Annotated in this window: 45 protein-coding genes and 3 pseudogenes (1 of these 48 running past the window's edge); 19 read left to right on the top strand and 29 right to left on the bottom strand. The window is 71.1% G+C overall.

Annotated elements, in window-relative coordinates:
* Positions 1-148: 148 nt before the first annotated feature.
* On the top strand, positions 149-784 hold the full coding sequence (locus ACWD4G_RS39220; RefSeq protein WP_451302344.1) for a TetR/AcrR family transcriptional regulator: 636 nt from the start codon (positions 149-151) through the stop codon (positions 782-784).
* Between the two features lie 145 nt (positions 785-929).
* Here ACWD4G_RS39220 and ACWD4G_RS39225 read toward each other — a convergent pair whose 3' ends face one another.
* The 6 genes and pseudogenes from ACWD4G_RS39225 to ACWD4G_RS39250 form a co-directional block, all read right to left on the bottom strand.
* The gene (locus tag ACWD4G_RS39225) at positions 930-2,339 is read right to left on the bottom strand and encodes a condensation domain-containing protein (protein ID WP_451302346.1); all 1,410 of its coding nucleotides are present in this window, start codon (positions 2,337-2,339) and stop codon (positions 930-932) included.
* Between the two features lie 77 nt (positions 2,340-2,416).
* A complete protein-coding gene (locus ACWD4G_RS39230; RefSeq protein ID WP_451302348.1) occupies positions 2,417-3,724 on the bottom strand; it encodes an MFS transporter in 1,308 nt (435 codons plus the stop codon).
* The gene (locus ACWD4G_RS39235) at positions 3,721-4,695 is read right to left on the bottom strand and encodes a sulfotransferase family protein (RefSeq protein ID WP_451302350.1); all 975 of its coding nucleotides are present in this window, start codon (positions 4,693-4,695) and stop codon (positions 3,721-3,723) included. Before ACWD4G_RS39235 ends, ACWD4G_RS39230 begins: the two co-directional genes overlap by 4 nt.
* A gap of 51 nt (positions 4,696-4,746) precedes the next feature.
* Positions 4,747-6,198, bottom strand: a complete 1,452-nt coding sequence (locus tag ACWD4G_RS39240) for an aminotransferase class III-fold pyridoxal phosphate-dependent enzyme (RefSeq protein WP_451302352.1) — start codon at positions 6,196-6,198, stop codon at positions 4,747-4,749.
* An 89-nt stretch (positions 6,199-6,287) separates the two neighbouring features.
* Positions 6,288-7,712 carry a GMC oxidoreductase gene (locus tag ACWD4G_RS39245; protein WP_451302449.1) on the bottom strand — a complete coding sequence of 475 codons (1,425 nt, stop codon included), beginning with the start codon at positions 7,710-7,712 and terminating at the stop codon, positions 6,288-6,290.
* Between the two features lie 48 nt (positions 7,713-7,760).
* Positions 7,761-7,883: pseudogene (locus ACWD4G_RS39250) on the bottom strand (FAD-dependent oxidoreductase); the annotation flags it as partial.
* A 463-nt stretch (positions 7,884-8,346) separates the two neighbouring features.
* On the opposite strand from ACWD4G_RS39250, the gene ACWD4G_RS39255 reads away from it, so the two are divergent.
* On the top strand, positions 8,347-9,756 hold the full coding sequence (locus ACWD4G_RS39255) for a condensation domain-containing protein (protein ID WP_451302354.1): 1,410 nt from the start codon (positions 8,347-8,349) through the stop codon (positions 9,754-9,756).
* On the opposite strand, the gene ACWD4G_RS39260 is transcribed toward ACWD4G_RS39255, so the two are convergent.
* The 6 genes from ACWD4G_RS39260 to ACWD4G_RS39285 all read right to left on the bottom strand — a co-directional run bounded on the left by ACWD4G_RS39260 (position 9,753) and on the right by ACWD4G_RS39285 (position 19,149).
* The gene (locus tag ACWD4G_RS39260; RefSeq protein WP_451302356.1) at positions 9,753-10,976 is read right to left on the bottom strand and encodes a substrate-binding domain-containing protein; all 1,224 of its coding nucleotides are present in this window, start codon (positions 10,974-10,976) and stop codon (positions 9,753-9,755) included. The two genes, ACWD4G_RS39255 and ACWD4G_RS39260, sit on opposite strands and share 4 nt — an antisense overlap.
* Positions 10,977-11,003: 27 nt before the next feature.
* The gene (locus ACWD4G_RS39265; protein ID WP_451302358.1) at positions 11,004-12,128 is read right to left on the bottom strand and encodes an ABC transporter permease; all 1,125 of its coding nucleotides are present in this window, start codon (positions 12,126-12,128) and stop codon (positions 11,004-11,006) included.
* A gap of 25 nt (positions 12,129-12,153) precedes the next feature.
* The gene (locus ACWD4G_RS39270) at positions 12,154-13,734 is read right to left on the bottom strand and encodes a sugar ABC transporter ATP-binding protein (protein WP_451302360.1); all 1,581 of its coding nucleotides are present in this window, start codon (positions 13,732-13,734) and stop codon (positions 12,154-12,156) included.
* A gap of 46 nt (positions 13,735-13,780) precedes the next feature.
* The gene (locus tag ACWD4G_RS39275; protein WP_451302362.1) at positions 13,781-16,825 is read right to left on the bottom strand and encodes a SpoIIE family protein phosphatase; all 3,045 of its coding nucleotides are present in this window, start codon (positions 16,823-16,825) and stop codon (positions 13,781-13,783) included.
* A gap of 187 nt (positions 16,826-17,012) precedes the next feature.
* Positions 17,013-18,017 (bottom strand): cyclase family protein, encoded by a 1,005-nt coding sequence (locus tag ACWD4G_RS39280; RefSeq protein ID WP_451302364.1) that lies wholly within the window; start codon positions 18,015-18,017, stop codon positions 17,013-17,015.
* 79 nt (positions 18,018-18,096) lie between these two features.
* Positions 18,097-19,149, bottom strand: coding sequence for a PucR family transcriptional regulator (locus ACWD4G_RS39285; RefSeq protein ID WP_451302366.1), 1,053 nt, complete (start codon positions 19,147-19,149; stop codon positions 18,097-18,099).
* A gap of 118 nt (positions 19,150-19,267) precedes the next feature.
* Between ACWD4G_RS39285 and ACWD4G_RS39290 the strand changes: the two genes are divergently transcribed.
* Positions 19,268-20,164, top strand: a complete 897-nt coding sequence (locus ACWD4G_RS39290) for an alpha/beta hydrolase (protein WP_451302369.1) — start codon at positions 19,268-19,270, stop codon at positions 20,162-20,164.
* 103 nt (positions 20,165-20,267) lie between these two features.
* On the opposite strand, the gene ACWD4G_RS39295 is transcribed toward ACWD4G_RS39290, so the two are convergent.
* Positions 20,268-20,690, bottom strand: a complete 423-nt coding sequence (locus tag ACWD4G_RS39295) for a YjbQ family protein (RefSeq protein ID WP_451302371.1) — start codon at positions 20,688-20,690, stop codon at positions 20,268-20,270.
* A 155-nt stretch (positions 20,691-20,845) separates the two neighbouring features.
* Here ACWD4G_RS39295 and ACWD4G_RS39300 point away from each other — a divergent pair, with 155 nt between their 5' ends.
* The 5 genes from ACWD4G_RS39300 to ACWD4G_RS39320 all read left to right on the top strand — a co-directional run bounded on the left by ACWD4G_RS39300 (position 20,846) and on the right by ACWD4G_RS39320 (position 25,050).
* Entirely contained in the window at positions 20,846-20,914 is a 69-nt protein-coding gene (locus ACWD4G_RS39300; protein ID WP_451302451.1) for a putative leader peptide, read from the top strand.
* Between the two features lie 164 nt (positions 20,915-21,078).
* Positions 21,079-21,993: an ABC transporter permease gene (locus ACWD4G_RS39305; protein WP_451302373.1), complete on the top strand. Its 915-nt coding sequence runs from the start codon at positions 21,079-21,081 to the stop codon at positions 21,991-21,993.
* Positions 21,966-22,778, top strand: a complete 813-nt coding sequence (locus ACWD4G_RS39310; protein WP_451302375.1) for an ABC transporter ATP-binding protein — start codon at positions 21,966-21,968, stop codon at positions 22,776-22,778. The genes ACWD4G_RS39305 and ACWD4G_RS39310 overlap by 28 nt, the downstream gene beginning before the upstream one ends.
* A 127-nt stretch (positions 22,779-22,905) precedes the next feature.
* Entirely contained in the window at positions 22,906-23,925 is a 1,020-nt protein-coding gene (locus ACWD4G_RS39315; RefSeq protein WP_451302377.1) for an ABC transporter substrate-binding protein, read from the top strand.
* A 39-nt stretch (positions 23,926-23,964) separates the two neighbouring features.
* Positions 23,965-25,050, top strand: a complete 1,086-nt coding sequence (locus ACWD4G_RS39320; protein ID WP_451302379.1) for an NAD(P)-binding domain-containing protein — start codon at positions 23,965-23,967, stop codon at positions 25,048-25,050.
* 390 nt (positions 25,051-25,440) lie between these two features.
* Here ACWD4G_RS39320 and mltG read toward each other — a convergent pair.
* Together mltG and ACWD4G_RS39330 are read right to left on the bottom strand one after the other, a co-directional pair.
* Positions 25,441-26,289: pseudogene (mltG, locus tag ACWD4G_RS39325) on the bottom strand (endolytic transglycosylase MltG); the annotation flags it as partial.
* A gap of 43 nt (positions 26,290-26,332) precedes the next feature.
* A complete protein-coding gene (locus ACWD4G_RS39330) occupies positions 26,333-28,504 on the bottom strand; it encodes an ABC transporter ATP-binding protein (protein WP_451302381.1) in 2,172 nt (723 codons plus the stop codon).
* 95 nt (positions 28,505-28,599) lie between these two features.
* On the opposite strand from ACWD4G_RS39330, the gene ACWD4G_RS39335 reads away from it, so the two are divergent.
* Positions 28,600-29,055, top strand: coding sequence for a MarR family winged helix-turn-helix transcriptional regulator (locus ACWD4G_RS39335; RefSeq protein ID WP_451302383.1), 456 nt, complete (start codon positions 28,600-28,602; stop codon positions 29,053-29,055).
* Between the two features lie 147 nt (positions 29,056-29,202).
* Here ACWD4G_RS39335 and ACWD4G_RS39340 read toward each other — a convergent pair whose 3' ends face one another.
* The 3 genes from ACWD4G_RS39340 to ACWD4G_RS39350 form a co-directional block, all read right to left on the bottom strand.
* Positions 29,203-30,588, bottom strand: coding sequence for a cation:dicarboxylate symporter family transporter (locus ACWD4G_RS39340; RefSeq protein WP_451302385.1), 1,386 nt, complete (start codon positions 30,586-30,588; stop codon positions 29,203-29,205).
* A gap of 145 nt (positions 30,589-30,733) precedes the next feature.
* Positions 30,734-32,428, bottom strand: a complete 1,695-nt coding sequence (locus ACWD4G_RS39345; RefSeq protein WP_451302387.1) for a peptide-N4-asparagine amidase — start codon at positions 32,426-32,428, stop codon at positions 30,734-30,736.
* A 77-nt stretch (positions 32,429-32,505) separates the two neighbouring features.
* Positions 32,506-33,219, bottom strand: a complete 714-nt coding sequence (locus ACWD4G_RS39350) for a hypothetical protein (RefSeq protein WP_451302453.1) — start codon at positions 33,217-33,219, stop codon at positions 32,506-32,508.
* 348 nt (positions 33,220-33,567) lie between these two features.
* Here ACWD4G_RS39350 and ACWD4G_RS39355 point away from each other — a divergent pair, with 348 nt between their 5' ends.
* Both ACWD4G_RS39355 and ACWD4G_RS39360 read left to right on the top strand, forming a co-directional pair.
* Positions 33,568-35,538, top strand: a complete 1,971-nt coding sequence (locus ACWD4G_RS39355) for an ABC transporter transmembrane domain-containing protein (RefSeq protein ID WP_451302389.1) — start codon at positions 33,568-33,570, stop codon at positions 35,536-35,538.
* Positions 35,535-37,316, top strand: coding sequence for an ABC transporter ATP-binding protein (locus ACWD4G_RS39360; protein ID WP_451302391.1), 1,782 nt, complete (start codon positions 35,535-35,537; stop codon positions 37,314-37,316). The genes ACWD4G_RS39355 and ACWD4G_RS39360 overlap by 4 nt, the downstream gene beginning before the upstream one ends.
* A gap of 154 nt (positions 37,317-37,470) precedes the next feature.
* Here the strand turns inward: ACWD4G_RS39360 and ACWD4G_RS39365 are convergent.
* A pseudogene (locus tag ACWD4G_RS39365) lies at positions 37,471-38,471 on the bottom strand (NADP-dependent oxidoreductase).
* Between the two features lie 541 nt (positions 38,472-39,012).
* Here ACWD4G_RS39365 and ACWD4G_RS39370 point away from each other — a divergent pair.
* Positions 39,013-39,483 (top strand): DUF5709 domain-containing protein, encoded by a 471-nt coding sequence (locus tag ACWD4G_RS39370; RefSeq protein ID WP_451302393.1) that lies wholly within the window; start codon positions 39,013-39,015, stop codon positions 39,481-39,483.
* A 113-nt stretch (positions 39,484-39,596) separates the two neighbouring features.
* Here the strand turns inward: ACWD4G_RS39370 and ACWD4G_RS39375 are convergent, their stop codons facing one another.
* Positions 39,597-40,391 (bottom strand): metal-dependent hydrolase, encoded by a 795-nt coding sequence (locus tag ACWD4G_RS39375; protein WP_451302395.1) that lies wholly within the window; start codon positions 40,389-40,391, stop codon positions 39,597-39,599.
* Between the two features lie 166 nt (positions 40,392-40,557).
* Here ACWD4G_RS39375 and ACWD4G_RS39380 point away from each other — a divergent pair, with 166 nt between their 5' ends.
* Positions 40,558-43,071 (top strand): DEAD/DEAH box helicase, encoded by a 2,514-nt coding sequence (locus tag ACWD4G_RS39380; RefSeq protein ID WP_451302397.1) that lies wholly within the window; start codon positions 40,558-40,560, stop codon positions 43,069-43,071.
* Positions 43,072-43,090: 19 nt separating this feature from the next.
* Positions 43,091-43,966: an acyl-CoA thioesterase gene (locus ACWD4G_RS39385; protein ID WP_451302399.1), complete on the top strand. Its 876-nt coding sequence runs from the start codon at positions 43,091-43,093 to the stop codon at positions 43,964-43,966.
* A gap of 72 nt (positions 43,967-44,038) precedes the next feature.
* Here the strand turns inward: ACWD4G_RS39385 and ACWD4G_RS39390 are convergent, their stop codons facing one another.
* The 8 genes from ACWD4G_RS39390 to ACWD4G_RS39425 all read right to left on the bottom strand — a co-directional run bounded on the left by ACWD4G_RS39390 (position 44,039) and on the right by ACWD4G_RS39425 (position 51,255).
* A complete protein-coding gene (locus ACWD4G_RS39390; protein WP_451302401.1) occupies positions 44,039-44,236 on the bottom strand; it encodes a hypothetical protein in 198 nt (65 codons plus the stop codon).
* Between the two features lie 53 nt (positions 44,237-44,289).
* Positions 44,290-45,258, bottom strand: coding sequence for a DUF6397 family protein (locus tag ACWD4G_RS39395; RefSeq protein ID WP_451302403.1), 969 nt, complete (start codon positions 45,256-45,258; stop codon positions 44,290-44,292).
* A 138-nt stretch (positions 45,259-45,396) separates the two neighbouring features.
* Positions 45,397-45,810 (bottom strand): roadblock/LC7 domain-containing protein, encoded by a 414-nt coding sequence (locus tag ACWD4G_RS39400; RefSeq protein WP_451302405.1) that lies wholly within the window; start codon positions 45,808-45,810, stop codon positions 45,397-45,399.
* Between the two features lie 335 nt (positions 45,811-46,145).
* Positions 46,146-46,751, bottom strand: coding sequence for a GTP-binding protein (locus tag ACWD4G_RS39405; protein ID WP_451302407.1), 606 nt, complete (start codon positions 46,749-46,751; stop codon positions 46,146-46,148).
* A gap of 207 nt (positions 46,752-46,958) precedes the next feature.
* On the bottom strand, positions 46,959-47,429 hold the full coding sequence (locus tag ACWD4G_RS39410) for a DUF742 domain-containing protein (protein WP_451302409.1): 471 nt from the start codon (positions 47,427-47,429) through the stop codon (positions 46,959-46,961).
* 20 nt (positions 47,430-47,449) lie between these two features.
* Positions 47,450-47,887, bottom strand: a complete 438-nt coding sequence (locus ACWD4G_RS39415) for a roadblock/LC7 domain-containing protein (RefSeq protein ID WP_451302411.1) — start codon at positions 47,885-47,887, stop codon at positions 47,450-47,452.
* Positions 47,884-50,421, bottom strand: a complete 2,538-nt coding sequence (locus tag ACWD4G_RS39420; protein ID WP_451302413.1) for a sensor histidine kinase — start codon at positions 50,419-50,421, stop codon at positions 47,884-47,886. The genes ACWD4G_RS39415 and ACWD4G_RS39420 overlap by 4 nt, the downstream gene beginning before the upstream one ends.
* A 57-nt stretch (positions 50,422-50,478) precedes the next feature.
* Positions 50,479-51,255, bottom strand: coding sequence for an MHYT domain-containing protein (locus ACWD4G_RS39425; RefSeq protein ID WP_451302415.1), 777 nt, complete (start codon positions 51,253-51,255; stop codon positions 50,479-50,481).
* Between the two features lie 142 nt (positions 51,256-51,397).
* Between ACWD4G_RS39425 and ACWD4G_RS39430 the strand changes: the two genes are divergently transcribed.
* The 3 genes from ACWD4G_RS39430 (at position 51,398) to ACWD4G_RS39440 (ending at position 53,488) form a co-directional block, all read left to right on the top strand.
* Positions 51,398-52,006, top strand: coding sequence for a class I SAM-dependent methyltransferase (locus tag ACWD4G_RS39430; protein WP_451302417.1), 609 nt, complete (start codon positions 51,398-51,400; stop codon positions 52,004-52,006).
* Between the two features lie 157 nt (positions 52,007-52,163).
* Complete coding sequence (locus tag ACWD4G_RS39435) at positions 52,164-52,460, top strand: hypothetical protein (RefSeq protein WP_451302419.1); 297 nt, start codon at positions 52,164-52,166, stop codon at positions 52,458-52,460.
* Between the two features lie 158 nt (positions 52,461-52,618).
* Positions 52,619-53,488: a hypothetical protein gene (locus ACWD4G_RS39440; protein WP_451302421.1), complete on the top strand. Its 870-nt coding sequence runs from the start codon at positions 52,619-52,621 to the stop codon at positions 53,486-53,488.
* Between the two features lie 86 nt (positions 53,489-53,574).
* On the opposite strand, the gene ACWD4G_RS39445 is transcribed toward ACWD4G_RS39440, so the two are convergent.
* Entirely contained in the window at positions 53,575-53,787 is a 213-nt protein-coding gene (locus ACWD4G_RS39445) for a hypothetical protein (RefSeq protein WP_451302423.1), read from the bottom strand.
* Between the two features lie 221 nt (positions 53,788-54,008).
* Between ACWD4G_RS39445 and ACWD4G_RS39450 the strand changes: the two genes are divergently transcribed.
* Together ACWD4G_RS39450 and ACWD4G_RS39455 are read left to right on the top strand one after the other, a co-directional pair.
* Positions 54,009-56,861, top strand: a complete 2,853-nt coding sequence (locus ACWD4G_RS39450; protein ID WP_451302425.1) for a DEAD/DEAH box helicase — start codon at positions 54,009-54,011, stop codon at positions 56,859-56,861.
* On the top strand, positions 56,858-57,671 hold the 5' portion of the coding sequence (locus ACWD4G_RS39455; RefSeq protein ID WP_451302427.1) for an SWIM zinc finger family protein. 458 nt of this gene lie beyond the right edge of the window; the window shows 814 of its 1,272 coding nt (coding positions 1-814); the start codon lies at positions 56,858-56,860; its stop codon lies off the right edge, out of view. Before ACWD4G_RS39450 ends, ACWD4G_RS39455 begins: the two co-directional genes overlap by 4 nt.

Raw genomic sequence — 57,671 nt, forward strand, 5'->3', positions numbered from 1 at the left:
GGCGGCGGCTAGCACGGCAACGGCCTGGCTCGCCGCCGGGTGCGTCCGCGTCGTGGACGGCCGGGGTCGGGGGCCGCCGAGCCCCTAGCGTGTTGATGAAATCATCAGTACTGCAATGCCCCAACCCCGGGTTGTTACACTCACCGCCATGCCGACCCCAGCACCGCCCCGGAACCGCTTCGAGCGACGTCGCGCCGAGACCCGTCAGGCGCTCGTCCGCGCGGCCCGGAAGATCCTCGCCGAGACCGGGGACACCAGCGCGAGCATCCAGATGATCGCCGAGCGCGCGGACGTCGGCTTCGGCTCCTTCTACAACCACTTCGAGTCGAAGACCGAGCTGTTCGACGCGGCGGTCGTGGACGCCCTGGAGGAGTTCGGCCAGGCGTTCGACGCCGCCCTCGCGGAGGTCGACGACCCGGCGGCGCTGGTCGCGGGCGGCTTCCGGCTCAGCGCGCGCATGGCCGCCTCCCACCCCGAGCTGATGCAGGTGCTGCGGCTGCGGGGCCTCGGCCACATCCACTCCGACACGGGCCTCGCCCCGCGCGCCCTGCGCGACCTGCGGGCCGGTGTCGACTCGGGCCGCTTCACCGTCACCGACCCCACGGTCGCCCTCTCCGCGCTCGGCGGCACCCTCCTCGCCCTGGTCGAACTCCGTTTCGCCCGCCCCGACCTCGACGGCGACGAGGCCGCCTCGAACCTCGCCGAGATGGTCCTGCGCATGCTGGGCCTCCCGGAGGAAGAGGCCCACACGATCGCCCACCACCCGCTACCGAGCCTCGACTGACCGGCCCCCGAACGCCTCCGGTCCAGGAGTCGCAGGGGGTGCGCCCGGCGATCGCGCGGGCCCGGCGCGGGAGTCGTACCGGGTCGGCCCGACGATCGCGCGGGGCAGAGAGGCCGTGGTACGGGCCGGCCCGGCGGTCGACGGGTCAGCGCGGGAGTCGGGCCTCCTCGGCGGCGGCCTGCCAGTCGCCGGTCTCCACGACCGCCGTCATCAGCTGCCGGGCGCGGGCCACATAGTGCGGTACGGCGATCCCGGCGGGGCCCGTGGCGGGGTGGCGGTGGCTGACGGCCAGGCCCTCATGGGTGCGCGTCACCCAGAAGCACACCTCGTCCGGATCGTCGCTGCGCCCGCGCAGGGCGACCGTGCGCCCGGCGCCCCACTCACGGGAGCCGGGGGTGAGCCGGAGATCCATGTACGACACCATGAACGGGTCCCGCAGCGGCTCACCGATCAACTCGGTGACCCGGGGGACCGGCACCCGCGCGACCTCCCGCAACTCCTCCAGGCCCGACCGGGCGGCGCGCACGGCGTCCTCGAACGCGTCGGTGTCCGGCAGCGCGAAGGCGACCGGCGCCATCCCGACGTACCAGCCGACGGAGGACCACCAGCCCTCCGCGCGTGTGTGGAAGGGGGCCGTCGTGCGGAACTCCCGTTCCCCGGTGGTCTCCTGACCGGCCTTCGACAGACAGGCGAGGACTCCGGCGAAGGTGTCTCCCCCGGCCGCGCGGCAGGCCCGTTCGAAGTGCCGGGCGGCGGAGGCGTCGAGAAGCGGGGTGTGACCGCTGGGCTGGGCACCGGGGCTGCCGCTGACATCGTTGACCGGTACCGGGAACTCCGGCAGGCGTCCGCCGCACTCGGCCAGGAAGGTCCGCCAGCGGACGACGGAGGCGTGGTCGGCGGTCAGCGCGTCGGCGGCGGCCCGTTCGGCCGTCGCGAAGTCGAGATAGCTCCGGACCGGAGCGAGCGCGGGGGCCGTGCCGGGCGCGGTGGCGTACAGCGTGCGGATCTCATGGGGGATCAGGAAGACGGAGTAGCCGTCCATCAGGGAGTGGTCGGCGGCGAGATGGACGGTCGTCGCCTCCGGGCGGGCGACCGTGGCGCAGACGAATCCCGGCCAGCCGAGGGGCCCGGCCTCGTGGTCGAACAGCTCCTCCAGGGTCCGCGCGAGCCGTGCCCCGTCGGTGAACTCGCCCATGCCCATGGGGCGGACCGTCACCACCCCGGTCGGCAGGGTCTCCCGGCGCAGTCGCGCCGGGGTCGAGCTCGGGCAGGAGATGAGCCGGCTGCGGAGATTCTCGTGGCGGTCCGTCCACTCGCGGAGGGCCACCGCGAAGGCGTCGGCGTCGAGATCGGCGGGCAGATCGAAGGCGATCCCCAGCCATGACGGCGGCGGCCGGTCACCGGCCGAGGCCAGCGCGTAAGCGAGGTGCGCCTCCTGGACATGCGAGGCGGGCCGGGGGTCGGCCCGCCAGGTGGCCGCAGGAGGGGTACCGACCCGCCAGACGGTCAGTCGCCCCGGAGACATCTCCAGCGACGGGATGTCGGTGAACTTCACGATGAGACCAGCCTTCTGTACGAGAACGGCAAGGGGTGGCTGCGGGAATCCGGGCAGAACGCCGGGCGCTCGGCTGATCACCGGTGGTCGCCGCCGGCCTCCGCCAACTGCGGTGTCCGTACCGTCCGCAGCGGGGACCGCAGAATCCACGCGGCGGCCAGGGCGCCCGAGGCCCCGGTCAGCAGCAGCGTGGTGCGGGTGCCGAACCAGGTGCCGGCGATACCGCCGAGGAAGGCGCCCAGCGGGGCGAGGCTCCAGACGACCGTGCGGATGCTGGCGTTGACCCGGCCGTGCAGTTCGGGCGGGGCCAGGGTGTAACGGATCGGCACCTGGTGGACGTTGAAGATCTGCTGCCCGGTCCACAGCACGAACTGCGACAGCCCGACCGCCGCGAACGCCTGCGCCCCGGACACCGCGAACACGGGAGCGATCACCGCCCCGACGGCGCTGACCACCAAGGAGACGACCAACACCCGTCCCAGACCGAGGACTTGGGCCACCGGACGGGCGAGCAGCGTACCGACGACACTGCCGATGGCGGCGACCCCCGAGACCAGCCCGATCTCACCGGCGGAGAACCCGAGATCGCGGGTGAGATACAGCAGGAAGACGGCGGAGTAGGCGTTGAAGCAGAACATCAGCGTGGCGGTGGCCAGGGTGACCGCGCGCAGCCGGGCCGTGTGCAGCACGAACCGGGCGCCCTCGGCCGCCTCCGCGACGACACTCCCGACGAGCCCGCCACGGGGTCGGGCAGCGGAGGCCCCTTCCGGCAGGGCGCGGACGGCCGACCGCGTCACCGCATACGGCAGCAGCGCCGTGGCCAGCAGGAACGACATCGTGTCCGCGAGAATCGCGGTCGGCGCGGAGAAGGTCGCGATCAGCCAGCCCGCCAGCGGCGGTCCGAGGCCCAGTGCGAGCGACTGGCCCAACTCCAGCCTGCTCTGCGCCTGTACGAGCCGGGTGCGCCCCACGACCGTCGGCACACAGGCCAGATAGGCCACATCGGCGAGCACGGTCGCCGCCCCCACCACGATGGCGACGGTGTAGAGCTGGGCCATGCCGACCCGCCAGGCCAGTGCCGTCACCGGGACCGTGGCCAGGGTCAGGGCCATGGTGAGGTTGGCGCCGATCAGCAGGGCCCGGTGCGACAGCCGGTCGACGAGGACCCCGGCGAGCGGGCCCAGCAGCAGATACGGGGCCCGTCCGCAGGCGAGCAGCACCCCCGTCTCGAAGGGGCCCGCGTCCAGCAGCTCGATCGCGGTGAGCGGGAGGGCGAGGAGGGTCACCTGGGAGCCGATGAGGGAGACCGTCTGTCCGGTCAGCAGCAGGTGGAACCCTCGGGGCAGCCGTCGGCTCACCGCCCGTTCCCCCACCTGTGCCGTCACCCGGCGCTCCCGAGCCCGTTCGTCGACAACGCGTAGCCCAGCCGCCGCAGTTCGCTCCCGGCGATCCGCTCGAACTCCTCGATCTCCCCGGCCGTGAGGTCCTTCAGATAGCGGCCGGTGCGCCCGCTGTGCACCGGTTTGCCCGCCGCCTCCGCCGCCGGGTGGAACCAGGGTTTGTCGAACAGGGCGTGCTCGTGCTCCGCGTGCCGCAGTACGGCCTCGTCCCAGGGCAGCCCCAGGTGGTACAGCATCCGCCCGGCGGTGTCCCGGGGGCGGGTGACCAGGTCCTCGTAGCGCACCTCCAGATAGCGGCCCTCGGGTGCCGTCCGCCGGGGCCGGGTGACGACGTCCAGCCAGCCGTGCGCGGCTTCGGCGACCGTGCGATAGCCCCAGTCGGGCACGGTTCTCAGGTGCGAGGCGGCCAGATCGCGGCCGTCGCGGACGATATGGATGAAGTGCGCCCTCGGCCAGATCTCGGCGTAGGTGGCGATGTCCTGAATCCTCCGCTGGAGTTTGAGCCCCCAGCGGGCGGCGCCCGCGCGTACGCACCGCAGTCGGCCGATGTCGTCGATGAGCCGGCAGCGGTCGGCGAGGGCGGACAGATCGGTGCCCCGGTCGGCGAGCCGAGCGGTCACCAGGGCGCGAAGGTCGTCGCGGGTGAGCCCGAAGCGCTCGCACTGCACCACGAAGTGCATACCGTCGTACCAGTCCGGGTGGATCGTCTCCTTGGTGCGGCCGGAGACCCGGGGATCGTCGCGGTCCATCAGCGCGCAGACGTCCAGGATGTGCGGCCCGAGGTCGATCGGCTCGGTGAAGTCGATCTCCGGTCCGACGACGAGATCGGGGTGCGAGTCCAGCACCACGCTGAGCAGTGTGGTGCCGGAGCGGTTCTCACCGCCGAGCAGCACGGGATCGGAGGCGAAGGGAGGGGTGGCGGACAGCGCCTCGGGAACGGGGCGGAGCGGGGACATGGTTCTCCTGGAAACGTGCGGTACGAAAAAAGGGGGAAGAAGGGGCTCGGGTCAGGGGCGCGGGTCCGCCGCGAACCACTCCGCCACGGAGCCGGGCGTGGCCACGAACCGCTCCTCGGCGAACTTGAACGCCGCCGCGAAGAGATCACCGCGCCGCCCGGGCCAGGCGACGGCGGCGGTCTGCTCGTCGGCCGCCGCGCGCCCGGACACCTCCTCGCACCCGGCGGTCTCCTCACGCCCGGCCAACTCGTCGCGGCCCGCCTTCCCGTGGCGAACCGCCTTCCCGCCGTGGCCCGCCTTCCCGTCGCGGCCCCCCATCTCCTCCTGGGCCGCCGTCAGCGCCGCGTCCGCCGTCGCCACGGCCGCCTCCACGTCCTCGTCCCGGGTGGCGGCCGACGGCATGAAACGGCCGCCGTACTGCATCAAGTACCCCCGGCTCCACATCTGCTGGAAGAAGGCGTGGCCCAGCCGGGAGTCCTCGAAGACCACGTCGAACATGGTGGGGTGGGAGAAGGCCCAGGCCGCCGTGGAGTGCCGCTCGAACACCGAGTTGAGCCCCTGGATCAGCCGCTCGCCCACCTCGTGCATCCGGTCCAGCGCGGTGCCGTCCCGCAGCGCGTCCAGGGTGGCGAGGGCGGCGGCGAACGGCGTGGACTCGCGCTGGTAGGTGTTGCCGAGATAGGTGTGCTCGACCGCGCCCATCACCTCGGCCCGCCCGGACACCGCCGACAGCGCCATACCGTTGGCGAGCCCCTTGCTCAGGGTGATGAGGTCGGGCGAGATACCGACGGCCGCGTGATAGCCGCCGGTGGCATACCGGAAACCGGTCATCACCTCGTCCACGATCAGCAGCGCGCCATGTCTGCGCACGGCCGTCTCCAGCGCACGCGCGTACGCGTCCGGGAAGAAGTTGACCTCCGGGGTGACGATCACGGCGGCGACCGGACCGTGCGCCACGGCCAACTCGTCCAGCAGGTCGAGGTCATAGCGGAAGTCGATGGTCTGGGCGTCCCTGCCGGGCAGCCCCATGGGCGCCCGGTCCTGCAGATGCCAGTCGTGCCAGCCGTGGTAGCCGCTGGTCAGCACGGTACGGGCCCCGGTGTGCACCCGCGCCAGCCGCACGGCGGCGGTGGTCGCGCAGGAACCGGTACGGAAGAACACGGAACGCTCCGCGACCGGGAACAACTCGGCGAGCCGCTCCGCGAGTTCGACCCGGCGCACGGACAGCGGGCCGGGCAGCACACCACCGTTGCGGAGCAGTTCCCCGAAGACCTGCTCCAGTACGGGCCCGTGTCCCACGCCCAGCGGGGCGGCTCCGCTGCACGAGGTGAAGTCCACGTACCGGGCACCGCCCGCGTCCCACACCTCGGCACCGGACGCGCGGTCCAGCACCAGCGGGAAACGACGGTCGAGGTCCCAGGTCTCCGAGGCGGTGAAGCGCCGCGCCCGATCGAGACAGTCGACGTGGGCGGCCGTGCCGGAGGCGGGCAGGCTGGTGGGCATGGGGGCTCCTGACAGGGGGAGGGAAGGGTGGGGCCGTACGGACGGGAAGCCCCGCGACGGCCTGCGGAACACTCTGGTGAAACGTTTCTTCAAAAGCGGCGCACACCAGGGATCAGCTCGGCGGCGATCCGCTGGGCGATGCGCAGGGCGTTGGCCTGGATGGTCAGGGTCGGGTTGACCCCGCCGGAGTAGGGGAAGTAGCCGCCGTCCACGACATACACATTGTCGAGGTCGTGCACCCGGCCCCAGGGGTCGACGACGGAGTGGGCGGGATCGGTACCGGCCCGGCAGCCGCCGTGCAGATGCCGGCTGCCCCACTGGTAGTCGGAGTCCTCGTACACGATGTCGTCGACGCCGGCCTTGGCCAGCAGTTCCGAGGCCCGCCGGGAGAGATAGCCGAGGCGGCGTTTGTCGAGGGGGTGCGTGGCGTACTCCAGGACGATCCGGGGCAGGTTGTGCGGCCCGGACGCCCGGGCGAGCCGCACCCGGTTGTCCCGCATGGGCTGGTCGGCGGCCAGGAAGTGGACCCGCAGCGGGATACGGCCGTCGCGGACGCCCCGGTCGGGGCCGCTCGCCTCGTAGAGGAGGCCGCCGAGTCCGGACGGGGCGTCGGGGTCGAGGTAGTGGTCGCTGAAGGCCACGGTGGAGAAGGGGCCGCCATGGGGGCCGCCCTGGGGCCCGCCATGGGCGACGCCCGTGGTGACCGCCGGGGGCGCGGGGGTGTCGCCGGCGGTGGGCGGGTCGTCGGCCGTCGCGGTGCCGGAGACATAGCCGCTGACCTTGAAGGACAGCCCCCGGCCCACCATTCCCGCGCTGTTGCCGAGGCCGTCGGGGGCGCCCGGCTGGGCCGAGCGGAGCAGCAGCGCGGCGGACTGGACGGCGTTGGCGCCGAGGACGACACAGCGGGCGCGGGTCGTGCGCCGGGTGCGGGTGTTCAGGTCCAGCCACTCGACCGTGTCGGCGCGGTGCCGGTCGCGGAGCACGAGCCGTACGGCCTTCGCTCCGTGCACCACACTCAGGGCGCCGGCCTCCGGGGGCGGGTCGAACAGCAGGGAGACGGCGTCGGCGCGGGCGCCGGTGGGGCAGACGTACTCGTTGCAGGGGCCGCATCCGACGCAGGCCGGGCGTCCGGCGTAGGGGACCGAGTTGATGGCGAGGGGGGTCGGGAACGGTGTCAGTCCGACACGGCGCCCTGCGTCGGCGATCAACTGCCCCTGCCGACTGGGGGGATGGGCGGGCATGACGGCCGGGCGGCCGGGCGGTTCGAGGGGGTCGGCCCCGGTGGTTCTGGCCACGCCGAAGTCGCGTTCGACGCGGTCGTAGTACGGGCGCAGGTCGTCGTAGCCGATGGGCCAGGCGGGGTCGAGCGCGTCGGGGGCCACATGGGCGCGGGCGTCGAAGTCCACCTGTCGTAATCGGAAGGAGATCCCGGCGTACAGGGTCATACCGCCGCCGACGCCGGAGGCGCTCCATGGGCGTCCGACCGGACTGAGCGAGCCGCTGGGGGTGGGCACGAGCGCGCTTTCCCACGCGCTCTCCACACTCGACAGCGATTCACCCGCCGTTAACTCCCGCCCTTCTTCCAGAACGAGAACACTCAATCCATGGGACGCCAATTCCCGCGCCGCGATGGAGCCGCTCGCGCCGCTGCCAACGACACAAACGTCGAAACTTTCGACTCTCATATCTCCGCCATCGAATGAATACGACCGGAGGCTTTTCTCGGCCACCCCCGATCCCGGCGGGTCAAGTTACATAAGGGATTGGTCAACCTTCAAGTAGCCATCGGCAGCCTTCGGGCAAACCGGATGGTTGAAGCGTCAATATCGGCCAGAGGCAGGTCAGACGAGTGCGGAGAGTCCGGAACGATCACTTCCATGGGTCGGACGGGCAGCCGAGGCGCATCTGTGCAGGCAGTGATCATTCACTGTGACCCCGCTGTATGTGAATGGCGTCGGATACCCCTCCCGGCCATGGATCACATATCAGCCATCCACCTTCCCGCCCAGGACACCCATGATTTTTTGAGAATCCCCCGTGGCATGCTGAGGAAAATGCCGGGCCCGCCACGGGAATGCACACCGTGCGGCAGGGCCGCATTCCTTCGTGCCGCAAGGCGGCACACCGAGTGGATCGGGAACCTCCATCATGAGAATGATTCCGTTGGCCGAGTACGCCCCCGAGCCGGGTGAACTCGTCGAGTTCCGGGTGCCGGACGGGGTGCTCGGGGCCGCCACCGCCGCGGCCCCCGAGCATCCGGCGCCTCCCGGTCATCTCCAGGAGACCCATCTACGGCAGCGACTGACCCGCCCCGGCGAGCCCCAGGACACCTGGCTGGGCCTCTCCTTCGACCTGCCCGGCCCCCTGGACACGGCCGCCATGGCGAGGGCGCTGACGACCTGGCTGCGCCGACACCCCACCCTGCTCACCTGGTTCACATCCGACGGAGAGCGGATTCACCGTCACGCCCTGCCTCCGGAGGAGGTCGCGTTCGACGCCCTGCCCCTCGGCACACACGACTCCGGCCAGGAGATACGGGACCGCTTGCGCGACCGCTTCGCCCGGGGCACCGATCCGACCGGGTGGCCGCCGCTCGTCGTCTGCGCGATACGCCGGGGGGCCACGTCCACGATCGTCCTGGCCGTCGACCACGCCCACACCGACGGGCTCTCCATGCTCTACACCTTCGGCGAGTTGCGCGCCTGCTACACCGCCGCGCTCACCGGGACCACCGCCCGCTTCCCAGAGACCGGTTCCTACGTCGACTTCTGCCGGCTCGAACGCGAGCGCTCCGCCCTGCTCGACGCGTCCTCACCCGAGGTCACCGGCTGGCGCGACTTCCTCGCCCCGGCCCCCTTCCCGACCGCCTTCGACCTGGGCATCGCACCGCGTACGCCCCTGCCGGCGGCGGCCGTGACGGTGGATCTCCTCGACGCCGCCGAGGCGACGGCGTTCGCCCACGCCTGCACCACGCACGGCGCGGACTTCGCCACCGGGGTCCTCGCCGCGTTCGCCGTCTGCGGCCGTGCCCTCGGCGGACCCGACACCTACCGTGCCCTCACCCTCGTCCACACCCGCGACGAACGGCGCTGGCGCTACGCCCACGGCTGGTTCGTCAACACGGTGCCCGTCGAATTCCCCGCGCGGGGGCGGACGTTCGCCGAGGTCCTCACCGCCGCGCGGACCGGGCTGGAGCGGGCCCGGCGGCTGAGCGCCCTGACCCCGGCCCGGCTGCTGGAGCTGCGCCCCGAACTGGGCCCCGCGCTGGCCGACACCGCCGACGCCCTGCCGCTGGTCTCCTATCTGGACTGCCGGCCCGTGCGGGGATCGGCCGACTGGGCGGAGCACGACGTCAACTCCCTGGTCGCCATGGGCCGTACCGCTGTCCCCCGCCTCTGGGTCAACCGGCTGCGCGACCGGACCTACCTGAGGATCGCCCACCCCGACACCGACGTGGCCCGCAAGAGCGTCCTGACCTTCGCCGCCCTCGTCCACGACCTCCTCCACGAGGCCGCCCGCACCGACGGCACCTGTGCCACACCAGGCCGATCCGGCTAACCGCGGCCCCAGATCTCCCGGTACGCCTCCCGGTAGCCCGACGGGTCCCAGGTGGTGGCGCCCTCACTGTTGTCGGCGGTGCTGATGTGGACGGGGGCGACATAACCGCTGGCGGGGCGGTCGGAGAAGGCGCGGTTGAACTCGTCGACGATCTGCCAGCCCTGGAGCGACAACGGCTCGGGCACGGTGGCGGCCTGGTACTGACGGCTGTTGACGCGCTGGAACGCGGAGGGGTCGCCGTCGCCCGCGCCGATGTTGTACGGCGGCCCGCCGCCCTCCTCCCCGGCCGCACGGAAGGCGGGCGCGGCATCGGCGAAGTACAGGTCGTTGATGGCGACCGAGTGCGTCCATCGGTCGCCGAACCGGGAGAGCAGCGAGGAGATCTCCCTCGGTGTACGACTGCTCGCGTCCGGGATCGGGATGTTCTCGTACGACAGCAGCCGTACCCCCGGGCAGGTGGCCAGTTCCTTCCTGATCAGGTCGGACTTGTGCTTGGCGAAGGGGATGGAGGCGTCGGTGATGAGGACGACGCCGGCGCGGCCGCCCGAGTCGGCGATGATCCACCGCGCGCTGATCGCGGCCACGTCCTCGACGCGGGTGGTGACGTTGGTGAAGAGCCGGGGCCGCTCGCTGGGGCCGGGGGCCGCGACCGCGTGCCAGCCGATGAGCGGGATGCCCTCGTCCTCGGCGCGGGCGACCTGCCGTGAGGTGGAGTTGGGGTCGAAGCCGCCGATGACGATGCCCGCGGGCCGCAGGGCCACGGCCTCGCTCATCGCGGACTGGATTCCGGCGGGGGTGCCTCCGCCGTCGATGACGCGGACGGTCCAGCCGATGACCCGCGCGGCCTCCCGTACGCCGTTCGCGGTGCCCGCGACTCCGGGGTTGGTCATGGTCTGGGCGACATAGACGAGGGTCCTGCGGGAGACGGCCTCGGGGCCGCTGGTCGGTCCGTCCCAGTCGGCGTCGGTCTCCTCGGCCCGGGTGACGGCTTCCTGGGCGCGGGCCTGGACCGAGGGGCAGCCGCTCGGGCCGGTGGGTGATGCCTCCGGGTCGTCCGACGAGCCGCGCTCACAGCCGATGAGGGCGCAGGTGGCCGTCACCAGCAGGGCGCAGAGCCGGCGTGCGCGGGCACCGGAGGCGGATGGGCGGTTGCCATGGACCGGGGCAGCCCTGTGCTCGGGGGCGGGTGCGCGGTTGCCGTGCGAGGCCGCTCGTCTCATGTCGCTCCTCGTCTCATGTCGCTCCTCTCATGGAGTGGTGCCCGTCGTGCCGCCGCGCTGTCTGCGGCGGGCGGCATAGCCGGCGAGGCCGACGGCGACGAGCAGGGTGCCGCCGTGGAACAGCGGGACCGTCCAGAAGTCGGCGCCCCACTGGCCGAGCCCGGTGAGTCCGACAGCGAGGACGGCGACGGCGACGACCGTGCCGAGGGCGTTGGGACGGCCCGGTCTGATCGCGGTGGAGCCGAGGAGGGCACCGACGAAGGCGGGCAGCAGATAGTCGAGCCCGACGCTCGGGTTGCCGATCTGCTGCTGGGCGGCGAGCAGCACCCCGGCGAAGCCGACGATCAGCCCGGACGCGGCGAAGGCGTACACGGTGTACGTGCGGACCGGGATGCCGAGGAGGTCGGCCGCGCGGGGGTTGGAGCCGACGACGTACAGATAGCGGCCGAGCGGCAGCCGTTCCAGTACGACCCAGAGGATCGCGGCGAGGGCGAGGACGTAGAAGGCGGGGACCGGGAGGCCGAGGAAGGTGGAGTCGTAGAGGTCGGTGAACGCGGGCGGCAGGCCCTGGGGTCCGGGGACGATCCGGCCGCCGTCGGTGATCCAGCCGGTGACGGCGTAGAGCATGCTGCCGGTGCCGAGGGTGGCGATGAAGGAGTCGATCCGGCCGAACTCGACGATCACACCGTTGAGGACGCCCACGACCGTGCCGCCGGCGATCACCGCGAGACAGGCGAGCGGCCACGGCCAGCCTGCGGTGACGATCAGGTACATCACCATGACGTGCGCGAGGCCGAGGGCGTAGCCGATCGAGAGGTCGAAGGCGCCGGTGACGATGGGGACCATGGCGGCGAGCGCGAGGACCGCCGGGATCGACTGGTTGGACAGGATCGAGTCGACGGTGTTCAGCGTCGGGAAGGTGTCCGGCAGGGCGAGGGAGAAGATCAGCCAGAGCAGGGCGGTGAGGGCGAGCAGACCGTAGGAGCCGATGAGGTGCCCGCCCGGACGGCGCGGCCGGTCGGAGCCGAGGGGGTCCCTGTCCGGTCGGCCCGGGCCCTCGGTGCCGGGGAGGTGCCGGCCCGGACGGCCCCGCCCGTCGGTGCGGCGGGGGCGCCATCGGGACGGGGAGCGGGAGGGCCGGGGGGCGTTCATGGGCGGGTCCCGGTCGTGGGCGCGCTCATGGGTTCGTCCCCGTCTCGGGCGGGGGTACGGCGGAGGCGGCGCGGGTGAGCGCGGCGACGGTGAGGTCCGCGCCGCTCAGCTCGGTCGTCACGGTGCCTCGGACGAACACCAAGGTGCGGTGGCAGACCCCCGTGACCTCCTCGAAGTCGGTCGAGACGAGGAGAACGGCGAGGCCGCCGGCCAGCGCCTCGTCGAGCAGCCGGTGGACGGCGGCCTTGGCTCCGACGTCGACGCTGGCGGTCGGCTCCTCCAGGATCAGCAGCCGCAGCCCCTGCCGGAGCCACCGGCCGATCATCACCTTCTGCTGGTTGCCCCCGGAGAGGGTGGCGATGGGGGCCTCGGTGTCGCGGGGGCGTACCGAGAACCGTTCGATCAGGCCGGCCGCCCGGGCGCGTTCGCGGCGCGGGCTGATCCAGTGCCGCCTGGGCGGGCCGCCCCGGCCGAACCGTTGTCGCTCGGCTCGGTCGCCCGCCCGGGGGTCGGCCAGGAAGTTCTCCCGGACGGTCAGTTCGGCGAGGCAGCCCTCGCGCTGCCGGTCGCCGGGGACGAAGCCGACGCCGAGGTGGACGGCGTCGGCGACCGAGTGGGGGCGGTATGGTCGGCCGTCCAGCAGGGCCCGACCGTCGTACAGGGGCTTGGCACCGGCGAGGGCCCGGCCCAGCTCCATGTGCCCGGCGCCGGAGAGCCCCACGAGCCCCAGGGCCTCCCCGGAGCGCAGCTCCAGGCTCACCGGTCCCGCACCGGCGGTCCCTACGTCGTCGAGGGTGAGGACGGGTGGTCCGGTGGCCGGGGCCTGGGCGGGGCGGTGGACGAGCGGTTCGTCGCCGACGATGTCACGCACCAGGTGGACGGGGTTGTGTCCGGCGAGCGGGCCATGGCTGACGAGGCGGCCGTCGCGCAGTACGGCGAAGGTGTCGGCGACCTCGTACACCTCGTCGAGGCGGTGGCTGACGTAGAGGATCGCGTGGCCCCGGTCGCGCAGGGTGTGCAGGACGCGGAAGAGACGGGCGCAGTCGGCGGCGGGCAGGCGTGCGGTCGGCTCGTCGAGGACGATGAGCTTCGCGCGTGCGGCCAGGGCCCTGGCGATGGCGACGAGGGAGCGCTCGGCGGGGGCGAGGCGGGCGATCGGCGCGTCGGGGTCGAGGTGGGCGGCGACGGTCTCCAGGGCCTCGGCGCAGCGTTCGCGGTTGCGGCGCCAGGAGATCAGTCCGGCCCGGCGTGGATATCCGGTGCCCAGGGCCATGTTCTCGGCGACGGTCATCCACTCGACGAGGCCGAGGTCCTGGTGGATGAAGGACATGGCGTGGGAGGCGGCGTGACTGCCGAGGGGGTGGCCGTCCACCGTGACGTGCCCGGCGTCGGCGTGGTGGACACCGGCGAGCACCTTGATGAGCGTGGACTTCCCGGCGCCGTTGGGTCCGAGGAGGGCGAGGACGCTGCCCGCGTGGACGTCGAGGTCGACCCCGGCCAGTGCGCGGGTCCCGCCGAACCGCTTGGCGAGCCCGCGAACGCGGACCAGGGGTTCCGCCCCGCCGGGCGGCACCGCCTTCGCGGACGGGTCGGAAGCGTCATGCACGAAAACGGATACTAACTGACAGATCGCTACATCTTGGATAGAACGCTCACTCGCCGTCGAGCCCGCACTCGGCCCAGATGACCTTGCCCTCGGGGAGGTAGCGCGTGCCCCAGCTCTGGGCGAGTTGGGCGACGAGGAACAGTCCGCGGCCGCCCTCGTCGGTACTGGCGGCCCGGCGCAGATGCGGGGCGGTGTTGCTGGCGTCGGAGACCTCGCAGACCAGGGTGCGGTGGTGCAGCAGCCGTACCCGGATCGGCCCGGCGCCGTGGCGGATCGCGTTGGTGATCAGCTCGCTGAGGATCAGTTCGGCGGAGAACGCGGCCTCGTCCAGCCCCCAGTCGGTGAGCTGCCGCAGGGCCGAGGCGCGGACGCCGCCGACGAGGGACGGGTCCGGGGGCAGCTCCCAGGTGGCGACGCGGTCGGGGTCCAGGGCGTGGGTGCGGGCGACGAGCAGGGCGATGTCGTCGCACGGGTGGGCGGGGGCGACGGTGTCGAGGATCGCCTGACAGGTGTCCTCGGGGGTGCGCTCGGGGTGGTGGACGAGGGCGCGGCGCAGTTGGTCGAGGACCATGTCGACGTCACGGTGCCGGTCCTCGATGAGCCCGTCGGTGTAGAGCACCAGCTGGCTGTTCGCGGGGACGTCGATCTCGACGGCGTCGAACGGCAGCCCGCCGAGGCCCAGCGGGGGTCCGGCCGGCAGATCGGGGTAGGTGACGGTGCCGTCGGGGCGGACCAGAGCGGGCGGGGGATGCCCGGCGCGGGCCATCACGGACTTCTGCGAGGCCGGGTCGTAGATCACGTAGAGGCAGGTCGCGCCGATGATGCCGGAGCCCTCGTGGCCGGGGTCCTCCCGGTCGAGGCGGGCCACGAGGTTGTCGAGGTGGGTGAGCACCTCGTCCGGCGGGAAGTCGAGTTCGGCGAAGCTGCGGGCGGCGGTGCGCAGCCGGCCCATGGTGGCGGCGGAGAGCATCCCGTGGCCGACGACATCGCCGACCAGCAGGCCGATACGGGCGCCGGAGAGCGGGATGACGTCGTACCAGTCGCCGCCCACGTCGGACTCGGCGGGCAGATAGCGGTGGGCGACCTCGACGGCCTCCTGGTCGGGCAGCCCGTGCGGCAGCAGCCGCCGCTGGAGGGCCAGGACCATCGTGCGCTCGTGGGTGTAGCGGCGGGCGTTGTCGATGCAGAGGGCGGCGCGGGCGGCCAGTTCCTGGGCCAGCTGACGGTCGTCGTCACCGAAGGGGGCCGGGTCCTGGGCGCGGTAGAAGCTGGCGATGCCGAGGACGACACCCCGGGCGACCAGGGGGACCACGATCAGCGAGTGGACATGGGCCAGGAGGTGTTCGGTGTGCTCGGGGTCCTGGGCGAGCCAGCCGGCGGCGGCCTTGAGGTCCGGTTCCAGTACGGCCTGTCCGCCGGTCAGACAGCGCCGCTGGGGTGCGGTCGGCCCGAAGTCGATCCGCTTCCCGGCCGGCGTGAACGGCAGATCGTCGCGGATGCCGTGGACCACGGTACGGCGCAGGTCGTCGACGGGGTCGGCGGCCTCCTCGCCGCGGAGCACGGCCTCGGGTATGTCGACGGTGACGTAGTCGGCGAGCCTCGGGACGGCCGTCTCGGCGAGTTCCTCGGCGGTGCGGCGTACCTCCAGGGTGGTGCCGATACGGGTGCTGGCCTCGGAGAGCAGTTCCAGTCGACGGCGCGCCGCCAGGGCGTACGCCCCCACGTGGGGCTCCCCCAGCATCACGAGACCGCCGCTCCTGCGTCGGGCGGCGTCGATGGGGGTGACGTTCCCGTCCGGCACGGCATGAACCGGCGCCGCGCCCCCGTCCCGTACGGCCTCGGAAGCGGCGACGGCCTCGTCTCGCGTGTTCTGGGCGGGCGTGGCGTCCAGCGGGTGCGCGGGGCCGGTGAGCGGGGTGACGGGCCGGTGCCCGGCGAGCGGGGTGAGGGGCCGGCGCGCGGCACGGGAGGCGGCGGGGAGGGCGAACGGCTCGACGGGGGGCGGCTGGGCGGAGGCGCCCCGCAGTTCCACGGAGGTGGGCGGCGACTGCTCGTGCCCCCGGCGCGAGAGTGCGAGCCCCTTCCCCTCTCGGGTCGGGCTGGTCAGCTCCTCTGCTGTCGGGCCGGTCAGCGTCTCTCCTCGCGGTCCGGTCAGCGCCTCGGCGGGCGCGGCTCCTGGAAGGACCGCCTCCACGGCGACGCCCGCCACACCGGTGGCGCTCTCCACGGGACGGCTCAGCAGTGTGACGTGCCGCCCGTCGGACAGCCGCACGTCGACGGCGGCGCGCTGGGCGGCGGAGATGAGTTCGGCGGCCTTCTCCTGGAGGAGTGCGCGGTCGCCGGGGCGCAGCTGGGGGGCGATGTCGTCCACGGCGATCGTGTGGTGGGGTTCTGCGGCTTCGGCGCCGGTGGCCAGATAGGCGCGCAGCAGGGCGCGCTCGCGTGCCGAACTCTGGCCGAGCAGTCGGCGCTCCATGGCCTGGGCGGCTCTGCGGATCACGGTGGCGAGCGCCGGGTTCTCGGCGCTGCGCGGATAGCCGAAGCAGAGGACACCTTCTATCCGTCCGCTGAGCGGATCGCGGACGGGCAGGGCGACACAGGCGCTCGCCTGGGAGCGCTCCGCGAAGTGCTCGGCGCCATAGACCCGGATCTGTTGCCGCTCCGCCAGGGCCAGGCCGATGCCGTTGGTCCCGGCGACCCGCTCCGCGAATACGAACCCCGGGACCCGTTGGATCGCCGGGAGGCTTCTGGCCAGCGCCGGCTCGCCGAAGCGGCGCAGCAGGACGGTGCCGTTCGCGTCGGCGACGGAGATGTTGATCTGGCTGCCGGAGAAGCGGGACTGCAGCCGGTCCAGCACCGGCACGGCAGCGCGGACGATACGGCCGTCCGGTTCGAAGGAGTCGGTGAACGGCAGGTCGGACTGGTCGGGTGACAGACCCAGCGCCCGGGAACGCTGCCAGGAGTCCAGGATCGACGCGCGCACGCCCCCCTCGACCGGCTCCCCCTGCAGAAACCGTTCACGGATAAGGACGGGCCCTGTGCCGCGTGTCGCCAGACCCGTCGGTATCGGTTCCCTGCCGGACCGAACCACGCTCCACCTCACCTGCCCCTAATCATCCGCTTTGAGGAAAAGCTGACATTGCCGAGGATACGGGCATTGATGTCATGAGTCACTGTTCGAACATCAAGTAACGGATGGTGACGTCAGGGGTCAGAAGTCACAGCGGGCACACCCCGGCACTCGCGACGGCAGCCCGGACGACAGCTCACTCGGGCGGTCACAGGACCGCGACCGGATTGACCGGTGATCCCGTGCCGCCCGGCACGTTCAGAGGTGCCACGACCAGCAGGAACGCATAGCGGCCGGCCTCCGCGGTCGCGGCGGAGAGGGCCTCCAGATCGAGGTTGTCCAGCAGCGGAACCCCCATCGCGGTGATCGCCAGGGCATGGACCGGCGAGTGCACCCCGTCCACGGGAGAGGGCCGTACATCGCTGTCGCCGTCGCTCCCGAGCAGCGCGATCCCCCGCTCGGCCAGCAGCGGTACGGCGTCCACGTGGAAGCCCGCGCTCGCGTTGTCGGGGTCCCAGGCGCCCAGTTCCTCGCGCCGGCGGACGTGTCCGGTGCGCAGCAGCACCGCGTCGCCCTCGCCGATCGCCACCCCGAGCCGCCTCTCGGCCGCGCCGACGTCCTCGGCGTGCACCGCCCGGCCCGGCTCCAGCCAGGGGACGCCGAGGACCTCGGGGAGGTCGAGGAGCACCCCCGTCGTGACGAGGGGTCCGAGCGCCGACACCGCGCCGAAGCGGGCACCCGCCGCGTCCACGACCTCGGCCGCCGCCCGGCCGTCGAAGAGCTGCCCCCGGTAGGCGATATGGCTCAGCGCGTCGAGATGGGTGACGCCCTTGCCGTGGTAGTCGACCGCGAGGAAGTCCTTGTGGGTGGAGGGTTCCGGGGGCTCCACGTCACCGAGGTCGGTCATGTGGTGCAGGGCGGGCTTGCGGTTGCCGGGCCCGGGCCGGGTGTTCCACGGCAACGCCGTCGACACGACCGTCCCCGACCGCACCCTGCCCATCGCCCGGACCACGCGCTCCGGGGTCACGCGGTTCCAGGCCCCACGATCGGCCGACTCCCACCGGCCCCAGGCAGACAACGACTCGAACAGCTCATCGAACGCGGGACGGGAGACAGGGGGTCCGTTGGCGGTGCCGGCGCCTGGGCCTGGGCCGCTGCCTGGGCCTGGGCCCAGGCTGGTGCCGGTCGGCGCCGGATTCGTGTGCTCTGCCACTCCCCCATCGTCGGCGCCGGACAGCGGGTACGCGAGCCACCGGGCAGCACCCCGGTGATCGGGCCCGAACGGCCTCCCTCTACTCGTTGAGCAGATGCCAGGCGGTCAGGGCGAGCCTCGCTCGGAGCAGCCCCGTGGGCTCGGTGAGCTCGATGTCCAAGCACGTACCGATCAGTTCGAGTCGGCGGGCGACGCTGCTGTGGTGGAGGTGGAGGAGATCGGCGGCACGGCGGACGGAGCCGGTGTCGCAGTAGGCGTCCAGGGTCTCCAGGTGTTCGGGGGTGGCGGCCATACGGTCGATCGCTGCGACGTCGGCGTTGGCACGGGCGGTGTCACCCGGCACCTCGGCGAGCAGGGCGAGGGCGCCGAGCCGTTCGTGGTGGACGACCGGTCGTCGCCCGGTGGTGAAGCGGAGCGCGGTACGGGCCTGCTGCCAGGAGGTGGCGGGGTCGGTGGCGGCGCCGATGCCCGCGCGTACGTCGGCCGGGAAACGGGACGCGTCCACGGTGGTGGCCAGGACGACACCGACGTCGCCGAGTCGCGCGGCCTTCACCGGGCGGGCCGGACAGATGAGACAGCCGAGCCGGTCGAGCCGGTCGAGCCGGTCCAGTGCCGCCCCGGTCCGGACGGCGACGGCTCGTACCGGCAGATCGGCGGCGAAACCGAGGAGTCGTAACGCGCGTGCCCGGCCCGCCTCGTCGCTGTCGGAGCCGATGGCCAGTTCGATGAGGGCGGGGTCGGCCATGGTGGTGCGGGCGGGACCGTAGCGTTCGAGGACGGCAGCGGCGGCCAGGGCGAGCCGGTCGAGGAGCAGCGGGTCGAGTGTGGCGGGGGTGTCGGCGCGCTCCAGCCAGACCGTGCCGGTCTCCTCCTCGTCCAGGGTGATCGGTGCCGTGCTGGACGGTGCCGGTGGCGGGCCGGATGCCTCCGTGCCGTCGGGCGAGAAACGGATCGTCCGCCCCGAGCCGTGCACCCGGATGCCGGCCACGCACCCGGCGAGGCCCGCCGAGGCCCTGGTGAGCGCCGGAAGGTCCACCCGTCGGCGCATGAGGGTGTCGTAGAACATGACGACGCGTACGGCGCCCTCCGCCTGGGAGTCCAGGTGCGACAGCCGCTGGGCCAGTGCCTCCATGCCAGGAGGATAAGCCCGCCGCTGTCGGGGCGGCCCGCGCCGACTGGTGCGCGCGAACGCCGAATTCCCCGACGGATGGCGGATGTCGTGGCGGTGTCGGGGCATGAGGATGGCCGGCATGAATCCCGAACTCGAAGCGTTCCTCCCGCTGTTCCCCAGGACCGACCTGGTCGACCCCGTAGCCGACCGGAAGAAGTTCACCGAACTGGCCGCCGCGGTGCCGCCGCCGGACACCACCGGCATCGACGTCGAGGACCGCATGGTGCCCGCCGATCCGGAGGTGCCGGTGCGGATCTACCGCCCGGACCGGGCGCAGGGTGCCGTCATCTGGCTGCACGGCGGCGGGTTCGTCATGGGCGACCTCGACACCGAACACCCGTGGGCCACACGGATCGCGGCCCTCTCGGGCGCGACGGTGATCTCGGTGGGCTACCGGCTGTCCCCCGAACACCGTTTCCCGGCCGCCCTGGACGACGCCTACGCCGTACTGACCTGGGTGGCGGAGAACGCGGCCGAACTCGGTGTCGACGCCGAGCGGATCGCGGTCGGCGGTCACAGCGCCGGGGGCGGGCTCGCGGCGGGGCTGGCGTTGCGCGCACGCGACGAGCGGGGGCCGTCGATCTGCTTCCAACTCCTCAACCAGCCCGGCCTGGACGACCGCGCGGAAACCTGGTCGAGGCGGAACTTCACCGACACGCCCTGGATGAACAGCGCCAAGGTCGAGGCGGCCTGGGGGCACTACCTCGGCTCCGCGCCCGCCACACCGTACGCGGCCCCCGCCCGCGCCGACGACCTGTCCGGGCTGCCGGCCACCTATATCGCCACCGCCGAACTCTGCCCCAACCGCGACGAGGACATCACCTACGCGCTGCGGCTGCTCCAAGCCGGTGTTCCGGTGGAACTCCATCAGTGGGCGGGCACGTTCCACGGCTCACAGGCCGTCATCACCGCCGAGATCTCCCAGCGGCAGAACGCCGAACTCGGCACAGTGCTGCGCCGCGCGCTGACCGCGTGAAGGACTGTTTCACCGGCTCGGCGTCCGCGTCCGTCGCTCGGTGACGGCCGACCGGTTCGCGGGAGCCGGTCTCGCCCCTACGGTCTCGCCGGGGGCGGCCGCTTCAGCCGAGGAAGCTCAGCCGTACCTGGCGGTCGGGGTTGTCCTTGTTGGTGTCCACGAGGCAGACCGACTGCCAAGTGCCCAGGCGCAGAGTGCCGTCGACGACCGGGAGCGTCGCGTGGGGTGGGACGAAGGCGGGGAGGACGTGGTCGCGGCCGTGGCCGGGGGTGCCGTGGCGGTGCTGCCAGCGGTCGTCGGCGGGCAGGAGCGTACGGAGCGCGGCGAGGAGGTCGTCGTCGCTGCCGGCGCCCGTTTCGATGATCGCGATTCCGGCGGTGGCATGCGGGACGAACACATTGAGCAGACCGTCCCGGCCCCCGGCGACCTCGCGGAGGAACTCCACACAGTCGGGGGTGAGGTCGACGACCCGCTCACGGGAGCCGGAGGCGACATGGAGGACGCGGGTGGTGAAGGCATCGGACATACGCCCATCCTCGCGCACCCTCGGGCGCGCACGACGGAAGCCGGCGGTCTCCTCGTGAGACAGCCCTCCCGGTGATACGGCGCGTCCACTCCGCGAGACGCCATTGACCGTGCGCGGACCAGCTGGCTAGTTTCGGCGGCATGTTGCGTTCAGCCATGCTCACTTCGCGCGGTCACATCGACCTGCTGCGAGTGGCCTCCGCCGCGTGTCGTCGCGGCCACTGACGCCTTCTCCTCCCTCTCCCCGCTTTCCCCCGCACCTGAGTTCCGCCTGCCTGTACGCCCGTGCATGGGCGCGGCAGCCCTGAGGTGACCACCGGGGCCGCGTGGCATACCCACGTCCTCACCGGCCGCACCCTCTCCGGCCGCTCTCCTCCCCTGGAGCACCGATGAGCATCAGCCATGCCCCACCCGACCCATCGGCGACCGATATTTCGGATACGTCACCGAATGCGACCGAGGGCGGTGACGCTCACCGCCCGTCCCCCGGCTCCGACACCCTCGGCCTCCAGCCCATCGTGCCCGCGTCGGCCCGCCGCAGCCGGGTGCCCCGCTGGCTGCGCCGTACCACCGGGCCCGTCCTGCTGCTCATCCTGTGGCAACTGCTCAGCAGCACAGGGGTGTTGACCTCCGACGTTCTCGCCTCACCCGGCCGTATCGCCCAGGTGGCGGGCGATCTGATCGCCGACGGCTCACTGCCGTCGGCGATGGGAACGTCCCTGCGACGCGTCGCCGCCGGACTGGCGCTCGGCACCGTCGTCGGCACCGGACTCGCCCTTCTCTCGGGCCTGTTCCGCATCGGCGAGGACCTGGTGGACGCGCCCGTGCAGATGCTGCGGACCGTGCCCTTCGTCGGGCTCATCCCGCTGTTCATCATCTGGTTCGGCATCGGCGAGGCACCCAAGATCGCCATCATCACGCTCGGTGTGACGTTCCCGCTCTACCTCAATGTCTACGCCGGTATCCGCGGCGTGGACGCCCAGTTGATCGAGGCCGGGGAGTCCCTGGGCCTCTCGCGCCGGGGGCTCGTACGGCATGTCGTGCTGCCCGGCGCGCTCCCGGGCGCCCTGACCGGTCTGCGCTACTCGCTCGGCATCGCCTGGCTCGCGCTCGTCTTCGCCGAGCAGATCAACGCCGACTCCGGCATCGGGTTCCTGATGGTGCAGGCGAGGGACTTCCTGCGGACCGACGTGATCGTGGTCTGCCTGATCGTCTACGCCTTCCTCGGCCTGTTCGCCGACTTCATCGTCCGCTCCCTCGAAAGGCTGCTGCTGCAATGGCGACCGACGTTCACGGGCCGGTGAGCCCCGAGACCGCGCAGACCAACGGGCCGGTGGCCGCCGGGACCGGGCGGCCGCACCGGCCGGTGAGCCCCAAGGCCGCGCAGGCCGTGCACGTCGAGGGCCTCACCCGTTCCTTCGACGGCCGCGCGGTCATCGACGACCTCCGACTCGACGTCCGTCCGGGCGAGTTCGTCGCTTTGCTGGGCCGCAGCGGCTGCGGCAAGTCCACGCTGCTGCGCATCCTCGCCGGGCTCGACCGTGACATCGAGGGCACCGTGCTGGTACCGCGCCGCAAGGCCGTCGCGTTCCAGGCACCGCGGCTGATGCCCTGGAAGAGGGTCTGGCGCAATGTGCTGCTCGGTCTGCCGGGCAAACCCGACCGCGCCCTCGCCGAACAGGCGCTCACCGAAGTGGGCCTGGACCATCGCGCCGGAGCCTGGCCCAAGACGCTTTCCGGTGGTGAGGCACAACGCGCCTCGCTGGCCCGGGCGTTGGTCCGCGAGCCCGATCTGCTGCTCCTCGACGAGCCGTTCGGCGCCCTCGACGCGCTCACCCGGATCAAGGCCCAGCGCCTGGTGGGCGAGTTGTGGCAGCGGCGCGGCTGCGCGGTACTGCTCGTCACGCACGACGTCGAGGAGGCGGTACTGCTCGCCGACCGCGTCCTCGTCATGGACGGCGGGGTCATCGCGTACGAGACCGAGGTCGACCTGGACCGCCCCCGCGACATCGCCGACCCCCGCTTCGCCGAACTGCGCGGCCGTCTCCTCGAACACCTGGGCGTCGACACGGCCACCGAGGCCGCCTGACCCATCAGCAACACCTGAAAGCCAAAGCACCCGGCACCGGCGCACGGACGCCCCGATGCGCCGATGCGCCGATGCGCCGATGCGCCGAAACATCTGAACCACTCCAATCGACCCGAACGGATGCACCATGCGACGACGTCTCGTCCCCGCCGCCCTGCTCCTCCCCCTGGCCCTGCTCGTCTCCGCCTGCGGCGGCAACTCGTCGGCCAGCACCTCGATCGGTGGTGACGGGACCGACGGCAAGGGTTCTCTCACGCTGAACGTCGGTGACCAGAAAGGCGGTTCGGAGGCGATCCTGCGGGCCGCCGGAGAACTCGACAACCTCGACTACAAGATCAAGTGGTCGACGTTCACCTCGGGCCCGCCACTGCTGGAGGCCGTCAACGCCAAGGCCGTCGACATCGGCGGCGTCGGCAACACCCCACCAGTCTTCGCGGCGGGCGCGGGCTCCAGGATCACGGCGGTGGCCGCCTTCAAAGGCACCTCCAAGGGCGACGCGATCCTCGTACCGAACGACTCGAGGCTGACGAAACCCGAGCAGCTCAAGGGCGCATCGATCGCCGTGGCCCAGGGCTCCTCCGCCAACTACCAACTGGTCGCCTCCCTCAAGGCGGCCGGGCTGAGCCTCGACGACGTCGACGTCAAGTATCTGCAACCGGCCGACGCGCTGGCCGCGTTCACCGCGGGCAAGGTCGACGCGTGGGCGGTGTGGGACCCGTACACCTCGCAGGTGCTGCTGTCGAAGCAGGGCCGCGTCCTGACGACCGGCGACGGGGTCACCAACGGCCTGACCTTCCAGGTCGCGGCGCCCTCGGCGCTCAAGGACAAGGAGAAGGCCGCCGCCATCAAGGACTATCTGGAACGGCTGCGGCGTGCCACGGCCTGGGTCCACGACCACCAGGAGGAGTGGGCCAAGGTCTGGTCGAAGGACACCGGACTGCCCTACGACGTGGCGCTGGCCTCGGTGAAGCGCACCAACGCCAGCCGGATCTCGGTCGCCGTCGACAAGCCGCTCATCGCCTCCGAGCAGCAGATCGCCGACGCTTTCACCGAGCTGAAGCTCATCCCGAACAAGGTGGACTTCGGCGACTTCGTGGACACCCGTTTCAACGGCGACCTCCCGCCGTCGACGACATCCGTGAAGTGACGCGGGAAGATCCAGGCCCTCCCCCCTGTTAGTAGAACCGTGAACAACACACGTGAGGTCGAGGTGGTCGTCATAGGCGCCGGTCAGGCTGGTCTGGCCGGCGCTTTTCACCTGCGGCGTTCCGGTTTCGGGCCGGAGCGCGACTTCGTGGTGCTGGACCGCTCCCCCGGTCCGGGCGGCGCCTGGCAGTTCCGCTGGCCGTCGCTCACCTACGGCAAGGTGCACGGGATGCACGCCCTGCCCGGCATGGAGCTGACAGGCGCCGACCCGGCCCGCCCGTCTTCCGAGGTCATCACGGAGTACTTCACCGCCTACGAACACACCTTCGACCTGCGGGTGCGGCGACCGGTCGCCGTCCGGGCCGTCAGGGAGGGGGAGGGCGGGCGCCTCCTCGTCGAGACGGCGGACGACGGTACATGGTCCACTCGGGCGCTGATCAACGCGACGGGCACCTGGGGCCGGCCGTTCTGGCCGCGCTACCCGGGCCAGGAGACCTTCCGGGGGCGGCAGTTGCACACCGCGCGGTACCCGGGGCCGGAGGCGTTCGCGGGGCTGCGGGTGATCGTGGTGGGCGGGGGCGCGTCGGGGACACAGCATCTGCTGGAGATCGCCCCGTACGCCGCCGAGACGACCTGGGTGACCAGGCGTCCGCCGGTGTTTCGCGAGGGGCCCTTCGACGAGGGTGCCGGGCGGGCGGCCGTCGCCCTCGTGGAGGAACGGGTACGGCAGGGGCTGCCGCCGAAGAGTGTGGTGTCGGTGACGGGGCTGCCGCTCAACGACGCGATCCGGCGGGGCATCGCCGACGGCGTACTGGACCGGCTGCCGATGTTCGACCGGATCACACCCGACGGGGTGGAGTGGGACGACGGGCGGCGGGTGGACGCCGATGTCATTCTCTGGGCGACCGGGTTCCGGGCGGCCATCGAGCATCTCGCCCCGCTGCGGCTGCGCGAGGCGGGCGGCGGCATCCGCATCGAGGGCACCCGCGCGGTCGCCGACCCCCGAGTCCATCTGGTCGGCTACGGCCCGTCCGCGAGTACGATCGGCGCCAACCGCGCCGGCCGCGCGGCGGTACGGGACATCCGGCGCCTGCTGGCGGAGCAGCGGCCGACCGTCGCCGCGTGAATCCCGTACTCCGGGCGCTCCCTCCGTCCCGGGCCAGTGCGCCGACCGGGGCTTGCGGCCAGACCAGTGGGCCACCGAGGGTTCCGGCCAGACCAGTAGGCCGATCGTGCCTGCCCCGCCCGAACCCATGGGCCGGGGTCTCGGTTCTCAGCCGGTGACCTGTGCGGGGGAGGCCGGAGTCGCGGGCGTCGCCGGAGACGTGGGCGCCGCGGGAGAAGCGGGCGTCGATGAAGCCCGCGTCGTGGGAGAAGCCGATCTCGCGGGTGAGTCCGGCGTCGTGCGAGACGACGACGTCGCGCGAGAAGCCGGCGTCGGGGACGCCTGACTCGTGGGAGAAACCGATGCCGCTGGAGACGCCGACGCCGTTGGTGACCCCGGAGACCTGGTCTTCGACGCCGTCGACGACGGCCGGCCCTTCCTGCTCTGGTTGAACTCGGCGACGTTGCGCAGGTGTTCCTCGTAGTCCGCCGTGAAGCGGGTGTCACCGGGCTTGACCGTGACGAAGTACAGCCAGCCGCCCGGGGCCGGATTGACCGCGGCGCGCATCGCCTCCTCACCCGGGTTGGAGATCGGGGTGGGCGGCAGCCCCATGCGCTGGTACGAGTTGTAGGGGCTCTTGATCTTCGTGTCGGCGACGCTGGTGTCCAGCGTGGAGCGGTTCAGGGCGTAGTTGAGCGTGGAGTCCATCTGCAGCGGCATACCGCGCTCCAGCCGGTTGAGGACGACCCGGGCCACCCGGCCCATGTCCTCCTTGGTGGCTGCCTCGGCCTGGACGATGCTCGCGATGGTGACGGCCTGATAGACGTTCATCGCGTTGCGCTGGGCCCCGGCGGTGACCTGGCCGATGCCGAACCTCCTGTTCGCGGTCTCCACCATGGCCGTCAGCAGATCCTCGGGGGTGGCCTTCTCGCCCAGCGGGTACGTCGCCGGGAAGAGATAGCCCTCGGGGTTGCCCTCGGCGTCCGCCGGGAGGGTCAACCGGGCCTTGGCCAGGGACTTTTCGGTGCCCCCCTCGGGCAGATCGAGGGCCTTGTCGACGGCCTCGTAGACCTGGGTGGCACGCCAGCCCTCCGGGATCACCAGGGTGGCGGGACGCTCGGACCGGCCGTCACCGCTCTGCAGGCTCAGCAGCGGCACCGCCACGGCGGTGGCCGCCACGACGGCTCCGGTCGCGATGAGGGCGGCCCGTCCCCGACGCGTCAGTCGAATCGTGCTCCGTGGCGGAGTGTTCATCTGCATGCGGGCACGGTAACCCGCATATCACGTCAAACCCGACATATCTTCATCTAGTCGACTCCATCGGCCGCACCCTGGACCGCGCCGCCGCATTCCGGGCGAGCGCCGGCTTCGCCTCCGAGCCTCCCGCCCCCGCCCCCGCCGAGCCCCGCCTCGCTTCCGCTCCGGCGTTCCCCTTCGAAGCGGACCCCGGTTCCGATTCCGCGTCCTCCTTCGAAGTCGGTCCCGGTTCGGTCCCCGCTCCCCTCTCCGAGTTCACCCCCGGCTCCAGTTGGGCGTCCCGTCTGACCAGGGCCGCGTACTTGCCGTTGCGCTCCAGCAGTTCCTCGTGGGTGCCCCGCTCGACCGCGCGACCGGTGTCGAGGACGACGATCTGGTCGGCGTTCCGGATCGTGGAGAGGCGGTGGGCGATGGTGAGGGTGGTGCGGTTGGCGGAGAGCGCGTCGATGGCCTCCTGCACGGCGTGCTCGGTCCGGGTGTCCAGGGCGCTGGTCGCCTCGTCGAGGATGAGGACGGGCGGGTCGCGCAGGATGGTGCGGGCGATGGCGAGGCGCTGTTTCTCACCGCCGGAGAAGCGGTAGCCGCGTTCGCCGACGACCGTGTCGTAGCCGTCGGGCAGGGACGCGATGTGGTCGTGGATCTGGGCCGCGCGGGCCGCCGCGTGCAGTTCCTCGTCGGTTGCGTCGGGCTTCGCGAAGCGCAGGTTCTCGGCGACCGTGGCGTGGAAGAGGTACGTCTCCTGGGAGACCACTCCGACCGCGCGGGCCAGCGTGTCGAAGTCCAGGTCGCGTACGTCGACCCCGTCGAGGGTGACCCGGCCGCCCGTGACGTCGTAGAGCCTCGGCACCAGGGCGCCGAGGGTGGACTTGCCGGCGCCGGTGGGGCCCACCACGGCGAGGCTGGTGCCGGCGGGGACGGTGAGGTCGATGCCGTCGAGGATCGGGCCGCCCTCGCCCTTGACGCCGCCCTGCGCGCCAGTGCCTTCGCGGTCGGCTCCGCCGACTCCGCCGACCGGGACGTCCGCACCCTTGCCGCCGCCTGCGAGGTCCGCGTTCTTGCCGTCGCCTCCCCCGGTGCCCGCGCCGACGCCCTTGGCGTCGTCGGCGGCCTCGTACCGGAACTCGACGGCCTCGAAGCGGACTTCGCCCTTGACCCGGTCGAGGTGGACCGGGTTCTCACGCTCGGTGATGTCGATGGGGAGGTCGAGGTACTCGAAGATGCGCTGGAAGAGGGCGAGCGAGCTCTGGATCTGGACGCCGGTGGAGAGCAGGCTCACGGCGGGCCGGAACAGGCCCTGCTGGAGCGAGACGAAGGCGACGAGCGTGCCGACCGAGACGGACGGACCGCCGAGTTGGAGCGCTATACCGGCCGTCCAGTAGATGAAGGCGGGCATCGCGGCCATGACGATGGTGATGATCGCCATGCGCCAGCGTCCCGCCATGTTCGACCGGACCTCCAGGTCGACGAGGCCCTCGGACTCTTCGGCGAAGGACTTGGTGAGTGAGTCGGCGCGGCCCATCGTGCGGCCGAGGAGGATACCGCTCACGGAGAGCGACTCGGTGACCGTGGCGGCCATCGCGGCCATCTGCTTCTGGCGCTCGGTGGTGATCTTCTTCCGTTCGTTCCCCACGCGGCGGCTTATCCAGACGAACAGGGGCAGCAGGATCAGCGACACCACGGTGAGCCTCCAGTCGAGGGCGACCATGGCGACGAGGGTGGCAACCACTCCGGTGAGGTTGGAGACCAGGGAGGTGGCCGTGGAGGTGACGGTCGCCTGCATACCGCCGATGTCGTTGGCGATCCGGGACTGGACCTCGCCCGTGCGGGTCCGGGTGAAGAACGCGAGCGACATGCGCTGCAGCCGGCCGTAGACGGCGGTGCGCAGATCGTGCATGACGCGCTGGCCGACTGTCGTGGAGATCAGCGTCTGCAGGACGCCGAAGACGCTGGTGAGCACCGCGCTGAGGATCATGCCGAGCGCGAGGAGGCTGAGCAGTCCGGTGCGGCCCTCGGGGATCGCGGTGTCGAGGATCTCCTTCAGCAGGAAGGGGGTCGCCACCGAGACCAGCGACGCGGCGCCGACCAGCAGACCGACGAGGGCGAGCCGGCCTCGATAGGGGCGGAAGAGGGACAGGATGCGGCGGACCTGGCGCGGTGGCTGCGGCTGGTCCGCGTCGGTGCGCCCGGGGGTCCAGGCGGGTCGGTCGTCGGGATGCATGGGCTCCTTCGAGAGGTGAGACGAAGCGGTCGTACGGAGCATAGCTCATTGTTACCTATACTCACAATGCACAAGGTCCTGATATTGTTCCCGACATGACCACCCCCGACGCCGACGGCCTGCTCGCCGAGCAGTTGCTGCGGCTGACCCGCCGTGTGCACCGCATCCAGAAGCGCCATCTCCAGCAGAGCGGCGTGGAGATCACACCGGCCCAGTCCCGGCTGCTGCGTACCGTCGCGGGCTACGCGTCGCCGCCGCGCATGGCCGATCTCGCCGCCCGTCTGGAGGTCGTGCCGCGTGCGGTGACGACACTGGTCGACGGCCTGGAGGCGAGCGGCCGGGTCCGGCGGGTGCCCGACCCCACCAACCGCCGGGTGATCCGCATCGAGGTCACGGACGCGGGCCGGGAGGTGCTGAGGGAGCTGCGCCATGCGCGGCGCTCGGCGGCGGAGGAGATCCTGGCGCCGCTGTCGGACGAGCAGCGGGGGGTGTTGGGCGGCCTGCTCAACACATTGATCGACGGAGGGCCGGGAGTGGAGTCGCGCTGCTGAGCCGGTGGCCCATGAGGTTCCCGACCGGGTCATCGGCCCGGCGCGGCGCCCGCCGGGTGCGCGCAAAGGGCCCGTCGCGGAAACCCGCGACGGGCCCTCCCTGCGCCCTTCGGACGACTCGACCGGAGGACGGTCGACCGACCTCGGTCAACCGACCTCGGCGACAGGCTCCTTGCTCTTGCCCTTCACCTGCTCCTCGGTGGCCTCCCCGTCACTCTCCTCTTCCTCTTCCTCCACGAACTGCAGTTCCCCGTCGAGCATCTTCTTCGCCCGGTCGCTGTCCAGGGCGCCCTCCCACTTCGACACCGCGAAGACGGCGACGCAGTTGCCGAGGAGGTTGGTGACGACGCGCATGGAGTCCATGATCCGGTCGACGCCCAGGAGGAGGGCGACGGCACCGGCGGGGATGGCACCGAGCGAGGCGGCCGTGGCCGACAGGGCGAGGAAGGCGGAACCGGGCACACCGGCCATGCCCTTGCTGGTCAGCATCAGCACCAGGATGACGGTGATCTGCTGGCTGAGGCTGAGGTCCACGCCCACGGCCTGGGCGATGAACAGGGTGCCGATGGAGAGATAGATGGAGGCGCCATCGAGGTTGAACGAGTACCCGGTGGGCAGCACCAGCCCCACGGCGTCGTCGCGAGCGCCGGCCTGGCGCAGCTTCTGCATCATGCGAGGCATGACGCTCTCGCTGGAGGCGGTGCCCAGCGCCAGCAGCATCTCCTCGCGGGTGTAGCGGACGAACTTCCACAGGCTCAGCCCGGTCACCAGCTTCAGCGCGACGGCGAGCAGCACGAGGAAGGCGGCGGCCACGGCGTAGCAGAGGACGATGAGCTTGCCGTACGTCTTCATGACGCCGAGGCCGTACTCGCCGACCAGGTGGACCATCGCGCCGAACACGGCGAGCGGGGCCAGCCTCATCACGAAGCCGACGATCGCGAAGATGACCTCCTGGGCCTGCTCGATGGCGGGCAGGATCTTGGGCACCTTGGTGTGGCCGAGGTGGAGCAGGGCGGCGCCGGTGAGGCAGGCGAGCACCAGCACCTGGAGCAGCGAGTTCTCGGCGAACGCGCCGATCGCGCTCTGCGGCAGCGCGTTCAGGATGAACTCGCTGGTCGTCGGCAGCGAGCCACCGGCGGTCTTGGCGTCGACGGCCGAGGCGTCGAGCTTGGACGGGTCGACGTTCATGCCCGAGCCGGGGGCGAAGAGGTTGGCGCCGATCAGACCGATGAGCAGCGCGGCAGTCGAGGCGACCTCGAACCAGATCAGCGCCTTGAGCCCGATCCGGCCGAACGCCTTGAGATTTCCGGCCTTGGCGATGCCGACGACGACCACGCAGAACACGAGCGGTGAGATCACCGTCTTGATGAGGCGGATGAAACCGTCGCCGAGCGGCTGGAAGGTCGTGGCCGTGTCGGGCCACAACCTTCCGACGACGATTCCGAGCACAAGGGCAACGGCGACTTGTGCGAACAATGAGGTACGCAGCATGCGTGCGACGCGTCGCGGCAGGGACGGTACGGACTGCGGCACGGGCACTCCTCCGAAAGGTACTTTCTGGCATGCGGAAAAGTGCTTCCGCGCCGATCACTATCGGGGAGTTGTCGCTCGCAGGGAAGACCGCCGTGTTTCCGGGATGTAAATCATCGAACTGTTGTCACAGCGCACACATGGAACCTCAACAGCTCCGGCGGTCCTCCGTCACCACACCCTGTACGGAGACCAGCGAGCGGTCGTAACAGCCACCCGACCCGTACAGCTGGTAGCGCTCACTCGTCGTCCCGACGGCATGCCGCTGATCACGCGGGACGAACGCGGTGTAGGTGGCGTCGCCGGTGTAGGTGTCGTCGAGCCGGGACCATGCGACGCGCCGACCGCCGTGCGTCTCACTGGTCGAGGCCCGGTCACCGAGCGTCAGAACGGTGCGCAGCCGATCGCCGGCGCCGAGCGTGGTCGTTCCGTCCATCGTGTACGACCGCTGGGTGCGCGTGGTCCTGGCCGGTCCGCGTCCGTCGACGGTGACCGTCTCGTCGTCGCCCCAAGTGGCGTGCAGCGCATCGGGGTTCTCGCCGTCCGACCAGGTGTGCACGGAGGTGTTGGTGAGGACCCGGCGGACGGTGGTGGCCACCCGGCCGTGCGAGGTGTCGACGTATCCGGCGACCGTCAGCCGATGGCCGCCCTCCGTGTCGAGGCGGTGCTCCGTACCGGGTGTGTACGTGGAGGAGTTGGCGAGGTCGCCGGCCCGGACCTCGGTGAGCGCGCCGGTGACGTGCTCGCTCTTCTCGTCCTGCCAGACGAGGACGTTGACCGGGGTGCTCCAGCCGGTCTGCCCCGCGGGGACGCCGACGACCTTCACCTCGACGCGATGCGGGCGGCCGTCGTTGAGGAGCCCGGCGAAGGGGGTGAGGTCATAGCGGATGGGCTGGATGTCGAAGGCGCGCGGGCCGGGGATCACGTACCAGAGGAAGGGGTTGGACCAGCCGCCGGTCCACACGGTCGGGAACGGGGCGGCGATTCCGGCCGGCTGCCCGTCGACCTCGATCCGCACTTCACGGTAGGGCCCGACATCCGCCTTGCAGGAGTACGGCGCCTCCTCGGGCACCGTCATGTACCAGTACTCCTCGCAGCCGCCGCCCGACCCGGTCGCGTACACCTCGGCGACGACGCGTTCGCTGTTGCGCGGGGTGGTGAGGGTGGTGCCGTCCTGGAGCGTGAGGACGCGGTCGGGGGTGTCCTTCGCGGTCCGCGCGTCGGGCTCGCCCTTGTAGAACGTCAATGTGACCTTGACGTCGAGGATGCCGGTGTAGGTGTCGTCGACAACGTTGCCGATCAGCATCTCCACGGGCTGGGCCGTGCGCAGGGTGTCGCTGTAGCGCGTGATGTCCTTCTCGACCGACCACTCGATGCCGTCGGGCGAGGGCTGCGGTGTCGACGTGCGGAGGACCTCCACGCCGCCGATGTGCAGATGGCCGAGGCGGTCGTACTGACGCCCCTTCACCTTGCCGTCGAGCCGCAGGACGACCTTGCTCCACCTCGTGCCGCAGTCGGCCGGGGGCGCGTAAGTCCCCTTGTACGGCGTGAAGTCCTTGAACTGCGCCTCGGCGACCGTCACTTCACAGGACTTGGCGTTCTGGGGCCCGATGACAGGCGGGGCGGCGGTGATCGGGTCGTGCCAGTCGGTGCCGAACTCCGCCGGGACGTCGACGGATTGACGCGGGGCATCGGTGGACTGGCGCTCGGCGCCGGTGGATTGGGGGGTGCCGTCGGTGGAACGGGAGGCGCTGTCGGCTGATTGGGCGGGGGTGGCCCCGAGGAGGGTGCTCGCCAGGAGGGTCGCTCCGGTGAGCATGGACATGATGATCCGGGTTCTCATGGCGGAGTTCTACGGGGAGTCTGCGCCCACCGCAATGACACCTCCGGCCACTTCGACGACCGGAGGTGGACGGCGACTCAGGCCTTCAACTCCGCCTTGTCACCCATCACGATCACCGGGTGCTTCGCGGGGTCGAGGGTGCGCAACAGATACTCCATGCCCGATTTGGACAAACTGACGCAGGCCGAGGTGCCGCTGCCGTGGTCCATGTGCAACCAGATGCTGCCGCCCTTGGACTGCCCCTCGGGGCGCGTCGGGTCGATGGGCGACGTGCCCTTGACGCGGTTGTAGTCGATGGCGATGACGTAGTCGAAGTCGTGCCAGTGCGACTTGGCCCAGTAGTGCGGGGCCTGGAACGCCGCCGAACGGCTGTACGGCAGCTTCGCGCCCGGGTCGGCGAGGACACCGCCCGCGTCGCTGAGCGTGAACACCCCTACCGGGCTGCGCTTGTCGCCCTCGTGATGGTCGGTGGTCCAGCCCTTCTTGCCGTTGTGCCCCTGCCAGCCGCGGGTCTTCTTCCAGGTGGAACCGCTCTTGGTGTAGAGGACGATCGTGGAGTCGGCGTCGTCCTTTCCCTCGCCGTAGACGGCCACGACCTGGCGGGAGGCGGCGGGGATCTGCTTCTGGAGACGGTCACCGACGTCCGGGATGCGGGTCGGGTCGACGGTCTGCGCCTCGGCACGCTCGGTCCCGCCACCGGAGCCGGTCCCGGATTCAGTCGCTTTGCCGGTGCCTGTGCCTGTGCCGCTGCCGCCCGAGTCGCTCGAAGCGCCGCACGCCGCCATGGACATCACCAGCGCGCCGCAGACCAGCACGGCGGCGGCCGGAGTGCGCCGGACGCCTCTCGCACCCCGCGTGCTCCTCACATCCGCCAGGTCGCCCGTACCGCCGGTTCGCCCGCGTGTCGTACCGCCTATTCGCATCGGTCCATCCTCGCACCGCGCCCCGGACGAACACGGCCATCACCCCCGTAACCCGGCCCCACAGGGGCAGTCCAGGCCGAAACTTTGCCCGGCGCCGAAAAATCGTTTGCTTCCGACCACCCCGTGGCGCGAACCTTTCACGGGCCGACCGCTGGGCATTTACGCCCTTTTTGCGCCTCTTATCCCCTCTCCCCTCACACGAGCCGCTGGGACGTCATGCAGATTCAAGACCTTCCGTATCAAGACCCGGGTGTGCCGGACGCGCGCTCGGGGCCCCGATTCCTGTGGTGGCTCGGCCGGAATCAGATCGGCGGACAGTTCAAGTCGTTGGCGTGGGGGCTGTTGCACTTCACATCCGTGGCCGGGCTGCCGTTCTGTGTCGGCTTCGCCCTGGAGGCGGTCGTGGACCGCTCGGGTTCCGAACTGGCCGTCGCGGGCGTACTGCTGGTGCTGTGCGGTCTCGCCATCGCGCTCGGCGACACCTTCCTGCACCGGGCGGCGGTCACCAACTGGATCACCGCCGCCGCCCGCGTCCAGCAACTGCTGTCCCGCAAGACGGCCCATCTGGGCTCGGCACTGACACGTCGGGTGGCGGCCGGTGAGGTCGTGGCCGTGTCCACGGGGGACGTCGAGAAGATCGGCTGGTTCGTGGAGGCCGTCTCCCGATTCACGGCGGCGGCGATCACCGTGGTGCTGGTCTGTGTCTCGTTGGTCGTCTACCAGCCCGCCCTCGGCATCGTCGTCTCCGTCGGCGTACCCGTCCTCGCGCTCGCCGTGCTGCCGCTGCTGCCCCGCGCCACCCGTCGCGCCGACTTCCAGCGCGAGAAGGCGGGCCGCGCCACCGAGCTGGCCTCCGACACCGTCGCCGGACTGCGTGTGCTGCGCGGCATCGGCGGCGAGGACCTCTTCCTCGACCGCTACCGCAGCGCCTCGCAGGAAGTCCGCCACGCCGCCGTGCGCAGCGCCCGGATGTGGGCCCTCATCTCCGGCATCCAGGTGCTGCTGCCGGGGCTGCTGATGATCGCGGTCGTCTGGTACGGCGTCGGGCTGGCCCGGGAGGGCCGGATCACCGTCGGTGAACTCGTCACCGTGTACAGCGCGGTGATGCTGCTGGCGTATCCGCTGCGGCACTTCGAGGAGATCGCCATGGCGTACTCCTTCTCCCGTCCCTCCGCCAAACGCGCCGCCCGAGTGCTGTCCTTGGAACGGCCCACGGACACCGAGGGTTCCCGCGAGGCCGTCGTGCCCTCCGGCGATCTGTACGACCCGGCGACCGGGCTGCTCGCTCCCGCCGGGTGTCTCACGGCAGTGGTGTGCGGCGACCCCGACGCGGCAGGGCGGCTCGCGGAGCGGCTGGGGGGCCACGCCTCCGAGGACGCCTCGTCGGAGGCGGGCGCGGGGGACGCCTCGTCGGAGACGGGCGCATCGGTGCTCCTCGGCGGTGTACCGCTCGACGAACTCCCGCTCGACTCCTCCCGTACGGCCGTCCTCGTCCAGGACAAGGACCCGGTGCTGCTCTCCGGCACCCTGCGCGAACTCCTCGACGTGCCCGCGTCCGGCGGCGTCACGGCCGAGGACGCGCTGGCCGCCGCGCAGTGCGGTGATGTGCTGGAGGCGCTGGCGCAGGGTTCGCTCGGCACCGAGGACTCGATGGACGCGCGGATCACCGAGCGCGGCCGTTCCCTGTCCGGGGGCCAGCGCCAGCGGCTCGCGCTGGCCCGCTCCCTGTTCACCGACCCGGAGGTGCTGGTCCTCGACGAGCCGACGTCCGCAGTCGACTCCCACACCGAGGCCAGGATCGCCAAGGGCGTCCGCACGCTGAGGGCCGGCCGTACGACCGTCGTGTTCACGTCCTCGCCCCTGCTACTGGACCTGGCCGAGCGGGTCGTGCTGGTCCATGACGGCGAGGTCGCGGCGGTCGGCGTGCACCGCGAACTGGTCCACAAGGAGCCCCGGTACCGGGCGGTCGTCACCCGCGAGACCGACGAGGACGCCGTGGGCACCTTGGACGCCGTGCCGAGCGGTCGGCGCGGGAACGACAGGGCCGAGAGGACCGGGAGGGTCGAGAAGACCGACAGGTCCGCCACGGCGGGCAAGGCGGGCAAGGCGGGCAAGGCGGGCAAGGCGGGCAAGACCAAGCTCAGCGAAGTGCTGGACGAACTGGAAGAGATCGAGGAGACCGCATGATCGGCGTGGCGCCACCGGCGTACGACCCGGCCGCCCCGACCACGGCGAAAACCCTGCCCGTGGGCGCCCCCGCGACCGTACGCGCCTACGTGGCCGAACTGTTCCGCAGGCACCGCCGGGCGTTCGTCCTGCTCATCAGCGTCAACACGATCGCCGTCGTGGCCTCGATGGTCGGCCCCTACCTCCTGGGCGAACTCGTCGAGAAGGTCTCCGACGGCGCCCGAGAACTCCATCTGGAGCTCACCGTCGCGGCGTTCGTCGTCGCCCTGGCCCTCCAGGCCGTATTCGTACGCGAGGTGCGACTGCGCGGCGCCATGCTCGGCGAGCGGATGCTGGCCGATCTGCGCGAGGACTTCCTCGTCAGGTCGGTCGGACTGCCACCGGGTGTCCTGGAGCGGGCCGGGACGGGTGATCTGCTGTCCCGGATCACCACCGACATCGACCGCCTCGCCAACGCGATGCGCGAGGCCGTGCCGCAGTTGGCGATCGGTGTGGTGTGGGTATGTCTGCTGCTCGGCGGTCTCGCCGTGACGGCACCCCCGCTGGCGCTCGCCGTGCTGCTGGCCGTACCGATGCTGGTGGCGATCTGCCGCTGGTACTTCAAGCGGGCGCCATCCGCGTACCGCTCGGAGTCCGCCGGGCTCGCCGCCGTCGCGGCCGTGCTCGCGGAGACCGTCGACGCCGGGCGCACCATCGAGGCCCACCGCCTCGGCGCCCGCCGCATCGAACTGTCCAACCGGCGCATCCGTGAGTGGACCGCGTGGGAGCGGTACACCATGTGGCTGCGATCGGTGCTCTTCCCGGTCATCAGCCTCACCCACACCATGGTCCTCGGCTCGGTCCTGATCATCGGCGGTGTGTTCGTCCTCCAGGACTGGATCGACCTCGGCCAGCTGACCACGGGCGCCCTCATCGCGCAGCTGCTCGTCGATCCGGTGAACCTGATCCTGCGCTGGTACGACGAGTTGCAGGTCGCCGAGGTGTCGCTGGCCCGCCTCGTCGGGGTCCGGGACATCGAACCGGAGGCGGGCGATCCCACCGTGGTCCCCGACGGGCGGCGGGTCCACGCCGACCGGGTGCACTTCGGATACCGCGAGGGCGTCGACGTGCTGCGCAAGGTGTCCCTGGAGGTCGCCCCCGGCACCCGGTTGGCCCTGGTCGGACCGTCCGGCGCGGGCAAGTCGACCCTGGGCAGGCTGCTCGCCGGGATCTACGCGCCCCGGGACGGCCGGATCACCCTGGGCGGCGCCGAGCTGTCCCGGATGCCCGCCGAGGACGTCCGCTCCCATGTGGCCCTCGTCAACCAGGAGCACCACGTCTTCGTGGGCTCCCTGCGCGACAACCTCCTCCTCGCCCGTACGGGTGCCGAGGACGCCGAGCTGTGGGCGGCGCTCGGCGCGGTCGACGCCGACGGCTGGGCGCGGGCGCTGGACGACGGCCTGGACACCGAGGTCGGCTCCGGTGGGCTGGCGCTCACCCCGGCGCAGGCCCAGCAGATCGCGCTGGCCCGGCTGGTCCTCGCCGACCCGCACACCCTGGTCCTGGACGAGGCGACCTCGCTCCTCGACCCCCGCGCGGCCCGCCATCTGGAACGTTCCCTCGCCCGCGTCCTGGACGGCCGCACCGTTGTCGCCATCGCCCACCGCCTCCACACCGCCCACGACGCCGACGTGATCGCCGTCGTCGAGAACGGCCACATCACCGAACTGGGCAGTCACGACCAACTGGTCGAGGCCGACGGGGCGTATGCGGCGCTGTGGAGGTCGTGGCACGGCTGAGAAGAGTGGCAAGCGCCGGAATGCGATCGTGCGGCGATCTCCTGCCACGAGCAGGGCCGAGCCTCGCGAACGCAGCCGAGGGAACAGGGCCCAGCGAACAGGGCCGAGCGAACGGGGCCGCTCGGTTCGTAGGCCAGAGGTAACGCGGCCTTTGCTAGGGGACCGTGAGCACGATCTTGCCTTGGATATGTCCTCGGGCGGCGCGTTCGTGCGCCGCCCGGGCGTCCGCGAGCGGGAACGTGCTGTCGATCGCCACGCGAACCGTGCCCGATTCGAGCAGGCGCCCCAGTTCGGCGAGCTGCACGCCGTTCGAGCGGACCTCGGTGCCCGAGACGGTGACGCCCAGCCTCGTGGTCTCTTCGTCGTCGTAGTCACCGAAGAACACCGGGTACAAGGGCCCGCCGCGTTTGAGTGTGCGCAGGAAGCGACCGCTATCGGGGCCTCCGACGGTGTCGAGAACGAGGTCGATGTCGTGCACGAGTTCCTCGGGGCGACCGCTGGTGTAGTCGATGAACCGGTCGGCGCCCAGCTCGCGCAGGAACGGTTCATGGGCGCCCGACGCCACCGCGACGACCTGTGCGCCCTTCCATTTCGCGAGCTGTAGCGCGAAGTGCCCCACACCGCCCGCGGCGCCGTTGACGAGCACCGTCGTGTCGGTGCCCAGTGCCATCGGGCGATGTCGCGCCGCCTGGAAGGGCGAAGGGTGATCGTGTCCTAGTTCGATCAGGAACTGCCATGCAGTCAGCCCGGCCATGGGCGCCCCGGCGGCGTGGACATGGCCGATGCCGGCCGGCTTGCGTGCGAAGTCCGACGCGGGCGCGGCCACGTACTCGGCGTATGCGCTGCCGTCGAAGCTGGGGAAGCGAACGAGACCGAAGACCTCATCGCCGACGGACAGGCCCTCCACGTCCGCCTCGACGACGCCGGACAGGTCCGTCCCCGGAATCACGGGCAGGCTGAAACTCAGCCTCGTCTCCGGAAGCAGATTGCTCAGCCCATCGCGCAGGTACCAGTCGGGAGGGTTAACGCCGACCGCGTGAACCCGAACGAGCACCTCACCCGGCCCCGGCTCGGGAATCGGCACCTCGTCGTAACGCAGCACCTCGGGCCGCCGTGCTCATGTAACCGGATCGCCCTCATCGTGCGTGTCGGCATCGTCTTCTCCTGCCCCGGCGAAGGATACGCTGAACGGATCAGCGATCCGGTTATCCGGATCACCGATCCAGAAGACACGGATCGAGCGACCGCCGCATCGAGCCACCCCGAGGCACACGCCCGGCAGGAGGCTCGGTAGGAGGGACCTGCATCTCCCCTCGTGACGGCCTCCGCCGGCATCGGCCCGAATCAGGCCCTGGTCACCGGCCCTGCGGCGCGGCCGGTAATGTCCATGCCGTCCATACCGCCGAAGGCCGGCCATCGTCTGACCATCCCGGTCGCCCGGCCGGCGGCAGCCCGAGCCGGCCGCTCCGGCTCGGCCTCCCAGTGTCGCCGATCTGCTCCGGAGTCGGCGACGCGCTGCGGTGTCGGTCCTGCCGTTGCGCGGGGGTGAAGCCGAGTGGAAGGCTGGTGGTGGGCATTGAATCGGGGGACGCCCGTGAACCACCCGGTTCGCGGGGTTCGGGCCGTTGCCCAGCGGTCCGCGCGCCCGTCGCTTCTCAGCGGTGGCGCCGGGCCCGTCCCACCACTGGAGGTACCCGTGGAGAGAGCCGGCGGATGGGGAGACGACGTCTACCAGCCTGACGCATCCGAGATCCAGGACGACGCGGGACTGCTGGACGCCGAGGACACCCTGGTCGCCGATGGTGTCGCCGACCCGCTCGACCGGGGCTGGTCGCCACCGGAGCGGCCCTGGGCGGTGGAGCACAACGGGGTCACCGCCACGGAGCGCCTCCGGGGCGAGACCCTGGACCAGCGGCTCGCCGAGGAGCTTCCGGACATCGCGTACCCCGACGGCGACGGCATCGGCGATTCCCAGGACACCGACGGGGAAGTCCTCGACAACGAGGTGGGTGACCTGCGCTCCGGCCGTCTCGTCGCCCCCGACGAGGGCGCGCACGAGGACGAGGAGAGCGGGCTGATCGCCACCGACGTGGGCATCGACGGCGCCGCCGCCTCCGCCGAGGAGGCCGCGATGCACATCGTCGACGAGGAGACACCGTCGGGCTGAGCAGGCCCAGAACCGCAGGCCGAGCCGGTGGGACGAGATCCGGCCCGGCAGGGAGGGCGGGGCGTTGTGCCCGGTCCGTCGTCCGTGGCGGGCCGCCCGATGTGGCCCTCTCCTCAGATGACGTTCAGTGCCGCCGCGGCTCCCACTCCCCCCAGCACCATGAACACCGGCATCAGCACCCTCAGCTCCACCCAGCTGCCGGCCCGGAACCGCATCGCCTTCGGCGGCCCCAACGGGTACCAGCGCTTGCGTCCGATGGGTATCGGCCACAGGATCGGGCAGCCCGACACGGTCAAGGCGTCCCCGATGTCGTGGACCAGCGCGCCGAGGAGGATCGGCAGCCCGAGCCACAGGTACTCCTGGCCGGGGTCGGTGAACAGCCAGTCCGACCCGTTGCCCGGCTTGTCCAGGACCCCCGCGATGATCCACGCACTGGTCGCGGCCAGCAGCCACACCAGCACATCGCTGCTCGAACCGCGTGCCGCCCGCCACAGCAGTCCTTCGATCGCCAGCACCATGTGCACGAACAGGATGGCCAGCACCGCCCAGCGGCCACCGACGATCGCGATCACGGAGGCGCCGCCGCCCAGCATCACCGCCCACAGCCAGGTGTGGGTGAGCGTGCGGTGCCCACCGGAGCGACGCGGGTCGCCCTGCTTCTTGGTGCTCTTGTAGACGGCGTACGAGAGCTTGTCGACGATCTCGCACACCCAGCGGGAGACCGGGCCGAAGGATCGCGAGATCGTGGCCGCCTTGTGGTCCAGGTCGGGGGCGAGTGCGGCGCCCGCGCAGATCAGTGCGCCGGCGAGGAGGACCGGCCAGGGCATCGTGTGTCCGGCGGCGGCTGCCGCCGCCCCCACTCCGAGCCAGGCCGCGGCCCCGGACAGTGAGTGTGCTGGTCCCATCATGGCCGTGCCCCGCCCCATTCCCTGTGTGCCACTGTCCAGTTGCCCTGTGGCGCTGTCCAGTTGTCGTAGTGCGCCGACGCCTTGTCGGCGCCACAGCGTAGCGTTCGCGATCTTCCCTTCCGCAGCCGATTCCCCCATCGGGTGCGGAGACAGGCAAGATGGGTGCGTGACCCTCATCGATCAGCTGCCGCGGACCGCCGACCCCGACGCCCTCTACGAAGCCTTCGAGTCGTGGGCCCAGGAACGCGGTCTCACCTTCTATCCGCATCAGGAGGAGGCGCTCATCGAGGTGGTCTCCGGCGCGAACGTGATCGTGTCGACGCCCACCGGCTCCGGCAAGAGCATGATCGCGGCGGGCGCGCACTTCGCCGCCCTCGCCCGTGACGAGGTCACCTTCTACACGGCCCCCATCAAGGCGCTGGTCTCGGAGAAGTTCTTCGAGCTGTGCAAGATCTTCGGCACCGAGAACGTCGGCATGCTCACCGGCGACGCGTCGGTGAACTCCGACGCGCCCGTCATCTGCTGCACCGCCGAGGTGCTGGCGTCCATCGCGCTGCGCGACGGCAAGGACGCCGACGTCGGCCAGGTCGTCATGGACGAGTTCCACTTCTACGCGGAGGCCGATCGCGGCTGGGCCTGGCAGATTCCGATCCTGGAGCTGCCGCAGGCGCAGTTCATCCTGATGTCGGCGACGCTCGGCGATGTCTCGATGTTCGAGAAGGACCTGACCCGGCGTACCGGCCGCCCCACCGCCGTGGTCCGCTCGGCGACCCGCCCGGTACCGCTGTCGTACGAGTACGTGCTGACCCCGCTGACGGAGACGCTCACCGAACTGCTCGCCACCAAACAAGCCCCCGTCTACATCGTGCACTTCACGCAGGCGCAAGCCGTGGAGCGGGCGCAGGCGCTGATGAGCATCAACATGTGTACGCGGGAGGAGAAGGACCAGATCGCCGAGCTGATCGGCAACTTCCGCTTCACCACCAAGTTCGGCCGCAATCTCTCCCGTTACGTACGGCACGGCATCGGTGTGCATCACGCCGGCATGCTCCCCAAGTACCGGCGTCTGGTAGAGAAACTGGCCCAGGCCGGTCTGCTGAAGGTCATCTGCGGCACGGACACGCTCGGCGTCGGCGTCAACGTCCCCATTCGTACGGTGCTGTTCACCGCTCTGACGAAGTACGACGGCAGCCGGGTGCGGACGTTGCGCGCCCGTGAGTTCCATCAGATCGCGGGCCGCGCCGGCAGGGCGGGCTTCGACACGGCCGGCTTCGTCGTCGCACAGGCGCCCGAGCACGTCATCGAGAACGAGAAGGCGCTGGCCAAGGCGGGCGACGACCCGAAGAAGCGTCGCAAGGTGGTGCGGAAGAAGGCGCCCGAGGGGTTCGTCGGCTGGACGGAGAATACCTTCGAGAAGCTCATCGCCTCCGAGCCGGAGCCGCTGACCTCCCGTTTCCGGGTGACCCACACGATGCTGCTGTCGGTGATCGCCCGGCCGGGCAACGCCTTCGAGGCGATGCGACGGCTGCTGGAGGACAACCACGAGCCGCGCAAGCAGCAGGTGCGGCACATCCGCCGTGCCATCGCGATCTACCGCTCGCTCCTCGACGGCGGCATCGTCGAGAAGCTGGACCAGCCGGACGCGGAGGGCCGTATCGTCCGCCTGACGGTCGACCTCCAGCAGGACTTCGCCCTCAACCAGCCCCTGTCCACATTTGCGCTGGCCGCGTTCGAACTGCTCGACCCGGAATCGCCGTCGTACGCCCTGGACATGGTCTCCGTCGTCGAGTCCACGCTGGACGACCCTCGTCAGATCCTGGTCGCCCAGCAGAACAAGGCGCGCGGTGAGGCCGTGGCGGCGATGAAGTCGGACGGCGTCGAGTACGAGGAGCGCATGGAGCGGCTCCAGGACGTCACCTACCCCAAGCCGCTGGAGGAGTTGCTCTTCCACGCGTACAACACGTACCGCAAGAGCCACCCCTGGGTCGGCGACCATCCGCTGTCGCCGAAGTCCGTGATCCGGGACATGTACGAACGGGCGCTGTCCTTCACGGAGTTGGTGTCCTTCTACGAGCTGGCCCGCACCGAGGGCATCGTGCTGCGCTACCTGGCCGGCGCCTACAAGGCCCTCGACCACACCGTCCCCGACGACCTGAAGTCCGACGATCTGGAGGATCTGATCGCCTGGCTCGGCGAGATGGTGCGCCAGGTCGACTCCAGCCTCCTCGACGAGTGGGAGCAGCTCGCCAACCCGGAGGAGATGACCGCCGAGGAGGCCCAGGAGAAGGCCGACCAGGTCAGGCCGGTCACCTCCAACGCACGCGCCTTCCGTGTCCTCGTCCGCAACGCCATGTTCCGCCGTGTCGAACTGGCCGCCCTCGACCAGGTGGACGAGCTGGGCGAGATGGACGCCGAGTCCGGCTGGGACGCCGACCGATGGGGCGAGGCGATGGACAAGTACTGGGACGAGTACGAGGAGCTGGGCACCGGCCCGGACGCCCGTGGCCCCCGGCTGCTGATGATCGAGGAGGAGCCGCAGAATGGTCTGTGGCGCGTCCGCCAGACCTTCGCCGACCCTAACGGCGATCATGACTGGGGCATCAGCGCGGAGATCGACCTCGCGGCCTCCGACGCCGAGGGCCGAGCCGTCGTCAAGGTCACCGACGTCGGCCAGCTGTGAGCACAGGAGAGGCCACCACATGACCACCAACCCCGCCGAACGGCTCGTCGATCTGCTCGACCTGGAGCAGATCGAGGTCAACATCTTCCGCGGGCGCAGCCCGCACGAGTCCCTGCAGCGGGTCTTCGGCGGCCAGGTGGCCGGGCAGGCACTGGTCGCCGCCGGGCGCACCACCGAGGGCGACCGGCCGGTGCACTCACTGCACGCGTACTTCCTGCGCCCGGGCCGCCCGGGCGTGCCGATCGTGTACCAGGTCGAGCGGGTCCGCGACGGGCGCTCGTTCACCACACGGCGGGTCACCGCCGTGCAGCAGGGCCGCACGATCTTCAATCTGACCGCCTCCTTTCATCAGCCTGAGGTGGGGAGCTTCGAGCACCAGCTACCGCCGGCGCGTGAGGTGCCGGACCCCGAGTCCCTGCCGACGGTGACGCAGGAGATCACGGAGCATCTCGGCACGCTCCCCGAACAGTTGGAGCGCATGGCCCGGCGTCAGCCCTTCGACATCCGGTACGTCGACCGGCTGCGCTGGACCCCCGAGGAGATCGAGAACGCAGAGCCGCGCAGCGCGGTGTGGATGCGGGCGGTGGGCCCGCTGGGCGACGACCCGCTGGTCCACACCTGCGCCCTCACCTACGCCAGTGACATGACCCTCCTCGACGCCGTCCGTATCCCCGTCGAGCCCCTGTGGGGGCCTCGGGGCTTCGATATGGCGTCGCTGGACCACGCCATGTGGTTCCACCGCCCGTTCCGCACCGACGAGTGGTTCCTGTACGACCAGGAGTCCCCGATCGCGGTGGGGGGCCGGGGCCTGGCCCGGGGCCGCATCTACGACCTGGAGGGACGCCTCCTCGTCTCGGTCGTCCAGGAGGGCCTGTTCCGCAAACTCGGCGCCTGACCGACAGTCGCACACCGCCCGGCGCGCGCGGGCAGGGCCCGAGGCTCCGCAGCCGATCAACTGATCAGACCATCAGTCGGACGATTCCTCGGCGGAGTCGGCATCGGCCGCGCGGCAGGCCGGGCACAGGATCTGGGCCCCGGGCCCATAGCGGTGGGTCAGGCCTCGGCAGCGAGGACAGAACCCGACCTCCTTGGGCAGGCACCCCAGCAGCAGCGCGGCGACCGCCCGGTCCATCGAGGGGTCGATGCGCTCCGGCATCTCCTCCATGCGTCCGAATCTACGTCCGGCACATCATCCGGGCAGGTCGAGGCGGAGAGCTCTCAGGGTCGTCTGCGCCTCAGCCAGCCGAGGACGCCTTGTCGCTTCTCGGGGCCCGTGGTCGGAGTCGGCCGTTGCGCGGGGCGCCTTGTGTCGTTGGCGGGCGGATGCGGCGGCAGTTTGCGGCGGGGCCTCGGTGCGAGGCGGTGTGCTCGGGCCTCGGCGAGGGACTGCCGGAGGTCCGCGCGCAGCCAGGCGATCTCGTCGGGGTCGTCCGCCGTCATGATCTCCGTGGTACGCAGGGCCGCCGGTGAGTCGGGGGCACCCTGGTCGAAGCGTGCCGGCCGGTGGCGGTTCAAGTGGGCCCGCTCGTAGGGGTCCTGGACGATCTCCGCCACTTGGACCGGATCGAGGAACGAGGCCGGGGCGGCGGCCCGCGCCCAGGGGTCGTCGGCCTGCCGCAGCAGGAACCCCAGTTGGCGTCCCCGCCAGTTCCGGGCGCGCAGATCGAGGCCCGCCTCCAGCCGCTCGCGCGCCTCCTCCGGGGTACGGCCCGTCAACCAGGTCGCGTTGGCATCGTCGGACGCGAACTGCCGTACCTCCTCCGCCAGATACAGCCAGACGACGGCGCGATAGCGGTTCAAGTAGAATTTGACCGGTGTGACGAGTCCCAGCCGGGCGATGCGTCCGAAGCGTGGCGTCGTCACACCCAGGATCTCGGCGGCGGCCTTGGTGCCCACGGTCGCGACCCGTTGCCGCAACGCTTCCGGGAATCCCTCCTCGGCCCGGAGCCGATCGATCTCCGCCCGTGCGACACGACGGTCCCCTCCCCCCTCGTCGAGGACCGTTCGTACACATCCGAGCTGTACAGCGAGGTCCAACTCGCCGCGTTTGAGCCCCAGTTCGCGTGCGGCGCGGCTCTGGGCCAGCGGGCGGACGAGCGGCCCCGCCGGTGCCGGGGCGATGATCGGCGAAGTGGGTGGGGCGGCAGTGGTGGTGTCAGCGGGTCGCGTGATGGTGTTGCCGGACATGGTGGTTCTCCCCCGTGCGATGTCATGCGGTGCTGTGACGGCGCCGTCTCGCGCTCGCCTCGGGAAAAACCGTAGCCGTTTCGCCGGAAGTCGTGGCGGGCCTGTGGATAACTCCGCACACTCCGGAGAAAGCGCAGGTCAGCGATCGGTCGCGGCCGAGTGCTCGGGTTGTCGGGCGTCCACTCCGAGATGTTCTCCGACCCGGTTCACGAGCAGGGTCATCTCGTAGGCGATCTGACCGATGTCGGAATCCGCGGCGCTGAGCACGCACAGACAGCTGCCGGAGCCTGCCGCGGTGACGAAGAGCAGCGCGTCGTCGAACTCGATCATCGTCTGGCGTACATCACCGGCGCGGAAATGGCGTCCCGAGCCCTTGGCGAGGCTGTGCAGACCCGAGGAGACCGCGGCGAGATGTTCGGCGTCCTCGCGCCGCAGACCCGTGCTCGCCTCCGTCACCAGCCCGTCATTGGACAGCACCAGTGCGTGCCGTATCGGTTCCACGCGCTCGGTCAAGTCGTCCAGCAACCAACCGAGTCCCGCGTTCTGCGCCATCGTTCGTACTCCCCGTTGTGTCGTTCCCCCGGCAAAGAGGATCGGACGATTCAGCCTTCCCCACCGCTGTCGCCGGAGCAAGCAGGATGGGGACACGGCAAGGAAGTTGACCGACAAGGATTGGCCGACCTTCGTCTCGCACGTCGCCCACACCCGCGATTCGAGCATCCGTTCGCCCTGAGGACCGTTCCAAGTCCCGCTCATCCCGTTACCGTCGAACGTCGATTCCATGTTCGTGGGTACGAACGTGGGCTGCGTCAAGGGAGGGAATCCGGCCAGTGACGGCCGGGACGCACATGCTCGGCGTGTCGGGCCGCCCCAGACCGCCTCGCCGTTCAGCCCACGGAGTCGAGCAGACGGGCGGTGTGCATGCGGCCGGCGTACTCGACGAGGCGTATCAGCACCTCCTTGCCGGAGTCGCGGTCGCGGGCGTCGCAGAGCACCACGGGGGTGCCCTGGTCCAGGTCCAGTGCGCGGGACACGTCCTGTGCGCCGTACGAGCGGGCTCCCGCGAAGCAGTTGACGGCGACCACGAACGGTATGTGCCGGTGCTCGAAGTAGTCCACCGCCGGGAAGCAGTCCTGCAGACGCCTGGTGTCCGCGAGGACGACGGCCCCTAACGCGCCTTGCGCCAATTCGTCCCACAGGAACCAGAACCGGTCCTGTCCCGGTGTGCCGAACAGATAGAGGGACAGCCCGGACCGGATGGTGATACGGCCGAAGTCCATGGCCACGGTGGTGGTGACCTTCTGGTCCACCCCGTCGGTGTCGTCCACCGACTGACCCGCCTCGCTCAGGAGTTCCTCGGTGCGCAGCGGCCTGATCTCGCTGACGGCGCCCACCAGGGTGGTCTTGCCCACGCCGAATCCACCGGCGACGAGGATCTTCAATGCCAGGGCGCCCGTGTCGCCGTCTGTCACTTCGGTGTGTTCGGAGACCATCGATCACTTCTCTCGGGAGAGTCTGTCACGGTCGGTGTCGGTACAACTGTGCGGAGTGAGCATCATGGCAACTGCTGTCCGACGACGCGGTGTTGGACCGCAAATTCATGGCATCGACCGTCTTGTGCACGTTCGGTGCCCGGTTGGACGCACAAGTCCGTACGGGACGGACCCATGTGGTTGTTCATCCACAGCGCCCTCCGTCCTTCACAACGCCCGCAGTCCCTCGATCACCTCGCGCAGAATCCGTTCGTCCGGGAGCTGGGCGGGCGGGACGGGTCGGCTGACGGTGACGAGACCCATCTCCAGGAGGTCCCCGAGGAGTACGCGGACGACGCCGAGGGGCAGATCCGCACCTGCGGCGAGTTCGGCGACCGATTGGGTCTCGCTACGGCACAGTTCGACGAGCGCCCGGTGTTCCGGGCCCAGCAGGCCGTCGTCAGCCGCGCTCAGTGCGCTCAGTGCGCCCAGTGCGCCCAGTGCGCCCAGTGCGCCGGGTGCGCCGGGTGCGCTGACGGCGAGGGACACCAGGGCGATCAGATCGAAGCGGACACCGCTCGGACCGGGTTTGGTGCGGCCGCCGGTCATCGCGTAGGGGCGGACGAGCGGTCCGGCGTCGTTGTCGTACCACTGGCTGTCCGGCGGCCGGTGCGGAGTGTCCGCGCTGTCCTCGGTCATGAGCACGGTCCGTCCCCGGTTCATCCGGCGGCGGGAGGACGTGCGCCCGCGCGGGGCGGCGTGTAGAGGTGCTCACCGACGCGCTTCACCAACCGGGCCATCTCATACCCCACCAGCCCGATGTCGGCTGTGACGGCGGTGAGCACCGCGAGACAGGAACCGTCCCCCGCGGCGGCCACGAACAGGAAGCCGTCGTCCATCTCCACCATGGTCTGGCGCACACCGCCGGCGTCGAAGTGACGGCCCGCTCCCTTGGCCAGGCTGTGGAACCCCGAGGCCACGGCGGCGAGATGCTCGGCGTCCTCGCGCCTGAGGTCGCTGGAGGCGCCGACCGCGAGCCCGTCGTTCGACAGCACCACGGCGTGCCGTACCTCGTGCGCACGGAGCACCAAGTCGTCCAGCAGCCAGTCGAGTTCGCCGGAGCGTCCGGTGGCCATGGTGGTCGGGTCGTGGATCATGCGGGGTCTCCTTCGCTGCTGTCGCTGCCCACGGCCGGGCTGAGGGCGGCGCCTGGGCCGGGTGTCCTTCCGCCGCCTCGCGTCCAGCCGTCGCGGTAGGCCGTCATGCGGTCCCGTACGAGTTCGGGGGTGCGTTCGTCGTCGGTTCGAGGGCCGGCCGACGGGTCCGGTCGCGGGGCGGCCTGCTCGCGCAGTTGGGGAGCGAGGTGCGCCTGCCGTACGCGGCGTGGCAGTTCATCGGTGCTCTCGGGGTCCTGCGGATGGTGCGGTCGCAGGGTGGTGACGCCGCGCGGTGGCGGTTCGGATGGACTCTCGGCGGGCGTCCGGTCGGCGGCAGCCACGGGAGCCACCAGTGCGGGCCGGTCGGCAGTCCGTTCGACGGGCTCGTGGTGCGCGGCTGCGGGCACGCGCACGTACTCGCGTTCCTCGGGCTGCTCGGCTTCGGCGACGGCCTCGGGGGAACGTTCCGTCATCCCGCTGTGCAGCAGAGCGGTCGGCAGGAGTACGACCGCTGTGGTGCCGCCGTAGGGCGAGGTCCGCAGATGGACCTTGATGCCGTGCCGGGAGGCGAGTCTGCTCACCACGAACAGGCCGAGGCGGTCGCTGTCGAACAGGTCGAGGGCCTCGGACTGCGTGATCCTGCGGTTGGCCCCGGCCAGGGTCTCCCTGCCCATGCCGAGCCCCCGGTCCTCGATCTCGACGGCGTATCCGTTGCCCACCGGTTCCCCGGTGACACGCACGCGCGTGTGAGGCGGGGAGAACTGGGCGGCGTTCTCGACGAGTTCGGCGAGGAGGTGGGTGAGGTCGGCGACGGCCGCGCCGACGATCTGCGCCTCCGGGAGTTGTCGTACCTCCACGCGCGCGTAGTCCTCGATCTCGGAGACGGCCGCGCGGATCACGTTCGTCAGGGAGACCGGCTTGCGCCAGGCGCGGCCGGGAGCGGCTCCGGAGAGGATGATCAGGCTCTCCGCGTGGCGGCGCATCCGGGTGGTGAGGTGGTCGAGTCGGAAGAGGTCGCTGAGTTCGTCCGGGTCCTCGGACCGGCGTTCCATGCTGTCGAGCAGACTCAGTTGGCGGTGGACGAGGACCTGGCTGCGTCGGGCGAGGTTGACGAAGACCCCGGAGATGCCCCCTGCCAGTTCGGCGCGCTCGGCCGCCGCGCGGAGGGCGGCCCGGTGCACCGTGCCCAGGGCCTCGGCGACTTGGCCGGTCTCGTCCTCGGCGGATGGTCCTGGCGGCGCCTCGGTTTCGACGTCGATGTCCTCTCCGGCCCTCAGTTTCCGCATGGCCTCAGGGAGTTTGCGGCGGGCGATCTCCAGGGCGTCGTTGCGCAGGCTCACCAGCTCGACGACCAGGCCGCGTCCGATGCGTACGGAGATGACGAGTGAGGCGACGACGGCGGCGAACCCCAGGAGCACGGCCGCCCCGGCCGGGGTGAGCAGGGCCCGGGCGAAAGGGCCGGCCGCCCGTTCGGCGACGTCACTGCGGGCGTCGGTCTCGACGGCCAGCATGGCGTCCTGCACGCGCGCGTGGACCGACTGCCAGACGGCTTCGGGCACCGCGTCGGCCGCCCTGGAGCCGGCATGGCTCGTACGGACGTCGTCCTCGACCGCACGGAGGTCGGTGTAAGCGCTTGCTCCGGCGAACTGCCGCCAGGCTTCGCCTTCGGGCCCGCGCAGCTCGGCGACGGCTGTCTCCGTCAGGGTGCGGCGGGTGTCGACGGCGCCGGTGAACAGGCGCAGTCGGTCCCGGTCGAGGGTTCCTCCGAGATGGGCGCCGGCGAGGAGCGCGTCCTCTTGGGCCAGGGCTTCGGCCGCGCGGGAGAATTCGAGCAGCACGCGCGCGTCGGAGCCCGTTTCGCCGTCCTGGACGCCGGTGAGCGCACCGCCCACGCCGAATGCCGCGGCGATGGTCGTGGTGTACCGCTCGTACGTCTCGACCCATCCGGTGCGGTGGTCGAGAACCGAGGCCCGCACCGCGCGCATCCGCTCGGCGCCGGCAACGAACGCGGAGAGCCGCTCGGCCACTCCGGAGGGCAGACCGATGCCGTCGGCGATCGTGTGGCCGTCGCCCAGTCTCAGTGCGGCGACGGCACGATCGGTCCGTCGCGCCAGATCTTCGAGCGCGTTCTCATGCTCGCTGGACGGCCTGGTGGCATGGCGCACGGCGGCGACGCGTTCAGCCTGGAGCGCGGCCACGGCTTCGGCGACCGGAGCGCGTACGGAGGCGTCGACGTTCTGGAGTTGGCGGAGTCGCGCGATGTCCTGGGCGGTGGTGACGGTGGCGTGGGCCCAGAGGGCGAGCAGGGAGATCACGGGCACCATCAGCAGGCAGACGATCTTGGCGCGGACGGTGCGGGGGCGTATGTGCCATCGTCGCGCGCGTGTGGGTGGACCGCCTGTCGGTACGGGCCTCGTTCCGTCAGGGGCGAGGTGTTCCTCGGCCGGAGGTCCCGCGTGGGCGCGGCGGCCCCGTATCGCGGGTTGGGGCGGCGCCTCTGCGCCGGCTGTCGGGGTCCTGCGGGGTGTACGCATGGCCTCCTCGATCGGGGTGTCTCGTGCGGGCCCTGGACGTCCGCCACGCGCGCGTGGCTAGTGGGCGACGGCGCTGTCGACGGGCCGCTGGGCCGAAGCGGATGCCTCGCGTTCCCCGGCCGTCGGCGACAGCGCGACGAACGCCGCGGTGAGAAAGAGGTAGGACCCGAGGCCGACTGCGAGGGGGAAGACGAACTGCATCGCCGTGGCCCCGGGCAGGACTTCGCCGGACGGAGCGATCTCCACACCGACCGCCCACATGCCGGTGTAGTGCATGCTGCTCACGGCTCCGCCCATGACCAGGGAGGCGACACCGACCGCGACGGGTGACCTGATGTTGAGCGCCGCCCACAGGGCCGCGGTGGCCGCGGCCACGGCGATCACCACGGAGAGAGCGACGAGTGCGGGGTCATATGTCACGTCGCCGTGCAGCCGCATCGCGGCCATGCCCAGGTAGTGCATGCTCGCGACGCCCAGGCCGGTGGTGAGTCCGCCGAGGAGAAGCGCGCGGGTGCGGTCGCGGCCGTAGCCGACGGCGAAGACCCCGGCGCAGACGACGACCATGGCGACGAGGAGGCTCAGCACGGTCAGCGGCACGTCGTAGCGGATCTCGGTGCCGCTGACCCCGAAGCCGAGCATCGCCACGAAGTGCATCGTCCAGATGCCGGTGCCGATCGCGGAGGCGGCGGTGATCAGCCAGTTGCGACGGGACCTGCCGGTGGCGGCGAGCGCCCGGACGGTGCAGCGCAGTCCGAGAGCGGCGCCGGTGCAGGCCATGACGTATGACAGCGCGGGGGTCAGCCAGCCGAAGGTGGTGTGGTCCAGGTGTCCCATGGCTCCGGGACGCTAGTGGGGGCACGGGAGCACGAAGGGGGCGCATTTCGAAAGGTGGTGGAATGTGGCACATATGTGCGCTGGAACGATCGCCTCACGTTAGAACCTGTGCGCGGCGATCTCCTCGCACCGGTGAGAGATCATGCGGAACATGAGCGACGACCACAGACACGTCCAGGAGTTCTTCACCGCGCGAGCCGCCGACTGGGACATCCGGTTCCCCGACGACGCGGCCGCGTTCGCGTTCGGGGTCGCCGCGCTCGGCCTGCGCCCCGGCGACCGGGTGTTGGACGCCGGGTGCGGCACCGGACGCGCCCTGTCGCTCCTCCGTGCGGCCGTGGGGCCGTCCGGGGTGGTCCTGGGGGCCGATCTGACGCCGGCCATGCTGGAGGCGGCCGTACGGGCCGGACGGGGCCGCGAGGGGCGGTTGCTGCTGGCCGACGTGACGGCGCTGCCGTTGCGCTCGGAGTCTTTGGACGCGGTGTTCGCGGCCGGTCTCGTCGCCCATCTGCCGAACCCGGCGGAAAATCTACGGGAGTTGGCACGAGTGGTCCGGCCGGGCGGCACCCTTGCGCTCTTCCATCCGATCGGTCGAGCGGCACTCGCGGCACGCCAGGGGCGGCGGATCACCCCGAATGATTTGCGTGCGGAGGCGAACCTGCGTCCCTTGCTGGCCCGTTCGGGCTGGCGCATGACGTCGTACGTCGACGAGGAGGCACGTTTCCTCGCACTCGCGGTGCGCGACCTCTGAGCCCGCACCTGCCCGGGGAAGGGCGCCCGCCGGTTCCGGAATCCACCCTTCGATGCCCTTCACGGCGTAGACCCTCTTTTGTCGCCGCAACTCCCTCTCTACGTTGAGTGGGAAGACGCGAACGATCCGTGAGAGCGACGCGGCGGGAAGGTAGCCCATGTTCGGCAGGCTCCGTAAGTCCTTCGACAGATTCCGCACTTCGTCGCGCACGGAGAGGACTACGCGGGAAGTGAAGCGCACACACAATTTGTTCGAGGCGGCCGCCGTCTACATAGCGGCCTCCGCCGAGGACGATCAGGAACGGATCGACGAGGCGGTGACCTGGGTGTCACCCGAGGCACTGTCGTTCGGGGTGAGTGAGCTGGCATGCCGGGCGGTCATCGCGCTGGCACGTGAGCGGGACGAGTCGCCGCAGACGGTGGCGCGGTCGCTGCTGGGACTGCCCTCCGCCTGAACGGGTGAGGGCGTCCGGTCGTTCGCCCGCGCCCGGTCGAACAAGCGTGGTTCCGCGCCGGGCGGCGGAAGATCCATGTGCTGTTCCCGCTCGTGACAAGGGCCCGTCGGGCGCATTAGGGTGCGCCGACGGACGAGCGAGAGCGATGGGAGAGCGGGATGGCCGGGACGGATGAGGCTGCCGTCGCCGCCGAGGACGACGACGCACTGTATGTGCTCACGGCGGTACTGCTCACGCCCGCGAACTTTCCCAGCGTGCTGGGCGACGACTATCCGGAGGCGTGTGCGGCGCTGGGCCTCGCACCGCTGGCAGACGGCTACGGGATCGTCCTGGGCCAGGACGGCGACGGTGCCCGCTGGACGGTGGTCGTCGACGACGTGTCGCTGGTCGCTGTCGCCATCGCGTCGTGGGACTGCGGCATGGAGTACGACCTGTCGCCCGACGAGGACTCGGTCGTGGCCGCACTGCCCGGCTGGCCGCTCGCGGTCGCCGTCGCGGCTCCCGGGGTGCCCGCACCGCACGATCCCGACCCCGAGCTCTCGGACCGACCTCCGCTGAGCCCGCCGGACACCGGCACCTGGGGCCCCGCCCAGCGGCGTCTGGGAGCCGACGAGATCGCGCTCCAGTGGAGCACCTGGCGGGAGCAGATCGACGACGCCGCGTTCGCCGGGCAGGAGGGTGCGGGCGAGCCCTCGGAAACCGCGAACACCGCCGAGCCCGCCGGGGGCGACACCAAGACCGGGGGTGACGAGAGCGCCGCCCGTACCGGCATCCGTCGTGTGCTCGCGGAAGCACGCGCGTATGTGGACTCGCCGCCGCCTCTGGGACGCGTCCGCTCGTCGTTCGCGCCCGGCGACGCCCGGACCCTGCGTGCCGACGGCCCCGGCTGGTCGATGGTGGCCAGGACCGACGACATCGCGTTCGTCCTCCTCGACGAGGAGCCCGGGGAAGTGCTCCCGGTGGGCCGAGGCCCGGAACTGCCCGGCCTCCTGGAGTCCCTCGACAAGATCGCGGTACGTCCCAACTGAACCCCGCGCACCCCGCGCACCCTGCGCCCCGGTGCGTCCAGTGAGCCAGCCCTGTCACCGGCCCGCGCTCACGGGCCGGTGACCTCTCAGCGGCCGATCTCCTTGCGCCCGACCCGGCGGAGCCTGCGCCGCTGCGAGGGGTCCAGCGTGAGGTACGCGGCTGTGGGTATCCCCAGAACGATCAAGAGATTGACCCAGAAGGGGAAGGGCAACAGGATCAGCAGGACGATCCCGATTGCCGCTCCCCCCGCGACGATCTTCGTGCTCTTCGACATCTCCGTCGCCTCCTTCGCGGCCATCGCCGCTCTCTGTCCTGAAAACGGGATCGAGCTCTCCGCGGTTCCGGACCACGACCCTGACGCAACCCTGAGGTCACCCCCGGATGCAACCCTGAGATACCCCGTCGGACAACAGCCCAAGTGACCTGCGTCACCACCAGCCACACCTTCCAGGTGCTCGAAATGATGTACCCTCGGGCATTCTGACTGAGCTAGTCAAATTTGAGGAGTACAGGATCTCTGTGCCATCGCATCTCTTGGCAAGCCTCTCCGACGTCTCCGAACTGATCCGCTGCCAAACCAGCTTCACGGCCTCCGACCCGGCTCGTACCGGCCGTGTGCTGTTCTGGCGGCCGGACGGCGCCGCGCCGCCCTTGGTCGTGCCCGGCTCCATCGAGGAGCCCGCGGTCGTGCTGCCCGGTGACGAGGGTGTCGAGCTGGTGACGGTGGCGGCCCTGTCGCTGCCGGTGCACGCCGCGCTGCCGGTGCTCACACGCGCGCGTGCCGCCGTGGGTGCCCATCGGTCGACGGCATTCTGGGGCGCTGCCGCTCTACTGGCGCTGCAGTTCACCGCGCGGGGGCTGCTGTTGCCCGGTGTGACCGCGAGCGGCCACGACGCCTGGCGGGTCGGCCCGCTACGGGTGGAGGACCTGAAGCGAGTCCGTGAGCTGGCCGCCGCGATGCCGCCGGAGGCGCACGCCGTACCTGTGGACCACATCGTGCCGTTGCGTCTGCCGGACCCCGAGCGGCTGCTGCGTGGGTTCCTCGACGCGGTCGCCGACTCGTTGCCCCGCTCCCCCGCCGCGGTGCCGGCGACGGGTGGCCCCGCGTTCGCGGCGAGGGAACCGCAGCACGTACCCGAGCAACGCTCCTGGGCCGCCGATGTCGCCGCCGGTCACGACGCGGGGGTCCGAGTGTCCCTGCGTGTGGAGGTGCTGGGGCTGGCATCGGCCGAGTCGGACGGGGCTCGGCCGACCTTCCGGGCCGTCCCCCAGATGCACAGCTTCAGCGACCCGACGCTGGTCGCGGACGCATCCGGCGTGTGGGCCGACGCCGACGTGTTCGACTCCCGCGCGCGTATGGACGCCCTGCTCGCGTTGCGGCGCGCGGCCCGCGCCTGGCCCCCTCTCGCCCCGCTGCTCTCGGCCGCCGTACCGGACTGCGTTGAACTCGCCGACGAGGAGGTCACCGAACTGCTCGGCGAGGGCGCACGCGCGTTGGCGAGCGCCGGTGTGGACGTGCACTGGCCGAAGGAGCTGGCACACAGGTTGACGGCACGCGCGGTCATCGGCCCACCGGACGACGGGGACGGCCCTGACAAGGCAGCGTCAAACACGCCGTCGCTGTTGTCCGCCGACGCCCTGCTCGCCTTCGACTGGTGGTTCGCGTTGGGCGACCAGCGACTCACCCGGCAGGAACTGGATCTCCTCGCCGAGGCGAACCGACCGATGGTGCGACTGCGAGACCGATGGGTCCTCGTCGACCCGGAGGAGATCCGTCGGGCCCACGCCCAGCAGGACCACAAGGTGTCGCCCGTCGAGGCCCTCAGCGCCGCTCTGACGGGCTCCACGGAGGTCGACGGCCGGATGGTCGACATACGGCCCACCGGCTGGCTGGCGACGCTGCGAGAGCGCCTGTCGGACCCCGAGAGTCAGGAACCGGTCGGACAGCCGTCCGGGCTCGCCGCGACTCTCAGGGACTACCAGTTGCGCGGACTCGGCTGGCTGGCCCGGATGACCTCCCTGGGGCTCGGCGGCTGTCTGGCCGACGACATGGGTCTGGGCAAGACGATCACTCTGATCGCCCTGCATCTGCACCGGCAGTCCGACAGCACGTCCGCCGGACCCACCCTCGTGGTCTGTCCGGCGTCGCTGATGGGCAACTGGCAGCGGGAGATCGAGAAGTTCGCGCCCGGCGTCCCCGTGCGTCGCTTCCACGGGGCCGGACGCGGTCTGGAGGAGCTCGCCGATGGGGAGTTCGTCCTCACCACGTACGGCACGATGCGCCTCGACGCGCCCCGGCTCGCCGATGTGCCGTGGGGCATGGTGGTCGCGGACGAGGCGCAGCACGTGAAGAACCCCTACTCGACCACCGCGAAGGAGTTGCGCACGATCGGCGCACGCGCGCGTGTGGCGCTCACAGGCACGCCGGTGGAGAACAATCTGTCCGAGCTGTGGGCGATCCTCGACTGGACGACGCCGGGCCTGCTCGGCGGGCTCGGCACCTTCCGCAGCCGTTACGCGCAGGCCGTCGAGGGCGGCGGCGACCCCGCAGCCGCCGAGCGGCTGACCCGGCTCGTACGGCCGTTCCTGCTGCGCCGCCGCAAGTCGGACCCGGGCATCGCACCGGAACTCCCGCCGAAGACGGAGACCGACCGCGCGGTGTCGCTCAGCAGGGAACAGGTCGGCCTGTACGAGGCGTTGGTCCGCGAGACCATGGCGGAGATCGCGGCGGCCGACGGCATGGAGCGGCGCGGACTGATCATGAAGCTGCTGACCGGGTTGAAGCAGATCTGCAATCACCCGGCGCAGTTCCTCAAGGAGAAACACCCCAGGATCGCGGGCAGATCGGGGAAGCTGGAGCTGCTGGACGAGCTCTTGGACACCATCCTCTCCGAGGGGGCGAGCGCTCTGGTGTTCACCCAGTACGTGCAGATGGCGCGGCTCCTGGAACGCCATCTCGCCGCCCGTGGCGTGCCGACGGCCTTTCTGCACGGTGGGACGGCGATCCCCGAGCGCGAAGCGATGGTCGAGCGCTTCCAGCGGGGCGAAGTGCCGGTCTTCCTGCTGTCGTTGAAGGCCGCCGGTACGGGACTGAACCTGACGCGCGCCGAGCATGTCGTGCACTACGACCGCTGGTGGAACCCGGCCGTCGAGGCCCAGGCCACCGACCGGGCGTACCGCATCGGGCAGACACGACCGGTGCAGGTGCATCGGCTGATCACGGAGGGGACGATCGAGGACCGGATCGCGGACATGCTGGTCCGTAAGCGGGAGTTGGCCGAGGCGGTGCTCGGTTCCGGCGACGCGGGGCTCACCGAGTTGTCCGACGCCGAGTTGGCCGATCTGGTGGAGCTGCGAGGGGGCGCACGATGACGGATCACACCGGGCATGACGAAGAGCGCACCTTCCCGGCTCTGGCTCCCGTCCACGGGCGGGGATTCGCGCGGACGTGGTGGGGTCAGGCGTGGCTGAAGGCCCTGGAGGACGCGGCGTTGGACTCGGAGCAGGTGAAGGCGGGGCGCAGGCTCGCGCGCGCGGGAGCGGTGGGTGGCGTCTCGGTGCGGCCCGGGCGGGTCACCGCCGTCGTCCGGGACCGGGACGGCACGGCCCATCGGGCCGATGTCCTGCTTCAGGAGCTGTCCGAGGAGCACTGGGATCGCTTCCTGGGCATGGCCGTCGAGCGGTCCGGGCACATCGCCGCGCTGCTCGACCGGGAGATGCCGCCGCATCTGGTCGAGGACGCCGCGACGGCCGGGATCGAACTCCTGCCCGGGCTGGGTGATCTGGAGGCCGCGTGCGACTGCGGTGCCTGGGACCACTGCGGGCACACCGCGGCACTCTGCTACCAGGTGGCCCGCCTCCTGGACGAGGACCCGTTCCTCCTGCTGCTGTTGAGGGGGCGCCCCGAGCCGGCGCTCCTGGACGAACTCCAGGTGCGCGGTGTCGCTGCCACGGTGAACGAGCAGACGGCGCCGGAGGCCGTCCAGGGCGGCCTGGACGCCGCCGCCGCGTACGCGGCCGGGGACATCCTGCCGCCGCTCCCGGAGCCGCCCGAGCCGCCCCTGGAGCCCGGCCTACCGCCTTCTTTGGACACTGAGGTCCCGCCCCCGCCCGGCGTGGACCCGGCGGCGCTTGAGTTCATGGCGGCACAGACGGCGCGGGAGGCCCACCGGCTGTTGACCG

The sequence above is a fragment of the Streptomyces sp. NPDC002643 genome, from assembly GCF_053592555.1.

Bases quoted from the DNA above. Each gene is read 5' to 3' on its own strand.
- ACWD4G_RS39220 (WP_451302344.1), top strand. From the start codon at position 149: ATGCCGACCCCAGCACCGCCCCGGAACCGCTTCGAGCGACGTCGCGCC.
- ACWD4G_RS39235 (WP_451302350.1), bottom strand. From the start codon at position 4,695: ATGTCCCCGCTCCGCCCCGTTCCCGAGGCGCTGTCCGCCACCCCTCCC.
- ACWD4G_RS39240 (WP_451302352.1), bottom strand. From the start codon at position 6,198: ATGCCCACCAGCCTGCCCGCCTCCGGCACGGCCGCCCACGTCGACTGT.
- ACWD4G_RS39255 (WP_451302354.1), top strand. From the start codon at position 8,347: ATGAGAATGATTCCGTTGGCCGAGTACGCCCCCGAGCCGGGTGAACTC.
- ACWD4G_RS39260 (WP_451302356.1), bottom strand. From the start codon at position 10,976: ATGAGACGAGCGGCCTCGCACGGCAACCGCGCACCCGCCCCCGAGCAC.
- ACWD4G_RS39265 (WP_451302358.1), bottom strand. From the start codon at position 12,128: ATGAACGCCCCCCGGCCCTCCCGCTCCCCGTCCCGATGGCGCCCCCGC.
- ACWD4G_RS39285 (WP_451302366.1), bottom strand. From the start codon at position 19,149: ATGGAGGCACTGGCCCAGCGGCTGTCGCACCTGGACTCCCAGGCGGAG.
- ACWD4G_RS39290 (WP_451302369.1), top strand. From the start codon at position 19,268: ATGAATCCCGAACTCGAAGCGTTCCTCCCGCTGTTCCCCAGGACCGAC.
- ACWD4G_RS39295 (WP_451302371.1), bottom strand. From the start codon at position 20,690: ATGTCCGATGCCTTCACCACCCGCGTCCTCCATGTCGCCTCCGGCTCC.
- ACWD4G_RS39305 (WP_451302373.1), top strand. From the start codon at position 21,079: ATGAGCATCAGCCATGCCCCACCCGACCCATCGGCGACCGATATTTCG.
- ACWD4G_RS39310 (WP_451302375.1), top strand. From the start codon at position 21,966: ATGGCGACCGACGTTCACGGGCCGGTGAGCCCCGAGACCGCGCAGACC.
- ACWD4G_RS39315 (WP_451302377.1), top strand. From the start codon at position 22,906: ATGCGACGACGTCTCGTCCCCGCCGCCCTGCTCCTCCCCCTGGCCCTG.
- ACWD4G_RS39330 (WP_451302381.1), bottom strand. From the start codon at position 28,504: ATGCATCCCGACGACCGACCCGCCTGGACCCCCGGGCGCACCGACGCG.
- ACWD4G_RS39335 (WP_451302383.1), top strand. From the start codon at position 28,600: ATGACCACCCCCGACGCCGACGGCCTGCTCGCCGAGCAGTTGCTGCGG.
- ACWD4G_RS39345 (WP_451302387.1), bottom strand. From the start codon at position 32,428: ATGAGAACCCGGATCATCATGTCCATGCTCACCGGAGCGACCCTCCTG.
- ACWD4G_RS39350 (WP_451302453.1), bottom strand. From the start codon at position 33,219: ATGTCCATGGCGGCGTGCGGCGCTTCGAGCGACTCGGGCGGCAGCGGC.
- ACWD4G_RS39355 (WP_451302389.1), top strand. From the start codon at position 33,568: ATGCAGATTCAAGACCTTCCGTATCAAGACCCGGGTGTGCCGGACGCG.
- ACWD4G_RS39360 (WP_451302391.1), top strand. From the start codon at position 35,535: ATGATCGGCGTGGCGCCACCGGCGTACGACCCGGCCGCCCCGACCACG.
- ACWD4G_RS39375 (WP_451302395.1), bottom strand. From the start codon at position 40,391: ATGATGGGACCAGCACACTCACTGTCCGGGGCCGCGGCCTGGCTCGGA.
- ACWD4G_RS39385 (WP_451302399.1), top strand. From the start codon at position 43,091: ATGACCACCAACCCCGCCGAACGGCTCGTCGATCTGCTCGACCTGGAG.
- ACWD4G_RS39390 (WP_451302401.1), bottom strand. From the start codon at position 44,236: ATGGAGGAGATGCCGGAGCGCATCGACCCCTCGATGGACCGGGCGGTC.
- ACWD4G_RS39395 (WP_451302403.1), bottom strand. From the start codon at position 45,258: ATGTCCGGCAACACCATCACGCGACCCGCTGACACCACCACTGCCGCC.
- ACWD4G_RS39400 (WP_451302405.1), bottom strand. From the start codon at position 45,810: ATGGCGCAGAACGCGGGACTCGGTTGGTTGCTGGACGACTTGACCGAG.
- ACWD4G_RS39405 (WP_451302407.1), bottom strand. From the start codon at position 46,751: ATGGTCTCCGAACACACCGAAGTGACAGACGGCGACACGGGCGCCCTG.
- ACWD4G_RS39410 (WP_451302409.1), bottom strand. From the start codon at position 47,429: ATGACCGAGGACAGCGCGGACACTCCGCACCGGCCGCCGGACAGCCAG.
- ACWD4G_RS39415 (WP_451302411.1), bottom strand. From the start codon at position 47,887: ATGATCCACGACCCGACCACCATGGCCACCGGACGCTCCGGCGAACTC.
- ACWD4G_RS39420 (WP_451302413.1), bottom strand. From the start codon at position 50,421: ATGCGTACACCCCGCAGGACCCCGACAGCCGGCGCAGAGGCGCCGCCC.
- ACWD4G_RS39425 (WP_451302415.1), bottom strand. From the start codon at position 51,255: ATGGGACACCTGGACCACACCACCTTCGGCTGGCTGACCCCCGCGCTG.
- ACWD4G_RS39430 (WP_451302417.1), top strand. From the start codon at position 51,398: ATGCGGAACATGAGCGACGACCACAGACACGTCCAGGAGTTCTTCACC.
- ACWD4G_RS39435 (WP_451302419.1), top strand. From the start codon at position 52,164: ATGTTCGGCAGGCTCCGTAAGTCCTTCGACAGATTCCGCACTTCGTCG.
- ACWD4G_RS39440 (WP_451302421.1), top strand. From the start codon at position 52,619: ATGGCCGGGACGGATGAGGCTGCCGTCGCCGCCGAGGACGACGACGCA.
- ACWD4G_RS39445 (WP_451302423.1), bottom strand. From the start codon at position 53,787: ATGGCCGCGAAGGAGGCGACGGAGATGTCGAAGAGCACGAAGATCGTC.